At 67.9% G+C, this 54,918-nt stretch carries 57 protein-coding genes, 1 tRNA gene and 1 pseudogene (2 of these 59 running past the window's edge); 31 read left to right on the forward strand and 28 right to left on the reverse strand.

The genetic code is table 11. From position 1 onward, the window contains the following. The 7 genes from AB1I47_RS05240 to gcl form a co-directional block, all read right to left on the reverse strand. Positions 1 to 395, reverse strand: partial view of an efflux RND transporter permease subunit gene (locus AB1I47_RS05240; RefSeq protein WP_354682711.1) — the start only. 2,776 nt of this gene lie to the left of the window's left edge; 395 of the gene's 3,171 nt are visible here — the first part of the coding sequence; it begins with the start codon at positions 393 to 395; its stop codon lies off the left edge, out of view. Positions 396 to 817: 422 nt separating this feature from the next. Then, positions 818 to 1,684 carry a KPN_02809 family neutral zinc metallopeptidase gene (gene ypfJ / locus AB1I47_RS05245; RefSeq protein WP_354682712.1) on the reverse strand — a complete coding sequence of 289 codons (867 nt, stop codon included), beginning with the start codon at positions 1,682 to 1,684 and terminating at the stop codon, positions 818 to 820. 253 nt (positions 1,685 to 1,937) lie between these two features. Beyond that, entirely contained in the window at positions 1,938 to 3,401 is a 1,464-nt protein-coding gene (pyk, locus tag AB1I47_RS05250; protein WP_354682713.1) for a pyruvate kinase, read from the reverse strand. A 104-nt stretch (positions 3,402 to 3,505) separates the two neighbouring features. Next, positions 3,506 to 4,828, reverse strand: coding sequence for a glycerate kinase type-2 family protein (locus AB1I47_RS05255; RefSeq protein WP_354682714.1), 1,323 nt, complete (start codon positions 4,826 to 4,828; stop codon positions 3,506 to 3,508). Positions 4,829 to 4,894: 66 nt separating this feature from the next. Further along, a complete protein-coding gene (gene glxR / locus AB1I47_RS05260) occupies positions 4,895 to 5,809 on the reverse strand; it encodes a 2-hydroxy-3-oxopropionate reductase (RefSeq protein ID WP_354682715.1) in 915 nt (304 codons plus the stop codon). Positions 5,810 to 5,889: 80 nt separating this feature from the next. Beyond that, complete coding sequence (hyi, locus tag AB1I47_RS05265; RefSeq protein WP_354682716.1) at positions 5,890 to 6,672, reverse strand: hydroxypyruvate isomerase; 783 nt, start codon at positions 6,670 to 6,672, stop codon at positions 5,890 to 5,892. Positions 6,673 to 6,801: 129 nt separating this feature from the next. Next, a complete protein-coding gene (gene gcl / locus AB1I47_RS05270; RefSeq protein ID WP_354682717.1) occupies positions 6,802 to 8,586 on the reverse strand; it encodes a glyoxylate carboligase in 1,785 nt (594 codons plus the stop codon). Positions 8,587 to 8,881: 295 nt separating this feature from the next. Here gcl and AB1I47_RS05275 point away from each other — a divergent pair, with 295 nt between their 5' ends. Then, on the forward strand, positions 8,882 to 9,625 hold the full coding sequence (locus AB1I47_RS05275) for a hypothetical protein (protein WP_354682799.1): 744 nt from the start codon (positions 8,882 to 8,884) through the stop codon (positions 9,623 to 9,625). Here the strand turns inward: AB1I47_RS05275 and AB1I47_RS05280 are convergent, their stop codons facing one another. Both AB1I47_RS05280 and AB1I47_RS05285 read right to left on the reverse strand, forming a co-directional pair. Then, complete coding sequence (locus AB1I47_RS05280; RefSeq protein ID WP_354682718.1) at positions 9,626 to 10,840, reverse strand: M20 aminoacylase family protein; 1,215 nt, start codon at positions 10,838 to 10,840, stop codon at positions 9,626 to 9,628. Between the two features lie 45 nt (positions 10,841 to 10,885). Beyond that, entirely contained in the window at positions 10,886 to 12,193 is a 1,308-nt protein-coding gene (locus AB1I47_RS05285) for an MFS transporter (RefSeq protein ID WP_354682719.1), read from the reverse strand. A gap of 356 nt (positions 12,194 to 12,549) precedes the next feature. Here AB1I47_RS05285 and AB1I47_RS05290 point away from each other — a divergent pair, with 356 nt between their 5' ends. The 3 genes from AB1I47_RS05290 to AB1I47_RS05300 all read left to right on the forward strand — a co-directional run bounded on the left by AB1I47_RS05290 (position 12,550) and on the right by AB1I47_RS05300 (position 14,868). Then, complete coding sequence (locus tag AB1I47_RS05290) at positions 12,550 to 13,500, forward strand: LysR family transcriptional regulator (protein ID WP_354682720.1); 951 nt, start codon at positions 12,550 to 12,552, stop codon at positions 13,498 to 13,500. A 64-nt stretch (positions 13,501 to 13,564) separates the two neighbouring features. Further along, entirely contained in the window at positions 13,565 to 14,485 is a 921-nt protein-coding gene (locus AB1I47_RS05295; protein WP_354682721.1) for a LysR family transcriptional regulator, read from the forward strand. A gap of 14 nt (positions 14,486 to 14,499) precedes the next feature. After that, positions 14,500 to 14,868: a DUF2784 domain-containing protein gene (locus AB1I47_RS05300; RefSeq protein WP_354682722.1), complete on the forward strand. Its 369-nt coding sequence runs from the start codon at positions 14,500 to 14,502 to the stop codon at positions 14,866 to 14,868. A 9-nt stretch (positions 14,869 to 14,877) separates the two neighbouring features. On the opposite strand, the gene AB1I47_RS05305 is transcribed toward AB1I47_RS05300, so the two are convergent. The 5 genes from AB1I47_RS05305 to AB1I47_RS05325 all read right to left on the reverse strand — a co-directional run bounded on the left by AB1I47_RS05305 (position 14,878) and on the right by AB1I47_RS05325 (position 20,201). After that, entirely contained in the window at positions 14,878 to 15,711 is an 834-nt protein-coding gene (locus tag AB1I47_RS05305) for a crotonase/enoyl-CoA hydratase family protein (RefSeq protein WP_354682723.1), read from the reverse strand. A gap of 81 nt (positions 15,712 to 15,792) precedes the next feature. Further along, a complete protein-coding gene (locus AB1I47_RS05310) occupies positions 15,793 to 16,578 on the reverse strand; it encodes an enoyl-CoA hydratase-related protein (RefSeq protein WP_354682724.1) in 786 nt (261 codons plus the stop codon). Between the two features lie 56 nt (positions 16,579 to 16,634). Further along, on the reverse strand, positions 16,635 to 17,435 hold the full coding sequence (locus tag AB1I47_RS05315) for an SDR family oxidoreductase (protein WP_354682725.1): 801 nt from the start codon (positions 17,433 to 17,435) through the stop codon (positions 16,635 to 16,637). A gap of 618 nt (positions 17,436 to 18,053) precedes the next feature. Beyond that, a complete protein-coding gene (locus AB1I47_RS05320; protein ID WP_354682726.1) occupies positions 18,054 to 18,746 on the reverse strand; it encodes a GntR family transcriptional regulator in 693 nt (230 codons plus the stop codon). A 48-nt stretch (positions 18,747 to 18,794) separates the two neighbouring features. Then, a complete protein-coding gene (locus AB1I47_RS05325) occupies positions 18,795 to 20,201 on the reverse strand; it encodes a C4-dicarboxylate transporter DctA (RefSeq protein ID WP_354682727.1) in 1,407 nt (468 codons plus the stop codon). A 425-nt stretch (positions 20,202 to 20,626) separates the two neighbouring features. Here AB1I47_RS05325 and AB1I47_RS05330 point away from each other — a divergent pair, with 425 nt between their 5' ends. Then, positions 20,627 to 21,886: an allantoate amidohydrolase gene (locus tag AB1I47_RS05330; RefSeq protein ID WP_354682728.1), complete on the forward strand. Its 1,260-nt coding sequence runs from the start codon at positions 20,627 to 20,629 to the stop codon at positions 21,884 to 21,886. Between the two features lie 56 nt (positions 21,887 to 21,942). Continuing rightward, a complete protein-coding gene (locus AB1I47_RS05335; protein WP_354682729.1) occupies positions 21,943 to 23,211 on the forward strand; it encodes a M20/M25/M40 family metallo-hydrolase in 1,269 nt (422 codons plus the stop codon). Between the two features lie 110 nt (positions 23,212 to 23,321). Here the strand turns inward: AB1I47_RS05335 and AB1I47_RS05340 are convergent, their stop codons facing one another. Beyond that, positions 23,322 to 23,903, reverse strand: a complete 582-nt coding sequence (locus AB1I47_RS05340; RefSeq protein ID WP_354682730.1) for a GNAT family N-acetyltransferase — start codon at positions 23,901 to 23,903, stop codon at positions 23,322 to 23,324. Positions 23,904 to 24,097: 194 nt separating this feature from the next. Between AB1I47_RS05340 and arsC the strand changes: the two genes are divergently transcribed. Continuing rightward, positions 24,098 to 24,457 (forward strand): arsenate reductase (glutaredoxin), encoded by a 360-nt coding sequence (gene arsC / locus AB1I47_RS05345; RefSeq protein WP_354682731.1) that lies wholly within the window; start codon positions 24,098 to 24,100, stop codon positions 24,455 to 24,457. An 89-nt stretch (positions 24,458 to 24,546) separates the two neighbouring features. Here arsC and AB1I47_RS05350 read toward each other — a convergent pair whose 3' ends face one another. The 3 genes from AB1I47_RS05350 to AB1I47_RS05360 all read right to left on the reverse strand — a co-directional run bounded on the left by AB1I47_RS05350 (position 24,547) and on the right by AB1I47_RS05360 (position 26,295). Then, positions 24,547 to 24,774 carry a hypothetical protein gene (locus AB1I47_RS05350; RefSeq protein ID WP_354682732.1) on the reverse strand — a complete coding sequence of 76 codons (228 nt, stop codon included), beginning with the start codon at positions 24,772 to 24,774 and terminating at the stop codon, positions 24,547 to 24,549. 215 nt (positions 24,775 to 24,989) lie between these two features. Next, the gene (locus AB1I47_RS05355) at positions 24,990 to 25,640 is read right to left on the reverse strand and encodes a 3'-5' exonuclease family protein (protein ID WP_354682733.1); all 651 of its coding nucleotides are present in this window, start codon (positions 25,638 to 25,640) and stop codon (positions 24,990 to 24,992) included. Positions 25,641 to 25,644: 4 nt separating this feature from the next. Next, positions 25,645 to 26,295 (reverse strand): MBL fold metallo-hydrolase, encoded by a 651-nt coding sequence (locus tag AB1I47_RS05360; protein ID WP_354682734.1) that lies wholly within the window; start codon positions 26,293 to 26,295, stop codon positions 25,645 to 25,647. Between the two features lie 279 nt (positions 26,296 to 26,574). On the opposite strand from AB1I47_RS05360, the gene AB1I47_RS05365 reads away from it, so the two are divergent. Next, positions 26,575 to 27,366 (forward strand): septal ring lytic transglycosylase RlpA family protein, encoded by a 792-nt coding sequence (locus AB1I47_RS05365; RefSeq protein WP_354682735.1) that lies wholly within the window; start codon positions 26,575 to 26,577, stop codon positions 27,364 to 27,366. Between the two features lie 99 nt (positions 27,367 to 27,465). Here AB1I47_RS05365 and rsmI read toward each other — a convergent pair whose 3' ends face one another. Beyond that, complete coding sequence (gene rsmI, locus AB1I47_RS05370) at positions 27,466 to 28,374, reverse strand: 16S rRNA (cytidine(1402)-2'-O)-methyltransferase (RefSeq protein WP_354682736.1); 909 nt, start codon at positions 28,372 to 28,374, stop codon at positions 27,466 to 27,468. A gap of 15 nt (positions 28,375 to 28,389) precedes the next feature. Between rsmI and AB1I47_RS05375 the strand changes: the two genes are divergently transcribed. From AB1I47_RS05375 to AB1I47_RS05465, 19 genes are all read left to right on the forward strand, one after another. Continuing rightward, entirely contained in the window at positions 28,390 to 28,770 is a 381-nt protein-coding gene (locus tag AB1I47_RS05375) for a YraN family protein (RefSeq protein ID WP_354682737.1), read from the forward strand. A gap of 85 nt (positions 28,771 to 28,855) precedes the next feature. Continuing rightward, positions 28,856 to 29,443, forward strand: coding sequence for a phosphoheptose isomerase (locus AB1I47_RS05380; RefSeq protein WP_354682738.1), 588 nt, complete (start codon positions 28,856 to 28,858; stop codon positions 29,441 to 29,443). 59 nt (positions 29,444 to 29,502) lie between these two features. Beyond that, on the forward strand, positions 29,503 to 30,363 hold the full coding sequence (locus AB1I47_RS05385) for a BON domain-containing protein (protein ID WP_354682739.1): 861 nt from the start codon (positions 29,503 to 29,505) through the stop codon (positions 30,361 to 30,363). 180 nt (positions 30,364 to 30,543) lie between these two features. Continuing rightward, complete coding sequence (locus tag AB1I47_RS05390) at positions 30,544 to 30,912, forward strand: c-type cytochrome (RefSeq protein WP_354682740.1); 369 nt, start codon at positions 30,544 to 30,546, stop codon at positions 30,910 to 30,912. Positions 30,913 to 30,924: 12 nt separating this feature from the next. Further along, positions 30,925 to 32,190, forward strand: a complete 1,266-nt coding sequence (locus AB1I47_RS05395; RefSeq protein ID WP_354682741.1) for an NAD(P)/FAD-dependent oxidoreductase — start codon at positions 30,925 to 30,927, stop codon at positions 32,188 to 32,190. Between the two features lie 132 nt (positions 32,191 to 32,322). After that, entirely contained in the window at positions 32,323 to 33,216 is an 894-nt protein-coding gene (locus AB1I47_RS05400; RefSeq protein WP_354682742.1) for an EamA family transporter, read from the forward strand. Positions 33,217 to 33,253: 37 nt separating this feature from the next. Then, complete coding sequence (locus tag AB1I47_RS05405) at positions 33,254 to 33,673, forward strand: ArsR/SmtB family transcription factor (protein WP_354682743.1); 420 nt, start codon at positions 33,254 to 33,256, stop codon at positions 33,671 to 33,673. Positions 33,674 to 33,790: 117 nt separating this feature from the next. After that, positions 33,791 to 35,149 (forward strand): sulfite dehydrogenase, encoded by a 1,359-nt coding sequence (gene soxC, locus AB1I47_RS05410; RefSeq protein ID WP_354682744.1) that lies wholly within the window; start codon positions 33,791 to 33,793, stop codon positions 35,147 to 35,149. Next, a complete protein-coding gene (locus AB1I47_RS05415) occupies positions 35,133 to 36,182 on the forward strand; it encodes a c-type cytochrome (RefSeq protein WP_354682745.1) in 1,050 nt (349 codons plus the stop codon). Before soxC ends, AB1I47_RS05415 begins: the two co-directional genes overlap by 17 nt. Before the next feature lie 118 nt (positions 36,183 to 36,300). Next, the gene (locus AB1I47_RS05420) at positions 36,301 to 36,627 is read left to right on the forward strand and encodes a c-type cytochrome (RefSeq protein ID WP_354682746.1); all 327 of its coding nucleotides are present in this window, start codon (positions 36,301 to 36,303) and stop codon (positions 36,625 to 36,627) included. 191 nt (positions 36,628 to 36,818) lie between these two features. After that, a complete protein-coding gene (soxY, locus tag AB1I47_RS05425) occupies positions 36,819 to 37,274 on the forward strand; it encodes a thiosulfate oxidation carrier protein SoxY (RefSeq protein ID WP_354682747.1) in 456 nt (151 codons plus the stop codon). Positions 37,275 to 37,332: 58 nt separating this feature from the next. Further along, positions 37,333 to 37,644 carry a thiosulfate oxidation carrier complex protein SoxZ gene (soxZ, locus tag AB1I47_RS05430; protein ID WP_354682748.1) on the forward strand — a complete coding sequence of 104 codons (312 nt, stop codon included), beginning with the start codon at positions 37,333 to 37,335 and terminating at the stop codon, positions 37,642 to 37,644. An 82-nt stretch (positions 37,645 to 37,726) separates the two neighbouring features. After that, positions 37,727 to 38,182 carry a DsrE family protein gene (locus AB1I47_RS05435; protein ID WP_354682749.1) on the forward strand — a complete coding sequence of 152 codons (456 nt, stop codon included), beginning with the start codon at positions 37,727 to 37,729 and terminating at the stop codon, positions 38,180 to 38,182. Between the two features lie 71 nt (positions 38,183 to 38,253). Then, a complete protein-coding gene (soxA, locus tag AB1I47_RS05440; RefSeq protein ID WP_354682750.1) occupies positions 38,254 to 39,093 on the forward strand; it encodes a sulfur oxidation c-type cytochrome SoxA in 840 nt (279 codons plus the stop codon). A gap of 19 nt (positions 39,094 to 39,112) precedes the next feature. After that, a complete protein-coding gene (gene soxX, locus AB1I47_RS05445; RefSeq protein ID WP_354682751.1) occupies positions 39,113 to 39,778 on the forward strand; it encodes a sulfur oxidation c-type cytochrome SoxX in 666 nt (221 codons plus the stop codon). Between the two features lie 5 nt (positions 39,779 to 39,783). After that, entirely contained in the window at positions 39,784 to 40,278 is a 495-nt protein-coding gene (locus tag AB1I47_RS05450; protein WP_354682752.1) for a TlpA disulfide reductase family protein, read from the forward strand. Positions 40,279 to 40,336: 58 nt separating this feature from the next. Beyond that, positions 40,337 to 42,058 (forward strand): thiosulfohydrolase SoxB, encoded by a 1,722-nt coding sequence (gene soxB, locus AB1I47_RS05455; protein WP_354682753.1) that lies wholly within the window; start codon positions 40,337 to 40,339, stop codon positions 42,056 to 42,058. A gap of 74 nt (positions 42,059 to 42,132) precedes the next feature. Further along, positions 42,133 to 42,208 (forward strand) — tRNA-Ala (locus tag AB1I47_RS05460). Between the two features lie 81 nt (positions 42,209 to 42,289). After that, a complete protein-coding gene (locus tag AB1I47_RS05465; protein WP_354682754.1) occupies positions 42,290 to 42,487 on the forward strand; it encodes a type II toxin-antitoxin system ParD family antitoxin in 198 nt (65 codons plus the stop codon). Positions 42,488 to 42,557: 70 nt separating this feature from the next. Here the strand turns inward: AB1I47_RS05465 and AB1I47_RS05470 are convergent, their stop codons facing one another. Next, positions 42,558 to 42,770: a hypothetical protein gene (locus tag AB1I47_RS05470; protein ID WP_354682755.1), complete on the reverse strand. Its 213-nt coding sequence runs from the start codon at positions 42,768 to 42,770 to the stop codon at positions 42,558 to 42,560. A 202-nt stretch (positions 42,771 to 42,972) separates the two neighbouring features. Between AB1I47_RS05470 and AB1I47_RS05475 the strand changes: the two genes are divergently transcribed. Continuing rightward, a complete protein-coding gene (locus AB1I47_RS05475) occupies positions 42,973 to 43,908 on the forward strand; it encodes a cation diffusion facilitator family transporter (RefSeq protein ID WP_354682756.1) in 936 nt (311 codons plus the stop codon). A gap of 415 nt (positions 43,909 to 44,323) precedes the next feature. Here AB1I47_RS05475 and AB1I47_RS05480 read toward each other — a convergent pair whose 3' ends face one another. Further along, entirely contained in the window at positions 44,324 to 44,950 is a 627-nt protein-coding gene (locus tag AB1I47_RS05480) for a DNA-3-methyladenine glycosylase I (protein ID WP_354682757.1), read from the reverse strand. Positions 44,951 to 45,055: 105 nt separating this feature from the next. Between AB1I47_RS05480 and AB1I47_RS05485 the strand changes: the two genes are divergently transcribed. Next, entirely contained in the window at positions 45,056 to 45,412 is a 357-nt protein-coding gene (locus AB1I47_RS05485) for a DUF2314 domain-containing protein (protein ID WP_354682758.1), read from the forward strand. Positions 45,413 to 45,439: 27 nt separating this feature from the next. Here the strand turns inward: AB1I47_RS05485 and AB1I47_RS05490 are convergent. Both AB1I47_RS05490 and AB1I47_RS05495 read right to left on the reverse strand, forming a co-directional pair. Further along, positions 45,440 to 45,963 (reverse strand): annotated as a pseudogene (locus AB1I47_RS05490) (hypothetical protein); the annotation flags it as partial. A gap of 64 nt (positions 45,964 to 46,027) precedes the next feature. Beyond that, on the reverse strand, positions 46,028 to 46,357 hold the full coding sequence (locus AB1I47_RS05495; RefSeq protein WP_354682759.1) for a hypothetical protein: 330 nt from the start codon (positions 46,355 to 46,357) through the stop codon (positions 46,028 to 46,030). Positions 46,358 to 46,647: 290 nt separating this feature from the next. Between AB1I47_RS05495 and AB1I47_RS05500 the strand changes: the two genes are divergently transcribed. Continuing rightward, positions 46,648 to 47,538, forward strand: coding sequence for a DODA-type extradiol aromatic ring-opening family dioxygenase (locus tag AB1I47_RS05500; protein WP_354682760.1), 891 nt, complete (start codon positions 46,648 to 46,650; stop codon positions 47,536 to 47,538). A 49-nt stretch (positions 47,539 to 47,587) separates the two neighbouring features. On the opposite strand, the gene AB1I47_RS05505 is transcribed toward AB1I47_RS05500, so the two are convergent. From AB1I47_RS05505 to AB1I47_RS05520, 4 genes are all read right to left on the reverse strand, one after another. Then, positions 47,588 to 48,712 carry an MFS transporter gene (locus AB1I47_RS05505; RefSeq protein WP_407935798.1) on the reverse strand — a complete coding sequence of 375 codons (1,125 nt, stop codon included), beginning with the start codon at positions 48,710 to 48,712 and terminating at the stop codon, positions 47,588 to 47,590. Between the two features lie 182 nt (positions 48,713 to 48,894). Beyond that, on the reverse strand, positions 48,895 to 50,193 hold the full coding sequence (locus AB1I47_RS05510) for an MFS transporter (protein ID WP_354682762.1): 1,299 nt from the start codon (positions 50,191 to 50,193) through the stop codon (positions 48,895 to 48,897). 107 nt (positions 50,194 to 50,300) lie between these two features. Continuing rightward, positions 50,301 to 50,720 (reverse strand): VOC family protein, encoded by a 420-nt coding sequence (locus tag AB1I47_RS05515; RefSeq protein ID WP_354682763.1) that lies wholly within the window; start codon positions 50,718 to 50,720, stop codon positions 50,301 to 50,303. A 7-nt stretch (positions 50,721 to 50,727) separates the two neighbouring features. After that, positions 50,728 to 51,078 (reverse strand): GFA family protein, encoded by a 351-nt coding sequence (locus tag AB1I47_RS05520; RefSeq protein WP_354682764.1) that lies wholly within the window; start codon positions 51,076 to 51,078, stop codon positions 50,728 to 50,730. Positions 51,079 to 51,264: 186 nt separating this feature from the next. On the opposite strand from AB1I47_RS05520, the gene AB1I47_RS05525 reads away from it, so the two are divergent. Next, the gene (locus tag AB1I47_RS05525; RefSeq protein ID WP_354682765.1) at positions 51,265 to 51,876 is read left to right on the forward strand and encodes an HD domain-containing protein; all 612 of its coding nucleotides are present in this window, start codon (positions 51,265 to 51,267) and stop codon (positions 51,874 to 51,876) included. 134 nt (positions 51,877 to 52,010) lie between these two features. Here AB1I47_RS05525 and AB1I47_RS05530 read toward each other — a convergent pair whose 3' ends face one another. Next, positions 52,011 to 54,918 carry the 3' portion of an indolepyruvate ferredoxin oxidoreductase family protein gene (locus AB1I47_RS05530; RefSeq protein WP_354682766.1) on the reverse strand. 683 nt of this gene lie beyond the right edge of the window, so 2,908 of the gene's 3,591 nt are visible here — the last part of the coding sequence; the start codon falls outside the window, past its right edge — the gene reads right to left on this strand; the stop codon is at positions 52,011 to 52,013.

Below are 54,918 nucleotides of genomic sequence, written 5' to 3' on the forward strand. Positions count from 1 at the left end.
CTGGCCTGGTCGACATAGACGCCGCCGCGCCGCACCGCTTCCGGCAACAACGGCTCGGCCTGCGCCACGCGGTTGCGCACATTGACCTGCGCGAGCTGCGGATCGGTGCCCTGGCGAAAGCCCAGTGTCACGGTGGCGGTGCCGCCCTCGCTGCTGGAATCGAGATAGAGCAGGCCGGGGATGCCGTGCATCTGCTGCTCCAGCACCGCGGTGACGCGGTCTTCCACCGTGCGCGCGGACGCGCCCGGGTAATCGGCATAGATGATCACCGTCGGCGGCGCCACCGCCGGGTACTGGGCGATGGGGATGCGGTTCAGGGCCACCAGGCCCGCCACCACGGTCAGGATGGCCAGCACCCAGGCAAACGCCGGGCGCTTCAGGAAAAACGACGCCATGTCAGGTCAGGGCTGGCACGGGCGCACGGCAGCAGAAGATCGGCCGTGGCTCCGGTGCGGTTGGAACGGAACGGCTTGGGTGGAGACGCCGCAATGGACAGCGAGCGGCAAGCGGCTGCGACAGACGCCGCGGCAGGCTGCGCGGCGATGGCACTGGTGATGTCTGGCAGCGCCGGGGTGTCGGTTTGCCGATTCAGTCAGGGAGCACGTGGCTCGCGGACCGGGGCCGGCGCTTACCGCAGCGCGTGATGGGCGCTTGCGGTCTCGCCCGGCGCTGCGGCAGGAAGGATCGATGACGATCGGTGCCGGCGTCTGGCCGTCGTACTGCGGCCTTGGCGGCGATTATAGACAGGGAAGGGGGCCCGGACAACGCGAACGTCACATTACCGGTACCCCTCTGGCGTCGGGGGTAGGGTGGCTGTTTAGAGGTCGCGCGAGGCGAAGGTGTCGCACTTGCGGATATCGCCCGACTCGACGCCGCGGCGCAGCCAGCGCACGCGCTGCTCGCTGGAGCCGTGCGTAAAGGCTTCCGGCACGACATAGCCTTGCGACTGGCGCTGCAGCCGGTCGTCGCCGATCGCGGCGGCGGCCTTCAGGCCTTCCTCGATATCGCCCGGTTCCAGCAGTTGCTGGTTGGCGCGCTGCGCGGTGGCGGCCCACACGCCGGCGAGGCAATCCGCCTGCAGCTCCATGCGCACCGACAACTGGTTGGCCTGCGCCTCGCCCATGCGGCGGCGCGCGGCGTCGACCTTGTCCGAAACCCCCAGCAGGTTTTGCACATGGTGGCCGATCTCGTGCGCGATCACATACGCCTGCGCAAAGTCGCCGCTGGCGCCGAAGCGCCGGCGCAGCTCGTCATAGAAAGCCAGGTCGATATAGACCTTCTGGTCGCCGGGACAGTAGAAGGGGCCCATCGCCGATTGCCCGGTGCCACAGGCGGTGGGCGTGGCGCCGGAGAACAGCACCAGCGTCGGCGGCGCATAGCGGCGGTTCAGCTCGGTCTCGAAGATGTGCTGCCATGTCCGCTCTGTATTGCCCAGCACCTTGCGCGTGAAGACCGTCATCTGGTCTGTCGCCGGCGGGCGGTTGACCTGCTGTTGCTGCGGCTGGCCGGACCCTTGCAGCACCGATGCGCCCTGCATGATCAGCATCGGGTCGATGCCGAAGAAGTACGACGCGGCCAGCGCGATGATGACCGTACCGATGCCGATCGACTTGCCGCCCAGGCCGCCGAATCCGCCGCGGCGGTCTTCAACGTGCTGGCTTTCGGCTTCGTCATCTAGGCGCATTTTGGGAGGCTCCGGGTGCAAAAAGTGATGAGGGTGGCCGCGGGGGCCGGGTGGAAGTCAGTATAGCAATGGGGGATTGGGGGAATGACGTGATCGAGCCCGCCGGGCACCCAGTCGGTTCGCATAAAAAAACACCACCTGCCCGCCCTGGAGTCGGGCCATGCAAGTGGTGTGCGGCAAAACAAAAAGAAACCGGGCTCGCGCCCGGTTCCGTCAGTGCCTGAACGTCCCGGGACGGAACGCGTTAGCGGCGCTAGGCGAGGGCGGCGTCGCGCACAGTCGGCGTGGCGGCCACGGCGCTGGCGCCGACCTCGGCCACGCGCAGCAGGTTGGTCGTGCCGCCCTGGCCAAACGGCATGCCCGCGGCAATGGTGATCTGGTCACCCGGCGCGGCGTAGCCTTCCACCAGCGCCGCGCGCGTGGCGGCTTCCACCATCTCGTCGACGCTCTGCACATCGGGGCTCACGGTGGAGTGGATGCCCCAGGCAATCGCCAGCCGGCGAGCGATCTCGAGGTTCGGCGTGATGCTGACGATCGGCGCGCACGGCCGCTCGCGCGCGGCGCGCAGCGCGGTGGCGCCCGACGAGGTGTAGGTCACCGTCGCGGCCGCGCCGATGATCTGCGTGACTTCGCGCAGCGCCGCGCAGATCGCATCCTGGCGCGTGTTCAGCGGGGTTTCGTGCTGTGCGTCGAGCAGGTTGCGGTACAGCGGGTCACGCTCCACCTCGGTAACGATGCGGTTCATCATCGACACCGCCGGCACCGGGTAACGGCCGTTGGCCGACTCCGCCGACAACATCACCGCATCGGCGCCTTCATAGATGGCGCTGGCCACGTCCGACGCTTCGGCGCGTGTCGGCACCGGCGAGTCGATCATCGATTCCAGCATCTGCGTGGCGATCACCACGGGTTTGCCGAGCTGGCGGCATACGCGCAGGATGCGCTTCTGCACACCGGGCACGCGCTCGGGCGGCAGTTCCACGCCGAGGTCGCCGCGCGCCACCATCACCGAATCCGACACGCGCACGATTTCTTCGAGCTGCTGCAGCGCGGCCGGTTTCTCGATCTTCGACAGGATGCCGGCACGGGTGCCGACGATCTCGCGCGCCTCGACGATATCGGAGGGGCGCTGCACGAACGACAGGCCGATCCAGTCGGCGCCCAGCGCCAGCGCGAAGTCCAGGTCCTTGCGGTCCTTCTCGGTCAGCGCGGGGATGGGGATTACGGCGTCGGGCACGTTCACGCCCTTGCGGTCGGACAGCGTGCCGTTATTGACCACGCGCGTGGTGATGGTGCCGCCGGACACCGCTTCGATCGCCAGGCGCACCTTGCCGTCGTCGATCAGCAACGACTGGCCGGGCTGCGCAGCCTGGAACAGCTCGGGATGCGGCAGGTAGACGCGCGTGCCGTCGCCCGGCGTGGGATCGCTGTCCAGCACGAACACATCGCCCGTGCGCACTGCCACCTTGCCGGCGGCGAAGGTGCCGATGCGCAGCTTGGGGCCTTGCAGGTCGGCCAGCACGGCGATGGGCCGGCCGGTCTCGGCTTCGACCTGGCGCACCGCGTCGTAGCGCGCGCGATGGTCCTCGTGCGTGCCGTGGCTGAAGTTGAGCCGGAACACGTCCGCGCCGGCCTCGAACAGCGCGCGGATCACCGCGATGTCGGTGCTGGCGGGGCCGAGCGTGGCAACGATCTTTGCTTTGCGCTGGCGTCTCATGATGTCTCCTCTTCCATTCTCGGTGCGGCGCGTGGCGCCGCGAGTCGTTTGGTACTGCCTTGTTCGAATCTGGCTCGCCCCCGCTTGCGCGGTGACGAAGTCGGTCAGCGAATCAAAATCGCGCGGAAGTCGTTCACGTTGGTACGGGTCGGCCCGGTGACGATCAGGTCGTCCAGCCCGGCAAAGAAGCCATAGCCGTCGTTGTTATCGAGATGGGCGCGCGCAGACAGGCCGCGCGCGGCGGCGCGGGTCAGCGTGTCGGGCGACAGCAGGGCGCCGGCGTTGTCTTCCGAGCCGTCGATGCCATCGGTATCGCAGGCAATCGCATGCACGCCGGCGAGGCCGTCGAGCGCCACCGCCAGCGACAGCAGGAACTCGGCATTGCGCCCGCCGCGGCCCTTGCCGCGCACGGTCACTGTGGTCTCGCCGCCGGACAGCAGCACGCACGGCTTGCTGAACGGCTGGCCGCGCTGCGCGACCTGGCGCGCGATCGCGGCGTGGACTTCGGCCACCTCGCGCGCTTCGCCCTCGATGCAGTCGGACAGGATGTGGGCTTCATAGCCCAGCTCGCGCGCACGCGCGGCGGCGGCTTCGAGCGATTGCTGCGCGGTAGCCAGCGTCGCGCTGCGGTGGCCGGCGAAACGGGCATCGCCGGGCTTGGGGGTTTCACCGGCACCGCTCTCCAGATGCGCACGCACATTGGCCGGCACGTCGATGCCGTATTTGGCAATCACCGCCAGCGCATCGGCGCAGGTAGTCGCGTCGGCCAGCGTCGGGCCGCTGGCGATCAGCGTGGGGTCATCGCCGGGAATATCGGAAATCAGCAGCGTCTCGACGCGCGCGGGCGCGCAGTGCAGCGCCAGGCGGCCGCCCTTGAGCGCGGACAGGTGCTTGCGCACGCAGTTCATTTCGCCGATGCTCGCGCCGCTCTTGAGCAGCGCCTTGTTGACGGCCTGCTTGTCGGCCAGCGAAATGCCCTCGGCAGGCGCGGCCAGCAGCGCCGAGCCGCCGCCGGAAATCAGGCACAGCACCAGGTCGTCAGAGGTCAGGCCCTGCACCAGTTCCACCATCCGTTGCGCGGCGCGCGCGCCGGCTTCATCGGGCACAGGGTGGGCGGCTTCGACAACCTCGATGCGCGTGCAGTCGGCCCCATGGCCGTAGCGCGTCACCACCAGCCCCGACAGCTCGCCTTGCCAGTTCGCCTCCACGGCCTGCGCCATCGCGGCCGCGGCCTTGCCGGCGCCGATCACCACGGTGCGGCCCTTGGGCGGCGCGGGCAGGTGCGGCGGCAGGCAATGGCTGGCGCTGACGGCGCCAACCGCGGTATCGAACAGGTCGCGCAGCAGCGCGCGGGGATTGAGCTGTCCGGGATCGGCTGCCGTGCGCTGGGGCGACAGCAGGGCGGCTTGGGGTTCGGTGACGAGCATGAAGAGTCCTGGAACTGACGGGGAAAGCGTGTCGTCCCCGCGGGGCGGGGACGACGTTGGTGCTGCTTACTTGGCGATCTGGTGGTTAGACATGATCTCGATCGCGCGGCACAGGGCCGAGTGGTCCTGCTTGCCGAGGCCGTTGGCGGAACAGGTGTTGAACAGTTCCTGCGCCGTGGCGGTGTTGGGCAGCGCCACACCCAGCGCCTTGGCACCCTGCAGCGCCAGGTTCAGGTCCTTCTGGTGCAGCTCGATGCGGAAGCCCGGATCGAAGGTGCGCTTGACCATGCGCTCGCCGTGCACTTCCAGGATGCGCGAAGCCGCAAAGCCGCCCATCAGCGCCTGGCGCACCTTGGCCGGATCGGCGCCGGCCTTGGAGGCGAACAGCAGGGCTTCGGACACGGCCTGGATGTTCAGCGCGACGATGATCTGGTTGGCCACCTTGGTGGTCTGGCCGTCGCCGTTGCCGCCCACCAGCGTGACGTTCTTGCCCATCAGGTCAAAGAGCGGCTTGACCTGGTCGAACGCTTCCTGCGGGCCGCCGACCATGATGGTCAGCGAAGCAGCCTTGGCGCCCACTTCACCGCCCGACACCGGCGCGTCCAGGTACGAAGCGCCCAGCTTGTTGATGCGCGCGGCAAAGTCCTTGGTGGCGATCGGCGAGATCGAGCTCATGTCGACCACGATCTTGCCGTAGCTGGCTTCCTTGCCCGCGGCCTTCAGCGCGGCGGCCACGCCCTTGTCGGCAAACAGCACCGCTTCCACGTGCGGGGTGTCCGGCACCATGATGACGATGATGTCGGCACGCTTGGCGACTTCTTCCGCGCTGGTGCAGACGGTCACGCCTGCATCGACCAGCGCTTGCGGGGCCGGGTTGACGTCATGCACGAACAGCGTGTGGCCGGCGGCGCGCAGGTGGCCCGCCATCGGTGCGCCCATGATGCCCAGGCCGATGAAGCCGACGTTGCGATTGGTTGCCATTGTGGTGTCTCCTTGTATGAGATTAAGTCTGTCTTGATTGGCGTAGGTGGTAACGGGTTACCGCAGGGTTACCGCAGCGGTCACTGCACGCCGTGCGCGGCGCGCCAGCCCAGCCCGGCCTCGGTGGTGGTCTTCGGCTTGTACTCGCAGCCGATCCAGCCGGTGTAGCCGATCTCGTCCAGGAACTTGAACAGGAACTGGTAGTTCAGCTCGCCCGTGCCGGGCTCGTTGCGCCCGGGGTTGTCTGCCAGCTGCACATGCTTGATCTTCGGCAGGTTGGCCTTGATGGTGTTGGCAATCTCGCCCTCCATCCGCTGCATGTGATAGATGTCGTACTGCACGTACAGATTGGGCGCGTTGACCTGCGTGATCAGGTCCAGCGCCTGCTGCGTGCGCGACAGGAAGAAGCCGGGGATGTCGAAGGTATTGATCGGCTCGACCAGCAGGTCGATCTGCTCGGCAGCCAGTGCGCCGGCGGCGAAACGCAGGTTCTCCACCAGCGTCTCCTGCGCCTGCTCGCGCCTGACGTTCTGCGGCAGGATGCCGACCAGGCAGTTCAGCTGGCGCACGCCCAGCACCCTGGCGTATTTGATGGCCTCGCCCACGCCGTCCTGGAATTCGCCCACGCGATCCGGATGGCAGGCAATGCCGCGCTCGCCCGCTTCCCACTTGCCCGCCGGCAGGTTGTGCAGCACCAGGTCGAGCTGGAAGCGATTCAGCCGGTCAGCGATCTGGTCCGCATGGAACGCATAGGGAAACAGGAATTCCACGCCGCGGAAGCCCGCGCGCGCGGCGGCTTCGAAGCGGTCGAGAAAACCGACTTCGTTGAACAGCATGGTCAGGTTGGCCGCAAGTTTGGTCATGTGTCATCTCCTGTGACTTGGTTTTTGTTCGTCGTTCCCGCGCAAGCGGGAACCCGGTGTCTTTGAAAGACACCGGATCCCCGCTGGCGCGGGGATGACGTGCTGGTCCTGCAGGGGGCGGGAAGGGTCTTACGCCGTTTCCACTTCTTCGTTGAGGATGGCCTCGTCCGCTTCCTCGATATCCTCGATCGGCTCGAATTCGTTGATGTTGTCGATTTCGGTGCCCATCGCGATATTGGTCACGCGCTCCAGGATCACCTCGACCACCACCGGCACCGAGAACTCGGCCATCAGGTCGCGTGCTTCGGCAAAGGCGGGAGCGATGTCTTCGGGCTTGAACACGCGGATCGCCTTGCAGCCCAGGCCCTCGACCACCTTGACGTGGTCCACGCCGTAGCCGTTCAGCTCAGGCGCGTTGACGTTGTCGAACGCGAGCTGCACGCAGTAGTCCATCTCGAAGTTGCGCTGCGCCTGGCGGATCAGGCCGAGGTAGGAGTTGTTCACCACCACGTGGATGTACGGCACCTTGAACTGCGCGGCCACGGCCAGTTCTTCGATCATGAACTGGAAGTCGTAGTCGCCCGAGATCGCCACCACATCCGAATCCGGCGAAGCGGTCTTCACGCCGATCGCGGCGGGAATCGTCCAGCCCAGCGGGCCGGCCTGGCCGCAGTTGATCCAGTGGCGCGGCTGGTTGACCGACAGGAACTGCGCAGCAGCGATCTGCGACAGGCCGATGGTGCTGACATAACGCACGTCGCGCGGGAAGTACTGGTTCATCTCGCGGTACACGCGCTGCGGCTTGACCGGCACGTTGTCGAAGTCGCTCTTGCGCTGCATGGTGCGGCGGCGCTTCTGCACGTCGGCGACCCACGCCTTGCGGTTCGGCAGGCGGCCGGCCATCTTCATTTCGCGGGCGACTTCGACGAACAGCTCCAGCGCGGCCTTGGCGTCGGACACGATGCCCAGGTCCGGACCGAACACGCGGCCGATCTGGGTGGGCTCGATATCGACATGCACGAACTTGCGGCCCTTGGTGTAGACATCGACGCTGCCGGTGTGGCGGTTGGCCCAGCGGTTGCCGATACCCATCACGAAGTCCGAGGCCAGCAGCGTGGCGTTGCCATAGCGGTGCGAAGTCTGCAGGCCGACCATGCCGGCCTGCAGCGGATGGTCGTCGGCCAGCACGCCCCAGCCCATCAGCGTCGGCACCACCGGCACGTTGACCAGCTCGGCGAACTCGACCAGCAGCTCAGACGCGTTGGCGTTGATCACGCCGCCGCCGCAGACGATCAGCGGGCGCTCAGCGGCGTTGAGCATGGCGATGGCCTTCTCGATCTGGGCGCGCGAGGCGGCCGGCTTGTACGGCTGCAGCGACTGGTAGGTCTCGGGATCGAATTCGATCTCGGCGACCTGCACGTCGAACGGTAGGTCGATCAGCACCGGGCCCGGGCGGCCCGAGCGCATGATGTGGAACGCTTGCTGGAACACCTGCGGCACCAGCGCCGGCTCGCGCACGGTCACGGCCCACTTGGTCACGGGCTTGGCGATCGATTCGATATCGACGGCCTGGAAGTCTTCCTTGTACAGGCGCGCGCGCGGGGCCTGGCCGGTGATGCAGAGAATGGGGATCGAATCGGCCCAGGCCGAGTACAGGCCGGTGATCATGTCGGTGCCGGCGGGGCCCGAGGTGCCGACGCAGACGCCGATATTGCCCGGCTCGGCACGGGTGTAGCCCTCGGCCATGTGCGAGGCGCCCTCGACGTGGCGGGCCAGCACGTGGCTGATATTGCCCGACTTGCGCATCGCCGAGTAGAACGGGTTGATGGCGGCGCCGGGCACGCCGAACGCCGTGGTCACGCCTTCCTTCTCCAGCACGGCAATGGCCGCGTCGATTGCTCTCATCTTCGCCATGATCTTTGTCTCCAGTTAGCGGTGGGATTTCTGTTGGAGACGATCCTATGCCCGCAGCGGGGTGGGATAAACAGAAGGACGATCAGTTGATTCGATACCTGGCGTAAGCAATCTGGCCTTGGAAGCCGTATCGGACCGTCCGCGATGGCACGCCGGTGTATGCAATGGAATATCTGTTGTGCCGCTCGGGCCACACAGCGCAGCGGTGGGTACGCTTGGCCAGCGGCAGCATGCCGACTATCCGGCACGTCGATGTGCGGCGAAAATGTCGGCATTCCTCGCCCTCGCGCCGACCATGTATTCCAGGCTGCCGTCCACCTTCGAACTGCTTGAAGCGCTCAGCGCGTCGCCGCCAACGCCGGCAGCCGACGATCCGCCGCCGCCCAACCGCCTCGCGCGTGGGCTCTGGCTCGGCTTTGTCGTCGCGCTGGTCGCGATGCTGCTGAGTGGCGGGGCGCTGGCGGTGTGGCGGCTGTGGCTGAAGCACCCCGTGCCGCCGTGGTCGCTGGGCGTGCTCGAGGCGCAGCTGGCGCTTTCCGCCGCCTGCTATGTCGGCGCCGGACTCGCACGTGCCGGCACGGTGCTGGGCCGGTTGCGTCATCCGCTGCGCTGGCAGGCCAGCGAAATGGACCGGCACAGCGCCGCCGAGGATGCGCTGCTGCGCCAGCTCGCGCGCATTCCACCGCTGCAGCTGCAGGCGCGACAGCGGCGCGTGGTGTTGCAGTTGCGGCTGTGGGAAAGCGCCGCGCGTACCGTGGCGCTGCTGCTGGCGCTGGCGCCGGCCGCGGTGGTGGTCGCCAGCGCCTGGCGTCCGCTGCCGCGGCAGGAGGCGGTCGGGGCGCTGCTTTGGCTTTACGGCGTGATGGTCGTCATCGGCGCGGCGTTCTACCTTTACCTGCACGTGCAATGCAGCCGGCCGCTGCGGCGGCTGGCGCATGTGCTGGGCGAGGCGGCGCAGATGAATGCGGAGCTGGGCGCGCGACGGTCCCGGCGCGCCGGCGCAACGCCCCAGGCCGTCGCGCCACAGGCTGAAAGCTGATCAGGCCGCCACGAGGTAAGTCTGCACCAGCCGCACCCAGGCTGCCGCGCCCAGCGGCAGCACCGCATCGTTGAAGTCGTAGCCGGGGTTATGCACCATGCAGCCGCCGAACTCGCCTTCGCCATTGCCCAGGATCAGGTAGCAGCCGGGCACCGCATTCAGCATCCAGGCAAAGTCCTCGCTGCCGTTCAGGCCCTTGGGCGCCTGCGTGACGACGTTGTCGGCGCCGACCAGTTCGGTGCAGACGCGCTGCGCCAGCTGCGTCTCAGCCTCGGCATTGACCATCGGCGGCGTCAGCTGGCGGTAGTCGATGTCGGCGGCGACGCCATGCGCCTGCGCCGTCAGCGCCACGATCTCGCGGATGCGCTGCTCGACCAGTGCGCGCGTGTGGGGAGTGGCCGCTCGCACGTTGAGGCCGAGCGTCACGGATTCGGGAATGACATTGTGCGTGGCGCCGCCGCGGATAAAGCCGACCGACACCACCGCGGTGTCGTCGGGCGCGACATTGCGCGCCACCACGGTCTGCAGCGCGGTAACGATCGCAGCCGCGGCGGCGATCGGATCGCGTGCGCGGTGCGGCATCGCGCCGTGCCCGCCCACACCCCGGATAGTCACGTCGGCGACATCCGACGACAGGCTCACCGGCCCCGGCAACACGCGGAAGGTGCCGGCGGCCACGCCCGGCATGTTGTGCAGCGCGAAGATCGCATCGCACGGGAAGCGCTCGAACAATCCGTCCTCGATCATCGCGCGCGCGCCGCACAGGTTCTCTTCATCGGGCTGGAAGATCAGGTTGAGCGTGCCGTTGAAGTCGGCCTTGTCGGCGATCGCCTTGGCCGCGGCCAGCAGGATAGCGGTATGGCCGTCGTGGCCGCACGCGTGCATCTTGCCGTGCGCGCGGCTGGCATAGGGCAGGCCGGTGGCTTCGACGATCGGCAACGCATCCATGTCGGCGCGGATGCCCAGGCGCCGCGTGCCGCTGCCGCGCCTGAGCTGCCCCACCACGCCGCTCCTGCCGATGCCGGTGTGCACTTCGTATCCCCACTCGGACAGCAGCGTGGCCACCAGCTTGCTGGTAGCGCCCACTTCGAAGCCGAGCTCAGGCTGTGCGTGGATCTGGCGGCGGATGCCGACGAAGGTTTCGATGTCGATGTCGATGGCGGGCAGCAGATGCGGCAGGTACTGGAACGGCTTGAGTGTCGGGGCACGGGTCATGGGTCGGTCTCCGGAAAAGGTTGTGCAGGCGGTTGTGTATGCGGATCAATGCGCGCGGGTCTCGCGGATGCGCAGCACGGCCAGCAGCGTGATCACGCCGCAAACCAGCATGTAGAAGGCGGGCGACATCGGATTGCCGGTGCGCGCCAGCATCCATGTGACGATGAACTGCGACGAGCCGCCGAACACGGTCACGCCCACGCTGTAGATCACCGACAGGCCGCTGGCACGCACGCCGGCCGGCAGCATCTCCAGCATCATCAGGAACATCGGCGTGGTGCCCAGGTTGACCAGCGCGGTCAGCAGCGCCGACACGCACAGCACCAGCGGTACGCTCGGGTAGGCATTGATCAGCCAGAAGGCCGGGTAGACCGCCAGCATGCTGAGCACGAGCGAGGCGACCACCAGCGGCTTGCGCGCGCTGAGCCGGTCGGCCAGGCGGCCGGCAAGGAGCGACACCACCGTCAGCGTCAGCCCGGTGACGCAGCCCGACAGGAACGACAGCGAGGCCGGCATGTGCAGCACGCGGATCATGTAGGTTGGCATGAAGAACACGACCAGGTACATGGTGGCGGTGCCCGCGGTCGTCGCCAGGATGCCCTTGAGCACGGTGGCCCAGTGGTTGCGGAACAGTTCGCCCAGCGGGCTCGGCGCGTGGGCGTCGGCCTGGTGGGTTTCATCGAGATGCGCGCGGATGTACAGTCCCACCGGCGCGATCAGCAGGCCCGCCAGGAATGGCAGGCGCCAGCCCCAGCTTTCCAGTGAGGCAGTGGGCAACAGCGCGTACAGCGTGGCGCCGGTCAGCGCGCCCAGCAGCGCCGAGATACCCTGGCTGCCCAGCTGCCAGCTCACGCGCCAGCCGCGGCCTTTGACGCCGCCGGCCTCCATCAGCATCGCGGTGGAGGCGCCGATCTCGCCGCCGAGCGAGAAGCCCTGCAGCAGCCGGCCCGCCACGATCATCAGCGAACCGAAGATGCCGGCCGACGCATACGGCGGCGCCAACGCGATGCACAGCGTGCCCGCCACCATCAGACCGATGGTCAGCGTCATCGCCGCCTTGCGGCCGCGCCGGTCGGCGTAGCTGCCAATCACCACGCCGCCGAGCGGGCGCATCACGAAGCCGATGCCGAACGTGGCAACTGCCAGCAGCAGCGAGCCGTAGGGGCTGTCGGACGGGAAGAACAGCTTGCCGATGAGCAGCGAGAAAAAGCTGTAGACGGTGAAGTCGAACATCTCCAGCGCATTGCCCAGCGAGCATGCCGCGATCAGGCGGAACTGGCTTTGGTTGCGGGGTTTGCTGGCGGCGGTGGGAGCCGCGACGCTGGCAGGCGTCGCGAGGGTGGCGTCGTTCATGCAAGGTCTCCACGAACTGGTGGGGGGCTGCACGCACGGCGGACCGGTGTGGTCGAGGCCTGGCAAGAAGGCTCGCGCGGCAGTCAGGTTGGCAACCTGTGGCGCTGAGTATTCAGGCAAACGGGCCGGGACAAAAAATCATATATTTTCATCCTGATAACCAGATCGAATCACCGTCATAACCGGTGCCGGGTCGGTATCGGGATAACTACTGAAGGCGGGCGGCAAAGCCTTGGCACTCGCGGGTCCGGCGGGCAAGTGCGCGACGCAGCGCCCCGGCGCGCGGCGCCCGCGCATGGGGCACGTTGCGCCGCGCCGGGGCACGGCGCACGGCAACGGAACAGGAAGCGGAAACCATGAAGCTGCATCAACTGCGGGTCCTGCTGGCGGTGGCCGAGCATGGCAGCATCCACGAGGCGGCGCGCGCGCTGCATATTTCGCAGCCGGCGCTGTCCAAGGCGATCGCCGAGCTGGAGCGCGAGCTGGGCGTGACGCTGCTGTCGCGCTCAGTGCGCGGCGTCAGCCTGACCGCGTATGGGCTGGCGCTGGTCAAGCGCGCCAGCGTGGTCGAGCAGGAGCTGCGGCATGCGCTGGAGGATATCGAATCGATCCGCGGCCACGCCGAGGCCGAGCTCAATATCGGCTTCACCGCGGTGGCGTCGAGCGGTCCGCTGCCCGCAGCCATGGCGGCATTCCGGCAACGCTTCCCGAACGTGGCGTTGCGCGCCTTTGAGCTGCGGCCGCAGCAGATCCAGGAGGGCCTGCGTGAAGGGCGGCTGGACCTCGGGCTGATTTCCACCAACAGCGGCCCCGGCTCGGCCTCGCTGCAATGGGAACCGCTGTTCTCGGTCGGCATGAAGCTGGCGGTGCGCGCCGGGCACCCGCTGCGGCGCACGCGCCGGCTGCGGCCCCTGCAGGACGCCGACTGGCTGGTGCTGGACCCGGTCGACGATGCCGGCAGCCCGCTGGCCAGCCTGATGCGGCTGCACCGGATGGAGATGCCGCGCCGCGTGGTGCAAAGCGCATCGAACCTGCTCGGGCTGCAGCTGGCCACGCGCACGGACCTGATCAGCATGTGGTCGGACTTTGTCTTCCACGGCACCGGCGGTCCGCTGCAGCTGGCCAGCGACCAGCTGGTGCCGCTGCCGATCCAGGACGAGCTGCCCGATTTCCGCGTGTTCCTGGTCTACCGCTCGGTCGACCTGATGACGCACGCCTGCGCCGAATTCACCCGTGAAGTGCGGCATTGTGCCCGCCAGCGGCGCGATGCGCCGCCTGCCATGCGCCGCGCCCGATCTGCTTCATAAGCGCCGCCCGGATGCCACAGCGGCGCCGATGCCGCACAATGGCGCCCGGGAGACGAAATATCAGATGGACAAACTCAAGCAAATCGAAGCCTTTATCGCCGTGGTGGAGCACGGCAGCATGGCGGCCGCGGCGCTCACGCAGAACGTGACGCCGGTGATGATCGGCCGCCGCATCAATGCGCTGGAAGCGCGCATCGGCGTCAAGCTGCTGCACCGGTCCACGCGCCGCATCGCCGTGACCGAGCAGGGCGCGGTGTTCATGGAGCAGTGCAAGAAGGCGCTGGCCGACCTGGACCGCGCCGAGATGCTGATCGCCGAGGGCAAGCACAAGGCCACCGGACACCTGATCGTGTCGGCGCCGGCCGCGTTCGGGCGCAAGCATGTAGCGCCGCACGCGCCGGCATTCCTCGCCGCCAACCCGGAGGTGCAGATCTCCTTCAACCTGACCGACCGCGTGGTCGACCTGGTGCGCGAAGGGTATGACGTCGGCATCCGTATCGGCGGTGCGATCGATCCGAACTTTGTCGCGATCAAGCTGGCGTCGAACAAGCGCGTGGTGTGCGGCACGCCGGCGTACTTCGCCAGGTACGGCGTGCCGCAGACGCTCGACGACCTGGCGCAGCACAATTGCCTCGCGTTCAACCTGCAGGGCGGCCAGCAGCGCGGCTGGTACTTCAGCCAGAACGGCAAGACCGTGACCGTGCGCGTGAACGGCAACCTCGACTGCAACGACGGCGAGCTGCTGCATCGCTGGACCGGCGAGGGCCTGGGGCTCGGGTGGCGTTCGACGTGGGAGATCCTGCCGCAGCTCGAGAGCGGCGAGCTGATTACGGTGCTCGACGAATATGCGCTGCCGGCCTACGACATCCTCGCGGTGTACCCGCAGCAGCGGCCGGTGCCCGCCAAGATCCGCTTCTTTATCGAACACCTGAAGGCGCAGTTCGCGCGGCCTGGCTACTGGATGGCTGCCGGGAACGGGGACTGAAAGGCGATGGCGCGATGCCGATGACAGCCTGGCTGGCCGATCTCGTCGTTGTCGTGCACGGACTGTTTATCCTGTTCGTGGTGGCTGGCGGCCTGCTGGTATTGCGCTGGCCGCGCCTCGCATGGGTGCATCTGCCTGCCGCGGTGTGGGGCGTGCTGATCGAATGGTTGGGCTGGATCTGTCCGCTGACGCCGCTGGAGAACACGCTGCGCCAGGCCGCGGGGCAAGCGGGGTACAGCGGCGGCTTTGTCGAGCGCTACCTGTTGCCGCTGATCTATCCGGCCGGGCTGACGCCGGCGGTGCAGCTATGGCTGGGGCTGGTGGTGCTGGTGGTCAACGTGGCGATCTACGCGGTGTGGTGGCGCCGGCGGCGCCACCACTGAGATACCGCCTCAGCGCGCCGGATCGAAGCGCGGCGCGCGTTTTTCCATATTGGCCAGCACCGCTTCGCGCTGGTTGGGCGAGCCGATCAGCTTGTCCTGTTCATCGGACTCGGCCTGCAGGATCGCGGCATGGTCGCCACGTTCGGTCACCGCCATCAGCCGCTTGGCGGCACGGATCGCATCGGGACTCTTCTGCGCGACCTGGCGTGCGGCTGCCATCGCCGCAGCGCGCGGATCGTCGGCGACATAAGTGCCCAGGCCCAGCGCGCAGGCTTCGGTGCCGCTCAGCACGCGGGCGCTGTAGATCAGCTCGCGCAGCACGTCGGGGCGTACCAGCCCGTGCGTCAGCACCATGCCGGCCATATCGGGCACCAGTCCCCACTTCATCTCCATGACCGATATCTTGGTGTCGGGCGCGACATAGCGCACGTCAGCACCGAGCGCCACCTGCAAGCCGCCGCCAAAGGCCACGCCATGCACCGCGGCGAACACCGGCACCGGCAACTCGCGCCACACCATGCAGGCGTATTGCGGGCGGTTGGAGATGCCATGGGTGCGCTGGCCAAGGCGGCCGGCGCCGATGCTGTCGTTCTGCGCTTCGCCGCCGCCGTCTGACAGCATGCCCGCCATGCGGCCCATATCGAGTCCCGCGCAAAACGCGCGGCCTTCGCCGGACAGGACCACAGCGCGCAAGTCGGACATGCGGCGCAGTTGCTCGCCGGTTTCGATCAACGCATCGAACATGGCCTGGTCGAGGGCGTTCATCTTGTCGGGGCGGTTCAGGCGCACGTCGGCGACGCCGCCTTCGATGGTGACGAGAATACGTTCGTTGCTGGCGCTCATGGGCAGGGTCCCTGGTGTCTCAGTGTTGGTGATCATGCGTAGCGTCTGCGCTCAGTCGCGCTCAGTCGCGGTCAGACACGCTCAGCGGCCCGTGAACTTCGGCGCGCGCTTCTCGACAAAGGCCGCCACGCCTTCGCGGCAGTCTTCGCTGCGGCTGGCACGCGACTGCAGCGTGGCTTCGACTTCGAGCTGCGCGGGCAGGTCGTTGTCGAAGCTCCGGTTGAGCGCTTCCTTGATCAGCCCGTAGGCCATCGTCGGCATCGTAGCCAGGTGGCGCGCCAGCTTGCCGGCTTCCTCCTGCAGCGCTTCGTCGGCATGGACCTTCCACACCAGCCCGATGCGGTGTGCTTCTTCCGCGTCGATCTTCTCGGCCAGGATCGCGAGCGCGCGGGCGCGCATCTCGCCGGCGTAGCGCGGCAGGAAGTAGGTGCTGCCGGCATCGGGAATCAGGCCGATCTTGGAGAACGCCTGCAGGAAGCTGGCCGAGCGGCCCGCCAGCACCACGTCGCCGGCCAGCGCCAGGCTCATGCCGGCACCGGCGGCAACACCGTTGACCGCGGTGATTACCGGCTTGGGCATCTGGCGCAGCGCCAGGATGATCGGGTGGTAGCGCTCGCGCAGCATCGCGCCGGAATCGGCCAGGCCATTGCCGCCGCTCTGGCGCGCGGCCAGGTCGGCACCGGCGCAGAAGCCGCGGCCCGCGCCGGTCAGCAGTACCGCGCGGACCGCGGCGTCCGCCGCGGCGCGTTCGACGCCCTCGCGCAGCTCGCGCAACAGGTCGGCGTTCATCGCATTGAGCACGTCGGGCCGGTTCAGGGTCAGCGTGGCGACGCCTTCGCTGGCGTGGTAGAGGACGGATGCTGTCATGGGTGCTCTCCTTGTTCGTTGATTCGTGTGGCTCGCGGTAATGAGTGCCGGCGCCATTACGGCTTCTTCAGCGCGTCCGCCGAGGCATCGCCCAGCTTGCTGCCGCCGTCGCAGTCGAGGATGGTGCCGGTGATGTAGCGCGCGTTGTCGCTGCTCAGGTATAGCGCGGCATCGGCGATATCGTCCTTGGTGCCATAGTCGCGCAGCGCCAGCCGCGCCTTGTAGCGGGCCTCGGCCTCGGGCGTGGGCGCGAGCCGCGCCATGCCCTCGGTATCGGTGATCGGGCCGGGCGAAATGCCGTTCACGCGCACGCCGGCCGGGCCCCATTCCATCGCCAGGCACTTGATCAGCATGTTGATGCCGGCCTTGGCCGCGCAGGCATGGGCCTGGAACATCATCGCGTTGACCCCCTGCGGCGCGGTGATCGCGATCAGCGACGAGCCTGGCTTGTTGAGGTGGTCGAAGCTGGCGCGGAACACGTTGAAGGTGCCGAGCAGGTCGATATCGACCACCGTCTTGAAGGCGTTGGCCGACATGCCGACCGCCGGGGCGAGGAAATTGCCCGCGGCGCCGGAGATCACCACGTCGATCGGGCCCAGCTCATTTTGCGCGCGGACGAGGGCCGCTTCCACCGCGGCGTAGTCGCGCACGTCGGCGGCCATGCCGATGGCGGTGCCGCCCGCGGCGGTGATGGTGCCGGCCGCGGCTTCGATGCGCTCGGCGGTGCGGCTGATCAGCGCGAGCTTCGCGCCGGCGCGCGCGAAGCCGTGCGCAATGCCGAGGTTGATGCCGGAGGAAGCGCCGGCGACGAATACGGTCTTGCCGGCGAAGGCGTCTGCGCGGAAGGCACTGGTCATGGAATGTCCTCTCGATCGATGGTCAGGGCGATGCGGGCCGCGGTCTTGTATCGGACAAGACCATGGCGGGGCGTGCAGCGAGGGAGGTGTGCTAGCGCCGGCGGCGTAGCTGCCGGGCGGGCGTGGCGCGGTCGCGCATGGCGGGTCTCCATTTCTATGTTCTGGTATGCGTCCGCGCGGCGGGATGCCCCGGCGGCGGCGCTGGCCTCTGGTGCGGGCCACCGGCATCCTAACCCGAAGCCGGGATTCGATCACGCGCGCAGCCGGCAATGGCGGAGCGCCGCCGGCGCAATAGTGCGAGCGCGGCGGGGGCACCGTCAGCGCGGCCGCAATCGCCGCAAAGCGCTGGCTGGAAAGGGAAAGAGGGAAGCGCGGACGGGTCCGGGGACGGGACCAGGAGCCCGCGCGCAGCGATCGCGGTTCAGCCGCGCGAAACCCAGTCCTCAGAAAAAAGAAAGCCCGCACACCATTGCAGCGTGCGGGCAGCCTCCCGGCGATGAGGCGCGGAAGGCAGAGTGCTCATGAAGTGCGCCCCCGCGTCTTCATGGCGAGGACAAGTGTGCGCGCAGGCGTCGGCCGGTGCTTTGACTCACATCAAGCGCTGGCCAGGCGCACCGCTCAGGCCAGCAGCGCCGCCACCAGGTCCTTGCCGCGCGACACAGGTGCGGTCTCTTCGAAATGCAGCGCGCCTTCGACATGGCCGAGATGGTCCACCATCAGCGCGACCGCGCGCTCGACATCGCCGGCACGCGCGGCCTCGATGAACTCGCGGTGCTCATCCGACGAGCACGCCGCATCGCGCCTCGACTGGTACAGCATGGTGATGACCGCGCTGCGCGTCGACAGCTCGCGCATCATCTCGGTCAGCACGCTGTTGCCGACCACCTCGGCCAGCACGATATGGAAGTCGCCCAGCAGCCGGGTGCGCACCTGCGCGTCGTTGCCGGCCAGCGCCTTGCGCTCGGCCGCCAGGTGCTTGTCGATGCGCTTGTAGTCCGCCGGGGTCGCCCTGGCGACGAATTCGCGCGCCAGCGCCGCCTCCAGGATGCGCCGCACCGCGAAGACCTCGCGCGCTTCTTCCGCGCTGGGCTTGGCAACGAACGCGCCCTTGTCCGGCACCATCTGGATGACCTTGTCCTTGGACAGCATCAGCAGCGCCGCGCGCACCTTGGTGCGGCTCACGCGGTAGACGCTGGCCAGGGCCTCCTCGCGCAGCTTGGTGCCGGGCGGCAGGCGGTGCGAGACGATCGCCGCGACAATGTCTTCGGCGATCGCTTCGGCGGTCATGTCAGGATCGATATGCTCGGGCATGGCAGCGCACTTGCGCAGAGGCTGCGCGGTTGGGGAGATGCCGTGATTCTAGCGCCCCGCGGCGGTCCCGGGCACGGCGGCCGGCGAACCGCCGGCGGCGCCGTCTTCAGCCATCGCTGCCAGGCCTGCGTCGAGGTCGGTGGCGGTGATGGTGCCGTTGAGCACGCCATGGGCCCGTTCACGGTCGATATCCTTCTCCCAGGCGGCCACCACCACGGTTGCCACGCAATTGCCGATCAGGTTGCCGAGCGCGCGCGCGATGCCGATAAACCAGTCCACCGACAGCACCAGCACCAGCCCGATCGCGGGAATGGCGGGGTGCGCCGACAGCGTCGCCGCCAGGATCACGATGGCCGAGCCGGGAATGCCGTGCGCGCCCTTGGACGTGACCAGCGCCACCGCCAGGATGCCGAGCAGGTCGGCCATGGCCAGCGGCGTGTTGGTGGCCTGCGCAATGAATACCGCGGCCAGCGTCAGGTAAATCGAGAACGCATCGAGGTTGAACGAGTAGCCGGTCGGGATCACCAGGCCGACCACCGACTTCTTGATGCCCATGAACTCCAGCTTCTTCATCACCTGCGGCAGCACGCTGTCCGACGAGGCCGTGCCCAGCACCACCAGCAGTTCGGCGCGCAGGTAGCGGATCAGCTTGATCACGGAGAAGCCGCATACGCGCATGATGGTGCCCAGCACCACCAGCACGAACACAATCACCGCGCCGTAGAACAGGAACACCAGGAAGCCAAGCTGCTTGAGCGAGCCGATGCCGTACTTGCCCACGGTGAAGGCCACCGCGCCCAGCACGCCCAGCGGCGCGAGCTTGATGATGAAGGCCATCATCTTGAACAGCGTGTGCGAGAAGGTGTCGATCAGGCGCACCAGCGGTTTGCCCGGCTCACCGACCAGCGACAGCGCGCAGCCGAACAGGATCGACACCAGCAGCACCTGCAGCACGTCGCCGTTGGCGAACGCACCCATTACCGTGTTGGGGATCAGCTTGAGCAGGAAGTCGACCGTGCCCTGGTCCTTCACCTTGGTGGCGTTGTCGATAAAGCCGGCGATGGCCGAGGCGTCGAGCGAACGCGGATCGACATTCATGCCGACGCCGGGCTGGAACACATAGGCCAGCACGATGCCCAGCGCCAGCGCGATAGTGGTGACGATCTCGAAATACACCACCGCTTTGATGCCGACGCGGCCGACCTTCTTCAGCTCGCCGGCGCCGCAGATGCCGGCCACCACCACGCAGAACACGATCGGGCCGATCAGCATCTTGATCAGCTTGATAAAGGCGTCGCCGAGCGGCTTGAGCTTGGCGGCGAATTCAGGGAAAAGCAGGCCGAGTGCGGTGCCGAGCACCAGTGCGATCAGCACCTGGCCGAACAGCGAGCGGGTAAAGCGGGTGTGCAGGCGTGGGGTGCCCGGGCGGGGCTGCGAGGGAACTGCGTGCTGCATGGTTGTCTCCGTGCCGGGCCCGTCCCGCGCCTGTCCATTGGCTGGCGCTGGCTGGCCCATCTGATCCAGGAATCACCGGCTGCCCCCGTACTGCTCTGCTGGCGGGTGGGCTGCCGGCCTTACGTTCCGTGCGCGGCTCCCAGGTCGGAAGCTCGCCACCTCGCGGACAGCCCCCCTGTTGGGGCGGTATCCACGCAATCCGCTGTCCGGAACGGATTGTCCGAAGCAGATTGTCTGAACGTGAAACCGAATATAGTGCATATCATTTTTGTATGCAATTTTTGAATTCACTGTGCTAACATGAATCGCACAGAATAGAGCTTCGGCACGGGCGCCATGCCCGCGCCGGCTGGCCCCGGCAGACGCCGGCAGGCACGCCGGATCACCCGCCGTGGCAACCACGCACTTCCAGCAGGAGACAACGCATGGCAGCAATTCCGTCGCCGTCCACAGCCGCAGAGGTGGGCACGCGCATCATGGGCTGGGCCGACGCCCTCGCCGTCCATACCGAGCAGCCCGGCATGCTCACCCGCACCTACCTGACCGACGCGCACCACGGCGCCGCCGCGCAGCTGACCGAATGGATGCAGCAGGCCGGCATGACGGTGCGCCGTGACGCTGCCGGCAACGTGATCGGCCGCTACGAGGGCACCTCGCCCGACGCGCCGGCGCTGCTGACCGGCTCTCACTTCGACACCGTGCGCGATGCCGGCCGCTACGACGGCAACCTCGGCGTGATCCTGCCGGTCGCCTGCGTGGCCGAGTGGAACCGCCAGGGCAAGCGCTTTCCGTTTGCGATCGAGGTGGTGGGCTTTGCCGAGGAAGAGGGCGTGCGCTTCAAGGCCACGCTGCTGGGCAGCCGCGCCATCGCCGGCACCTTCGACAACAATGTGCTGGATAATGTCGACGACGCCGGCAAGACCATGCGTGAGGTGATGCGCGAGGCGGGTTTCGATGCCGCCGCGCTGCCGGCCGCGAAGCATGACCCCGGCAAGGTGCTGGCCTTCGTCGAAGTGCATATCGAGCAGGGGCCCGTGCTGCTCAATGAAAACCTGCCGGTAGGCGTGGTGACCGCGATCTCCGGTGCCACGCGCTTCATCGTCGAACTCGAAGGCCTGGCCGGCCATGCCGGCACGGTGCCGATGGACATGCGCCGCGACGCGGCGATGGCCGGCGCGGAGATCGGCCTTTTTATCGAGAAGCGCTGCGGCGGCAAACCGGGCCTGGTCGGCACCGTCGGCCAGTTCAACGTGCCCAACGGCGCCACCAACGTGGTGCCCGGCCATGCGGTGTTCTCCATTGACATCCGCTCCGGCATCGACGCCGAGCGCGAGGCCGCCGTCAGCGACGTGCTGGCCGAGATCGAGCGCGTGTGCGCGCGCCGCAACGTGCTTGCGCAGATCCGCAAGACCCACGAGGCCAGGAGCGTGCCGTGCGCCCCGTGGCTGCAAGAGCAATGGGCCGCCGCGATCGCCCGCCAGGGCGTGCCGGTGCGCCACCTGCCGTCGGGCGCTGGCCACGACGCCATGGCCATTGCCGCCATCGCCGATGTCGCCATGCTGTTCGTGCGCTGCGGCAACGGTGGCATCAGCCACCATCCCACCGAAACCATGACCGCCGAGGATGCAGCCCTGTCCGCGCGCGTGTTCAGCGATTTCGTCGAAAACTTCCGGCTGCCCCAGTAAGCGCGCACGCCCCGGAACCCTACCCGAACCCTCCTGAGTAGTTACGAGAACAAGTCATGACCGCACGAGACAATATGAACCCCATCGAAACCACGCTGACGCAGTTCATCGACCAGCACCGCCCGGAACAGGAAGCCTTCCTGGCCGAACTGGTCAAGGTGCCCTCGGACAACCCCGCCGGTGACTGCGACGCGCACGGCAAGCGCGCCAAGGAACTGCTGGAGGGCCTGGGTTTCACGGTGGAGGCGCACAAGGTGCCCGACGCGCAGGTGAAGGCGGCCGGCATGATCAGCGCCACCAACCTGGTGGTGCGCAAGCAGTTCGGCACGGGCGGCCCGACCATCGCCATGAACGCCCACGGCGACGTGGTGCCCCCGGGCCTGGGCTGGACCAAGGATCCGTACGGCGGCGAGATTGCCGACAGCGAACACGGCCCGGTCATGTATGGCCGCGGCGTGGCGGTGTCCAAGTCGGATTTCGCCACCTACACCTACGCCGTGCTGGCGCTGATGGAAGCCGAGAAGCAGGGGGCGAAGATCAACGGCGCGGTCGAGCTGCAATTCACCTATGACGAGGAAACCGGTGGCGACATCGGTCCGAAGTTCCTGCTCGACAACAACCTGAGCAAGGCCGACTACGCGATTTCGGCCGGCTTCTCGTATGGCATCACGTCGTCGCACAACGGCTGCCTGCACGTCGAGGTGACGGTCAAGGGCAAGCAGGGCCACGCCGCCATGCCGCACACCGGCGTCGACGCAATCGAGGCCGCCACCCACATCCTGCAAGCCATCTACGGCCTGCGTGCCGAGCTGGCCACGCGCAAGTCCAAGGTGCCCGGCATCGATACCGCCACGCTGAACGTCGGCCTGATCAAGGGCGGCATCAACACCAACGTGGTGCCGGACCTGGTGACCTTCCGCGTCGACCGCCGCATGATCCCCGAAGAAGTCGGCTTCGACGCCGAGGGCGAGATCCGCGCCGTGGTGGAGAAGGCCGCCAGGGACCGTCCGGGCATCGAGGTCAAGGTCGAGCGCATTATCCTGGCCGAGCCGCTCGCGGAACTGCCGGGCGTGGAAAAGCTGATCGGTGCGCTGAAGAGCCGTGCCGAGTCGGTGTTCGGCGTGGAGATCCCTGTGCAGGGCGTGCCGCTGTACACCGATGCCCGCCACTACACCAAGCGCGGCATCCCGACCGTGCTGTACGGTGCCGGTCCGCGCACGCTGATGGAGGCGCGTGGCCACAACTCTGACGAGAACCTGCGGCTGAACGACCTGAACCGGGCGACCAAGGTGGTGGCGCTGGCGTTGTCGGATCTGATGAAGTAAAGCGTCTGGCTGTCAACGGCAGCCTGGCCTTGAAACAACAAAAAAACGCCACGGAGATTGTGGCGTTTTCTTACGGTAAACATGTCTGAAGTCGCAGAGGCCGATTCCGCTTACTCCGGCAGCGTCTTCGCCCCCCCAGCCCCCAGCACCCGCTGCATCAGCACCGTATCGATCCACTGTCCGTGCTTGAACCCCACCGCCTCGAGCCGGCCGACAGTGCGAAAGCCCAGCCGTTCATGCACGGCCAGCGAGCCTGCACCCCCGCCACCGGCGGTGCAGGCGATCACGGCGACCATCTGGCGCCACGGCCCGGTCTCGCAGCGCGCGATCAGTTCGGCCAGCAGCGCCTGGCCCAGGCCTTCGCCGACGCGCCGGTGGTCGATATAGATCGAATCCTCGATGGCAAAGCGGTACGCGCTGCGAGCACGGTATGCCGAGGCGTAGGCGTAGCCGAGCACCTCGCCGTCACGCTCCGCCACCAGGTAGGGCAGGTCCTTGCGCCGGACTTCGGCAAAGCGCAGATGCATGTCGTCGACCGTGGGCGGCACCTCTTCGAACGACGCGCGGCCGTGCAGCACGTGATGCGCGTAGATGGCGTGGATGGCGGCAACGTCGGCGGGGGTGGCGTCGCGCAGCGAGAAGGGTTTGCGGGCGGCGACAGGATGCGCGGGAAGGGTGGTGGCGGAGGTCATCGGAAGAAGCAGGCTTGGCTGCCGGATGCAGAGGCTTGTAGCAACGCAGGATGCGTGCCGGACACATCTTCGTATATCGGCGTGCGGGCTCGCCACTGCGCCATTGTGTTGTATATAGTGCGGATGGATTTGCACCGCATCAGTGCTTATGCCCCGGGCCGGGGCACACAGAAAACGACAAGAAAGGACCTGCCATGATCACCATCTACCACAACCCACGCTGCTCCAAGTCGCGCGAGACGCTGGCCCTGGTCGAGGCCGCCGCCACAAAGCTGGGCGAGCCGGTGGAGATCGTCGAATACCTGAAGAACCCGCCGTCGCTGTCGACGCTGCGCCAGTTGCACACCATGCTGGGCGTGCCGGTACGCGAGATGCTGCGCGACAACGAAGCCCCGTATGCCGAGCTGGGCCTGGCCGACCCCGGCCTGACCGATGCCGAGCTGCTGGCCGCGGTGGCCGACAATCCGATCCTGCTGCAGCGCCCGGTGGTGGTGCGCAACCGCCGCGCCGCGATCGGCCGGCCGCCGGAGAACGTGGCCCGGTTGCTGGCCTGAGCTGCAAAAGCCCGGCCCGAATAGAACCGGCCCCCACTGAGGGTGGGGGCCGGCCGGTCTGCGAGACAAACTGCTTCAGGCGGGTCGTCTTAATGAACACCCAGCCAGTGCATGGCCTCCTGACCGAAAGCGATGGCCGCGAGCACGACCAGCAGCACCACCAGCGTCACCGTACTGACGTATAGCGTGGCCTTGGCGACTTCGGCGTCCTCATCCGAGGTGTGGTGATGGGTGATGGACGGGGGGGTCCGCGTGGCATGCGGCCAATGGATCCGGCCGGCCAGGTCTCTCAAGTGCAGGTCGGTAGGGAAACGCATGATCGACACCTCCTCGGCAGGCGCCGCGCTGGCCGGGCAACAGGGCTCAAACGGTATATGACGTGTTTGCGCAAAGGCGCCGGATAATCTGTTGGCTCGTTTCGCCCGGTGCGCCATATCCACTTCTAATATAGGCGGGCTGACGTCAGGTGTGTGAGCGGGAGTCTGCAAGGGATGTGCCGCTGCGGTTGCTGCGGTGCGGTAACCGGCTCCCTTTACGGCGAGGGAGGTGAGGGCTCGCTTGCGCGTTCTTCGTTGTCTGGAGCGCCGCCAGCCATGGCCGCCTCGCGTTCTCGCAGCGCGGCCAGCATGTTGCAGAACAGTGCGCCCTGTTCCAGCGCATCGTCCAGCGCCACATGGGTATGCGGCAGCGGATCATGCCATTCGGCCGGGAAGGCGGCCTTCACACTCTTGCGATAGGGGCGCCCGGTCAGCGCGAAGCCCAGCGTCTTGATGTCGAGCGCCGCCCAGCCGAACGGCGAACGCCCGGCAAAACGCATCATGTACCAGAACATCCAGGTGAAATCGAAACCGGCCGGGAAGGCGACAAAGACCGGCTTGCCGGGCAGGCTCTCGACCCACTCCACGTAGCGCACCATGGCGTCCTCGGGGCGCTGCAGGTCGCGCCGGCAGGCGCTCCAGGCCTCGGGCTGGGTTTGCCACCACTGCATCTGCACCGGGTGGCCGGCGGCGCCGGGCAGCGTTTCGAGGTTGGCCGAGAAGGTGCTGACCACGGTCTTGTCCGCCAGCATCGCCGCCGACGCGAATGACAGCATCGAATGCGGGCCCGGAATCGGGCCGTCGGCCTCGACGTCGGTGCTGACGTAGATTTCGGGACGGGTATCTGGCGCCTGTCGCTTGGCCATCGCGTCAGCCCACGTCGATCAGGTGGTCGGCCACGAACGGGTTGTTGCGGCGTTCCTCGCCGAAGGTCGAGACCGGGCCGTGGCCGGGGATGAAAGTCACGTCCTCGCCCAGCGGCCACAGCCGCGTGCGGATCGAGCGGATCAGGTCGGCGTGGTTGCCGCGCGGGAAGTCGGTGCGGCCGATCGAGCCGGCGAACAGCACGTCGCCCACCACCGCAAGCCGGTTGGCGCGCGAGAAGAACACCACATGGCCAGGGGTGTGGCCGGGGCAGTGGTAGACCTCCAGGGTCTCATTGCCGAACTGCACGGTGTCGCCGTTCTCCAGCCAGCGGTCGGGCTCGAAGGTCTCGGCGTGGCCGAAGCCGAAGCGGCGGGTCTGCTCGGGAAGTTGCTCGATCCAGAATCGCTCGTCCTGCTGGGGGCCCTCGATGGGGATGCCGAGCTCGCGCGACAGGGCCGCGGCGCCGGCGCAGTGGTCGACATGGCCGTGCGTCAGGAAGATCTTTTCCAGCGTGACGCCTTGCTCCTTTACCGCCGCGCGGATGCGTTCGAGGTCGCCGCCGGGATCGCAGACGGCGGCGCGGCCGGTGCTTTCATCGATCAGCAGCGAGCAGTTTTGCTGGAACGGCGTGACGGGAATAAGCAGGACTTTCATGGCGTTCAGTTGTGATCCGGACGCCTGTTGGGCAGCGGTGCCGGTGGAGACCGCACGGACGGCGGATCGTGCCCAGCATTGTAACGCCCCCTGCATGGCGCCCGCGGTGAGGCACAGAATGAGATTTATATGCCACTCGTTTGCATGGACCGCCTTCGGCCGCAATCCCTTGCCACACTTAGGATTGCGGGCAGATAGGCCCCGTTGGTGCGAAATCGCACAGATTTCGTAACAAATTGAAAGCCATAGTCAGCAGTAGTCAATGTTAGACTCGCGCCCATGCTAAGTATCTCCGCCCTCACCAAGCGCTGGCAACAGCTGGCCAAGCTCGGGACATGCACCGCATGTGCCCTGGTGCTGGCCGCCTGTGCCACGCCGCCTGAAGGCGACAGCGCAGGGGTTGCCGACACCTCCGGCGCCGTGCCGACGCGCGCGGCGAAGAACGCCGGCAAGACCGCGCGGAACGATCGCACCGAGCGCAGCGAGCGCGCCGATGCCGACAAATCCGCGCGCAATGGCGACAGCGGCAGCTGGAACCTGTTTGGCTACGATCCGGACGAAGGCCGCACCGGCAGCTCGCTTGACGGCCTGCGCGCCGACATCGGCACCTTCGAGCAGCGCGGCGTCGCCTCCTGGTACGGCAAGGGCTTCCATGGCCGCAAGACCGCCAACGGCGAGCGTTTCGACATGCGCGCGATGACCGCGGCGCATCCGTCGCTGCCGCTTGATAGCTGGGTGCTGGTGCGCAACCTGCGCAACAACAAGGTGGCCGTGCTGCGCATCAACGACCGCGGGCCTTACCACGGCAAGCGCGTGCTGGACGTGTCCTACGCCGGCGCGCGCCGCCTGGGTTTTGTCGAGCGCGGCGCCACGCAGGTGGAAATCCGCCGCCTGACCCGGACCGAAGTCGCAGCACTGGGTCCGCAGATGGATGCCGGCCGCACTGAAGCCGGCGATGGCAGCGGCGACGACGACGTGTCGGTGCCGGAACTGGCCGACTCGCTGGCGCCCGCCAAGGCGCGCAAGTCGACCAAGGCCAGCGGCAAGACGGTCAAGCGCAAGCGCCGCTGACGACTGCAGCGCCGAGGCATGCCACCGCGCGCTGACACCTCTGCGTTACTTTCTTCTCCCCCAGCCCGGGAGCAGGCCCGGGCCGCCTTATTCCTCGCTTTATTCCTGCGTGTCCCCCGAACGCTGCGCCAGCGCCAACTGGTAAAGCGCATCGGTGCCGGCGCCCGTGATCGCGGCCGCCAGCTTGGCGGCGCGCTTGGCCGGCAGCTCGGCCAGCAGCAGCGCCAGCACGCGCTGCGCTTCGGCATCCGGCTGGCCGTCGGCCGCAGCGGCGGGGCTGGCGCCTTCCACCACCAGCACGAATTCCCCCTTGGCCCGGTTCGGGTCGGCTGCCAGCCAGGCCGGCGCCTGCGCTACCGGCAGCACCGCGATGTCCTCGAACAGCTTGGTCAGTTCGCGCCCGACCAGCAGCCGGCGCTCGCCCGGCAGGCCGGCGGCCAGCGCCGCCAGCGTGTCGGCGATACGGTGCGGCGCCTCATAGCAGACCCAGGCGTGGTCCAGCGTCGCCAGCCGGGTAATCGCCTCGGCGCGTGCCTTCGGCTTGTTCGGCAGAAAGCCGACAAAGGTGAAGCGGCCCTCGCCGGCATCGAGCATCTCGCCCGCCACCGACAGCGCGGCGACGGCGGCGCTGGGGCCAGGCAGCGGCACCACCGGCTGGCCGGCCGCGCGCACCGCCTCGACCAGGCGCGCACCGGGATCGGAAATGCCGGGCGTGCCCGCATCCGAGACATAGGCGATGCGCTCGCCTGCGGCCAGGCGCGCGACGATGCGGCCGGCGGCCTCGCGCTCGTTGTGCTCGTGCACGGCCACCAGCGGCCGCTGCAGGCCCACGCGCGACAGCAGCTGGCCGGTATTGCGGGTGTCTTCGCAGGCCACGGCGTCGGCCAGGCCGAGCACATGCAGCGCGCGCAGCGACAGGTCGGCGACATTGCCGATCGGCGTGGCCACCACGTACAGCGTGCCGGCGGGGTAGGACTGGCTGGCCGCCAGCGTGATCCAGTCACTCATTGAGAACTTCCGGTGATGCCATCATTCAAATCCACCACGCAGGCGCGCGGTGCGCAGGCCGAGGACCGGGCGCTGGCGCACCTGCGGCGCCAGGGCCTGGAGCCCGTGGTTCGCAATTATCGCTGCAAAGGCGGCGAGATCGACCTGGTGATGCGCGCGCCGGACGGCACGCTGGTGTTCGTGGAGGTGCGCCAGCGCAGCGGCCGGGGCTTTGGCGGCGCGGCAGCGAGTGTCACGCCGGCCAAGCAGCGCCGCGTGCTGCTGGCCGCGGCGCACTACCTGGCCACACTGGCGCAGGCGCCGCCGTGCCGCTTCGACGTGGTGGCGCTGGAAGCGGGGCGCCTGGAGTGGCTGCAGCACGCCTTTGACGTGGATGCCGCCGGGGCTGGTTCATAATGCGCGCTGACGTGCGATCCGTCTCAATATCGGGATCGCGGGCGCGCCTCCGGGCCGCATTGGCAACAGAAAGGCCCACCGAGCCATGAGTATCGACAGTATCCAGCAACAATTTCTAGACAGCGCCGAGACCAAGCGACAGGCCGCGGCAGTGATGGCCCCCTATATCGACGCCGCCGTGGAACGCATGGTCGGCGCGCTGACCAGCGGCAACAAGATCCTGGCCTGCGGCAACGGCGGCTCGGCGGCCGACGCGCAGCACTTCGCCGCCGAACTGGTCGGGCGCTTCGAGCGCGAGCGCCCGGGCCTGGCGGCGATCGCGCTGACCACCGACAGCTCGATCCTGACCGCGATCGGCAACGACTATGACTTCAGCAAGGTGTTCTCCAAGCAGGTCGAGGCGCTCGGCCAGCCCGGCGACATCCTGCTGGCGATTTCCACGTCGGGCAATTCGGCCAACGTGATCGCCGCCATCGAGGCCGCGCGCCAGCGCGAGATGGCCGTGATCGCGCTGACCGGCAAGGGTGGCGGCGCCATCGGCGGCCTGCTAGACGAATTCGATATCCACTTGTGCGTGCCCAGCGAGCGCACCGCGCGCATCCAGGAAGTGCACCTGCTGACCCTGCATTGTTTGTGCGACGGCATCGACGAGGCACTGCTCGGCGAAGCCTGATGCCACCGCCTGTTTGCAGATCCGCCTATTTCCCAACATCCAGCCACAGCAAGGACCGCATGACGAACCTGACCACTACGCATGAATCCCGGACCGGCGCCGGCTCGCACCAGCCCTCCCGCACTGCCGGCTTTGCACGTGCCACGCTGGCTGCCGCGGCCGTGCTGGTCTGCGCCACCCAGCTCGCCGGCTGCTTCCCGGTGATCGCCGGCGCCATGGGCACCGGCGTGGCCATGGCCACCGACCGCCGCCCCGCCGCGACCCAGACGGTGGACCGCGGCCTGCAGCTCGAGGCCGAGAACACCATCAACACGCGCTACAGCGGGCGGGCGCGCGTCAACGTGACCGTGTTCAACCGCAAGGTGCTGCTGACCGGCGAAGCCGCCAGCGACAGCGTCAAGCAGGAGATCGACAAGTATGTGCGCGGCCTGCCCAACGCGCGCGTGGTGATCAACGAGCTCGAGATCGTCAGCTCGCCGGGCTTCATGACCCAGAGCCAGGACGCCTTCCTGACCAGCAAGGTCAAGACGCTGCTGATGACGGCCGACGGCGTGCCGTCGAACTCGATCAAGGTCACCACCGAGAAGAGCGTGGTCTACCTGCTGGGCGTGGTCACCACCGCCGAGGGCGACCGCGCCACCGACGTGGCGCGCAATGCCTCGGGCGTGACCAAGGTGGTCAAGGCCTTCGACTACGTCAACGACACCGAGCGCGCGCGCCTGGACGCGGCCTCGACCGCCCAGAACCCGTCGCTTGACAGCAGTGGCGGCAATATCGGCACGCCGGCGCCGGTGCAGTCGGTGCCGGGTGTGGGCGGTCCGATCGATGCGCCGGCCGGCGCGGGTGCGGCCACCACCAGCCCGGTCACGGCGCCGGTGACATCGCCGGTGACGCTGCCGCCGGGACGCAACCTGCCCTGAGCAGGGGCCCTTGCGGTCCTGTTGCCCGACGCCTGTTGTTCGCGGCGCCCGTTCATGCGGGCGCCGTTTTTCATTCTGCGGTTTTCGCTGCACACCGTCCGTGGCCGATGTGATACGGTTGCCACGCTGGCCGCGCCCCCCTCGCGGATGCCTGCGCCGGTCCTACACGGAGCGAGACCCATGACAACCATCCCCCGGCCTGCCGTGCTGCTGCGGCTGGCGCTGCTGGCGTGCGTGCTGTGCGGCGCCCAGCCCGCGTTGGCCGATGCCGTCGCCCCCACGCCTGCCTCAATTACTTCAACCACCGATACCGCGCTGCGCGCGCGCAGCCAGGCTGCCGCCTGCACCAGTTGCCACGGCCCCGCCGGCCGCGCACCAGCAGGCAGTCCGATTCCGTCGCTGGCCGGACGGCCGCAGGCGGAACTGGTCACGCAGATGCAGGCCTTCAAGGCCGGTACGCGCCCCGCGACGGTGATGCACCAGATCGCCAGGGGCTATAGCGACGAGCAGGTCGCGGCGATCGCGGCGTGGTTTGCCGCGGTGCGCTGACAGGGGAACGCGATGCAAAGACGAAGCTTCCTGGGCGCCGCCGGCGCCGCAGTGCTGGGTTCGGTCGGCGTGCGCGCGGCACGCGCCGCGGCACCGGCAAAAGTGGTGGTGGTCGGCGGCGGCTATGGCGGTGCCACCGCGGCGCGCTACCTGCGCGAATGGAGCGGCCAGGCGATCGAAGTGACGCTGGTCGAGCCCAACCCGGCCTTTATCTCCTGCCCGCTGTCCAACCTGGTGATCGGCGGCAGCCGGCAGATGGCGGAGATCACGCTGCCGTACGACGCGCTGGTGCGCCGCCACGGCGTCAGGCTGGTGCGGGATACCGCCGTCGCCATCGATCCGGGCCAGCGCACCGTGCGCCTCGCGAGCGGCGGCACGCTGCCGTACGACCGTCTGCTGCTGTCGCCCGGCGTCGACATGATGAGCGACGCGCTGCCCGGCCTCAAGCAGCCCGGCGGCGACCAGGTATTGCACGCCTGGAAGGCCGGCGCGCAGACCGTGGCGCTGCGCCGCCAGCTCGAGGCCATGCCGGACGGCGGCACCTACGCCATCACCATCCCGCTGGCGCCGTACCGCTGCCCGCCCGGCCCATACGAGCGTGCCTGCCAGGTCGCGCATTACTTCAGGCGGCACAAGCCCCGCAGCAAGGTGCTGATCCTTGACGCGAACCCGGACATCACCTCCAAGGCGGCGCTGTTCCGGCAGGTCTGGGCCACGCAGTACCAGGGCATGGTCGAGTACCGGCCGCAGTACAACACGGTCGATGTCGATCCCGCCACGCGCACGCTTAAATTCGACGTGCAGGACGACGAGCGCGCCGACGTGCTCAACGTGCTGCCGCCGCAGCGCGCCGGCGCGATCGCGGTATCGGCCGGGCTGGCAACCGCCAACGGCAAGTGGTGCGAGGTGGATTTCCTGAGCTTCGAGTCGGTCGCCGCACCCAATATCCACGTGATCGGCGACGCCATCCAGATCGCGCCGCTGATGCCCAAGTCCGGCCATATGGCCAACCAGCACGGCAAGGTCGCGGCCGCCGCCATCGTGGCGCTGCTGTCCGGCCGCGCGCCTGACCCGCAGCCGCTGTACAACAACACCTGCTACAGCTTTACTTCCGACCGCGAGGCGGTGCACGTGGCCAGCGTCCATCGCTACGATGGCGCGCAGAAGACCATGGTCACGGTGCCGGGCTCGGGGGGATTGTCGGCGGCGCCGAACACGCTCGAAGGCGATTACGCACTGGCGTGGGCGAAGACGATCTGGGCGGAGATGCTGGGGTAGCGGGCGACGACGGTGCGGGCGGCCAGCCACGCGCCGCCGCCCGTACAAAACCGCAAGAACGTGCAATGCCGGGCGTGCCGGCGCTGCTACCCTCGGGGTTCCAGTCGACACCCCAAAGCAAGCCGCGCCCCCATGCAAGCCAGAGACCGCCTCCTCGCCCTCGCCATCATCTGCGTCTGGGGCGTCAACTTCGTCGTCATCAAGGTCGGGCTGGCGGGCGTGCCGCCGATGCTGCTGGGCGCGCTGCGCTTCCTGCTGGTAGCGTTCCCCGCCATCTTCTTCGTGCCGCGTCCGCGCGTGCCGTGGCGCCTGCTGCTGGCCTATGGCGCCGCCATCAGCCTGGGGCAGTTTGCCTTCCTGTTCTACGCGATGGCGGTGGGCATGCCGGCGGGGCTTGCGTCGCTGGTGCTGCAGTCGCAGGCCTTCTTCACGCTGGCGATCGCCGCGCTGTGGCTGGGCGAGCCGGTGCGCTGGCACAACCTCGCCGGCATGGCGGTCGCGGCCGGCGGGCTGGCGCTGATCGGCTCGGGCGCTGCCGGAGGCGCCGGCGGCATGAGCGTGGCCGGTTTCGTGCTGACACTGTGCGCGGCGTTCTGCTGGGCCAGCGGCAATATCGTCAGCAAGAAGATCGGGCCGGTGGACCTGCTTGGGCTGGTGATCTGGGGCGCGCTGGTCCCGATCGTGCCGTTCGCGCTGCTGTCGCTGTGGATAGAGGGGCCGGACCGGATCGTGCAGAGCGTGACGCACGTGTCTGGCATGGGTGTGTTCGCGGTGGTGTACCTGGCCTTCGCCGCGACCGTGTTCGGCTACACCATGTGGGGCCGGCTGCTGACGCGCTACCCCGCCAGCCAGGTGGCGCCGCTGACACTGCTGGTGCCGGTGGTGGGGCTGGTGGCGGCGCACCTGCTGCTCGGCGAAGACCTGTCCGGCGCGCAGTGGGCGGGCGCGGCGGTGGTGATGGCCGGGCTGCTGCTCAATGTGTTCGGCCAGCGGCTGTGGACGGGCAGGGCGTTGGCGCGGCGCTGAACGGCCGGGCTTCGCCACTGGAGGGGGTAAACACTATATGCGCATTCACGCATATACGAATATATTGGACGGCATGGAAGAGCTGGATCGCGTATTCGAGAAGGTATCGGGCTACTTCAGCCTGTTGGCGGAGCCGACGCGGCTGAAGATCCTGCACGCCTTGTGCGATGGCGAGAAGCCGGTCAGCACGGTGGTCGAGACGGTGGGTTCGTCGCAAACCAATGTGTCGCGGCATCTCAACGCGATGTACCGCTCGGGCGTGCTGTCGCGCCGCAAGGAGGCGAACCTGGTGTTCTACGCCATTGCGGACGAAAGCGTGATCGAGCTGTGCCGCACGGTGTGCATCCAGGTGGCGAGCCGGCTGGAGGACAACGCCTTGCCCTCCAGGGCGGTCGACCGCTTCATGGCACAGCCTGAACCCGAGCCGACGCCGCGCCGGCGCCGCAGCGCGGGCTGAACGCGCGCATTCCGGCTCTTCCGGCCCAAAAAACGACAGCAGCTTCGTTACGGCGAAGCTGACCGAAAAACAGGCGGCCGCCAGTGGATCAGGGCAAGCCAGCCGGAGGAGACGGCATTGCAGCAACGGAACCGGCCCGGGCGCATCGTGCCCGCGCCCGAGCACTTCGTCAGCGCATCGCTGCAACAGGATATCGGCCGGCACGGCCTGGACGCGCCGCGGCGCGACTTCCTGCGCAAGAGCTTCCTCGGTGCGGCCGCGGGCATCGCCGCAGCCGCGGCCGGCCGCCAGGCGCTGGCCGCCGACGGCGATCCCGCCATCCTGCAGCCGCAGCCATGGGCCACGTCGCTGGGCCAGCCGGTAGCGGCACGGCCCTATGGCCAGCCGTCCGTGCATGAGCAGAACCTGGTGCGGCGCGAGTCCCCGGGCCTGACGCGCGTCTCCGCCGCTTCGGTCGCCTTCGCGCCGCTGCAGGGCTTCTTCGGCATCATCACTCCCAACGGCCTGCATTTCGAGCGCCACCACCAGGGCTGGCACGATATCGACCCCGCCCGCCACCGCCTGATGATCAACGGCCTGGTGCGCGCGCCGCGCGTCTACACCATGGACGACCTGATGCGCCTGCCGGCGGTGTCACGCATGCATTTCATCGAATGCGGCGCCAATACCGGCATGGAGTGGGGCAACGTGGCGGTGCCCACGGTGCAGTACACCCACGGCATGCTGTCGTGCTGCGAGTTCACCGGCGTGCCGCTGCGGGTGTTGCTGGACGACGCCGGCGCCGACCTGCGCCGCGGCCGCTACCTGCTGGCCGAAGGCGGCGACGGCTCGTCGATGACGCGCACCATCCCGATGGAGCTGGCCGACGAGATCATCGTCGCCTGGGGCATGAACGGCGAGATGCTGCGTCCCGAGAACGGCTACCCGCTGCGGCTGGTGGTGCCGGGCGTGCAGGGCGTGTCGTGGGTCAAGTGGCTGCGCCGGCTGGAGCTGGGCGACCAGCCGTGGAACGCCAAGGACGAGACCCTGCACTACGTCGACATGATGCCGGACGGCAAGCTGCGCCAGTACACGTCGATCCAGGAGTGCAAGTCGGTCATCACCACGCCCTCCGGCGGGCAGCAGCTGGTGGGGAAGGGCTTCTACAACATCAGCGGGCTGGCATGGTCCGGGCGCGGGCGTATCAAGCGGGTCGATGTCTCGACCGACGGCGGGCGCAACTGGCGCAGCGCGCGGCTGGAGTCGCCGGTACTGTCCAAATGCCTGACGCGCTTCAACCTCGACTGGGTCTGGGATGGTGGGGACAGCGGCCCCGCCATCCTGCAAAGCCGCGCCATCGACGAGACTGGCTATGTGCAGCCGAAGCTGGCGCAGTTGCGCGCGGTGCGCGGCACGCGCTCGATCTATCACAACAACGCCATCCAGAGCTGGCAGGTGGCGGCAGGCGGCGAGGTGTCCAATGTCCACGTGGGCTGAGCCGCGGATCGCCGCCGCGCTGGTGCTGGCTGCCGGCTGCGTCGCGCCGGCGTGGGCCGGATCGGGCCAGGACATGGCCGCCGCCCGGGCGGCTCTTGGCCGCACCGCCACGCCGGCAGAAGTGGCGGCCTGGGATATCGACGTGCGCCCGGACTTCAAGGGCCTGCCCAGCGGCAGCGGCACGGTGGCGCAGGGCCAGAAGGTCTGGGACGGCAAATGCGCGTCCTGCCACGGAGACTTCGGCGAATCCAACGAGGTGTTCACGCCGCTGGTCGGCGGCACCACGGCGCAGGACATGCAGCGCGGCCGCGTCGCCGCGATGACCGGCAACCAGCCCTATCGCACCACGCTGATGAAGGCCAGCACGGTCAGCACGTTGTGGGACTACATCCATCGCGCCATGCCGTGGAACACCCCCAAGAGCCTGAGCGTGAACGAGGTCTATGCGGTCACCGCCTACCTGCTCCACCTGGGCGAGATCGTGCCGGCGGACTTCACGCTGTCGGACGTCAATATCGCCGAGGTCCAGCGCCGCATGCCCAACCGTGACGGCATGACCACCGACCACGGCCTGTGGCCCGGGCGCGGGCGGCCCGATACGCGCAACACGGCCTGCATGAAGGATTGCGAGGGCAAGGTAGTGATTGCCTCGTCCATGCCGGACTACGCCCGCGACGCCCATGGCGACCTCGCGCAGCAGCAGCGCGGGTTCGGACCGGTGCGCGGCGTGGCGGCGCAGGGCGGAAGGCCGGCAAGTGGCGCGGTCGCCGCATCGGCGTTGACGCAGCCAGGCGCCCGGCTCGCCACCCAGTACCAGTGCGTGGCCTGCCATGCGATGGACCGCAAGCTGGTCGGGCCCTCGTTTGCGGACATCGCCGGCAAGTACAAGGGCCAGGACGCCCACGCGTCGCTGGCGCGCAAGGTCAAGGCGGGCGGGCAGGGTGCGTGGGGCAGCCTGCCGATGCCGCCCCAGCCCCAGATCCCGGATTCGGATGTGCAGGCCATGGTGGGCTGGATTCTTGAGGCAAAATAGCGGACTGGCCGCCGCAGTGCCCCCAGGCGGCGGCCAGTGTGTGGCGTCAGGCAGTCGCAGTGTTTGCCTGGCGGCCTTTGCCGTCCCCACGGCTTTACAGAGCTTGGAGAGCTTAACAATGAAGCAGTTTGTCATCGCAGCGCTGATGCTCGGCGTCGCCGCATCGGCCCACGCGGTCGATGCCGCCAAGGCACAGGAGATCGCCAACAAGAACGCCTGCATGGGTTGCCACCAGGTCGACAAGAAGCTGGTCGGTCCTTCCTACAAGGAAGTGGCCACCAAGTACAAGGGCGACAAGAATGCCCTGGCGACCCTGTCCAAGAAGGTCAAGAACGGTGGCTCGGGCGTCTGGGGTCCGGTGCCGATGCCGGCTAACGCCGCCATCAGCGACGGCGACCTCAAGACGGTGGTCGAGTGGGTGCTGGCAGGCGCCCCCGCCAAGTAAGCGTTACCGCCATGGCGGGCAGTCCGCCGATGCAGCAGGCGGGACGGTGAAAGCCGCACCGGCCTGAACAGATCCAGCGGCCGGCTATGTACCGGCCGCATGAAATACCACAAAGCAATACCTCAGGCATTAGTACCACGAATACCGAAGCGGTCAGGAGCCGACTGGAACGCAGTAGCCGGGAGCAAGCAATGAATACAAAACGACGAGAAGTGCTGCGGGTCACCGCTGTCCTGTCGCTGATGGCCGCCACCGGCCTGATCAGCGAAGCGCAGGCGGCCGAATGGAACAAGAACGCCTTTGACGGCAAGAGCGTTGCCGACGTGATCAAGGCGCTCGGCGGCAGCGGCACCGAGAAAAGCACCGCCATCACGTTCACCGCCCCCGATATCGCCGAGAACGGCGCCGTGGTGCCGCTTGCCGTGACCAGCACCATCCCCGACACCGAGCAGATCGCGATCCTGGTCGAGAAGAATCCCAACACGCTGGCCGCCGACTTCGTCATCCCCGCCGGCACCGAGCCGTTCGTCTCCACGCGCGTGAAGATGGGCCAGACCTCGGTGGTGTACGCCGCGGTCAAGGCCGGCGGCAAGTGGTACGTGGCATCGAAGGAAATCAAGGTCACGCTGGGCGGCTGCGGCGGCTGAGGCCACGCCCGCCATCGCCCGATCGAGATTTCCCGCCAAACTGCAACAGGAGAAACACATGGCAGACCCGATGCGCGTACGCGCCACCGAAAACGGCGGCGTGGTAGACGTCAAGATCCTGATGAAACACGACATGGAAACCGGCCAGCGCAAGGACGCGTCCGGCAAGGTCGTGCCGGCCTGGCATATCCAGACCGTGACCGCCCAGTGCAAGGGCAAGGAAGTGTTCCGCGCCCAGTTCGGGCCGGCGGTGTCCAAGGACCCGTTCCTGAACTTCAAGTTCAAGGGCGGCGCCAAGGGCGACAAGGTCGCGGTGACCTGGATCGACAATCGCGGCGACAAGCGCACCGACGAAGCGACCATCGCCTGAGCGCCGCCCGCCGGGCAGCGCGCGCCGTCCTCTGCTAAGGTTCGGGACGGATGCCGGGGCGGGCCCGGCCGGAAGGAACACTATGCGGCGAGCATTTATTCGAGCATCGGCGGCACTGGCCGCCATCGGCCTGTCGGCACAAGCCGCGGCCCAGTCGGCACCGGCGAGTGCCGGCAAGGGCGGGCGCGTGAAAGTGGTGTACCAGCTCTCGGAAGGCGTCGACCAGGCGGTGCGCGCGATGGGCAACCTGCGCAACCACCTGAACGGTGCGCCGGGAACGAAGATCGTAGTGGTCGCGTTCGGCTACGGCGTCGATTTCCTGGTGGAAGGCGCCAAGGATGCGCGCGGCAATACCTTTGACGGACCGGTGGGCGCGCTGGCCTCGGCCGGCGTGGAGTTCCGCGTGTGCCGCAATACGCTGACCGCACGCAAGATCGCAGAATCGAGCCTGTTGATGGAAGCCAGGGTGGTACAGGCCGGCGTGGTGGAAATCGCCCGCCTGCAGGCCGAGGAAGGCTACGCGTATATCAAGCCCTGAGCCGGGCGGCGCAGCTTCCGGACACAAATAAGAACGGCCCGCCACGGTGCGAGGCCGCGAGGAGAAGCCCCATGAACACCATCCGAAGCCTGGGCCGGCGCGTCGCGCTGGCCGCGGCTGCCACGGCCGCGCTGGCCGGCGCAGTGGTTGGTTCGTCCGCCGTGCATGCGCAGGGCAGCACTGCCGACGAAATCGCCAAGTACCGGCAGATGCTGGCCGAAGGCAATCCCGCCGAGCTGTGGGAAGCCGCCGGCGAAGAGCTGTGGAAAAAGCCCGTCGGCCCGAAGAACGTCTCGCTCGAGCAATGCGACCTGGGCAAGGGCCCGGGCGTGACCAAGGGCGCCTACGCCGAGCTGCCGCGCTACTTCAAGGACGCCAACAAGGTGATGGACCTGGAGCAGCGGCTGGCCTTCTGCCGCATGACGCTGCAGGGCCTGAGCAAGGAAGAGGCGATGAAGAACCCGTTCTCGGCCTCGGGCAAGCCGTCCGAGATCGAACGGCTGGTGGCCTACCTGACCGGCGAGTCGCGCGGCGTGAAGATGAACGTGCAGCTCAACCATCCGGAAGAGAAGCGCACCTACGCGCTTGGCCAGAAGATGTTCTTCTACCGCGGCGGTGCCTATGACTTTGCCTGCGCCACCTGCCACGCGGTGGATGGCCAGCGCATCCGCCTGCAGGACCTGCCCAACCTGCTGACCGACAAGGGCGCGCAGGCGGCCTACACCACGTGGCCCGCCTACCGCGTGTCGCAGGGCGAGGTCCGCTCGATGCAGCATCGCCTCTACGACTGCCTGCGCCAGCAGCGCTTTCCCGAACCCGCCTATGGCTCGGACGTGATCACCGCGCTGACCATGTTCCTGGCGAAGAACGCCAACGGCGGGACCTACGACGGCCCGGCGATGAAGCGCTGACCGGTACGGGAGAGACAATATGCAACGACAGAACCAGGCACTGGCCATCGCGGCCCTGGCCACCGTGCTGGCAACGGGCGCCTACGCGCAGGACACAAGCACCAAGGGGCGACCGGCCAAGGGCAAGCCCGCCGCCGTCAGCAACGCCGACATGAAGCACCTGATCGAGGACTCGTTCTCGTCCCGGGGACCGGTCACGGTCGAAGGCGTGCTCAACCAGGACGGCATGCAGCAGGCGTGCAGCCAGTACCCGGACCGCACCAAGGTACCGGAGAAGCTAGCCAGGAAGATCGAGGCGGCCGAGCTCAAGCAGGTGAAATACCCGGCCGACAGCAACTGGCTGGGCGACTGGAAAGAAGGCGAGAAGATCGCGCAGAACGGCCGCGGCATGCAGTTCACCGACCAGGTGGGCGGCACCAACGGCGGCAACTGCTATGCCTGCCACCAGATGACCAAGGCCGAGATCTCGTTCGGCAATATCGGCCCGTCGCTGTACCAGTACGGCAAGCTGCGCGGCAACTCGCAGGAAGTCATCAAGTACACCTGGGGCAAGATCTGGGACTCCAGCGCCTACGCGGCCTGCTCCAACATGCCGCGCTTCGGCCACAAGGGCATTCTGACCGAGGCCCAGATCCGCGACGTGATGGCGCTGCTGCTCGATCCGGCCTCGCCGGTCAACCAGTAAGCCCAATGCGCGCGCCCGCCATGGTGCTGCGCTGGCTGATGGCCTTCACCCTGGCCACTGCCGCGGGCGGCGCGGCCGCGCTGGAAGTGGGCGACACCGTGCGCCTGCCCGATATGCAGACGCTGGACGGCCGCACGCTGAGCGCCGCGGCGCTGGCCGGCAAGCCGGTGGTGGTCGAATACTGGGCCACCTGGTGCCCGTTCTGCGCCATGCAGAACCCGCGCCTGCAGAAGCTTTACGAGCGCACGCGCGGCACGCCGCTGCAGGTGCTGGCGATCAGCATCGACAAGGATGCGCGCGAAGCCGCCGGCTACATGAAGAAGCGCGGCTACACCTTCCCGGCGACGATGGACTCCGCCGCGCTGCAGGCTGTGTTCGGCAAGCGCAAGGGCCTGCCGGAGCTGTACGTGATCGACGCCCGCGGCCGCGTGGTGCAGAAGGAGGTGGGCGAGATGCTCGAAGACGAAGTGGCGGCGCTGGAGCGGTACGCCAGGCCGTAGCAACGCGATGCCGGACGCCCGCCACGGCTGACCGGCACGCCATATCACAGGAAGAGACATGAACCGACGCGAGTTCCTGCAGGTGCTGGCCATCGCCGGCGCCGGCGGCATGACGTTCCCTCATGAAGATGCGCAAGCCGCGCAGGCGGCCGAATCGATGTACGACCTGCCGCGCTTCGGCAACGTCCACCTGCTGCACTTCACCGACTGCCATGCGCAACTGCGGCCGGTGCATTTCCGCGAGCCCAACGTCAACCTGGGCATCGGCGACTATGCCGGCAAGCCGCCGCACCTGGTGGGCGATGCGCTGCTGCGCCACTATGGCATCCGCCCGGGCACGCCGCAGGCGCATGCGTTCACCTATCTCGATTTCAACGAGGCCGCGCGGCGCTATGGCAAGGTCGGCGGGTTTGCGCACCTGGCCACGCTGGTCAGGCGCCTGAAGGCCGGCCGCCCCGGCGCGCTGCTGCTCGACGGGGGCGACACCTGGCAGGGCTCAGCCACCGCGCTGTGGACCAAGGGGCAGGACATGGTCGATGCGGCGCTGGCCCTGGGCGTGGACGTGATGACGCCGCATTGGGAAATGACCCTCGGTGCGGACCGCGTCAGGGAGATTGTCGACATGGATTTCAAGGGCAAGGTCGCGTTCCTCGCGCAGAACGTCAAGACCAACGATTTCGGCGACCCGGTGTTCGACCCCTACGTGACCCGCGCGATCAACGGCGTACCGGTCGCCATCATCGGCCAGGCCTTTCCGTACACGCCGATCGCCAACCCGCGCTACTTCGTGCCGGACTGGACCTTCGGCATCCAGGAAGAGAACCTGCAGAAGGTCATCGACGAGGCCCGCGGCAAGGGCGCGCAGGCGGTGGTGCTGTTGTCGCACAACGGCATGGACGTCGACCTGAAGCTGGCCTCGCGCGTGCGCGGGCTCGACGCCATCCTGGGCGGCCACACCCATGACGGCGTGCCGGCGCCGGTGCCGGTGAAGAACGCCGGCGGCACCACGCTGGTGACCAATGCCGGCTCCAACGGCAAGTTCCTGGGCGTGCTGGACTTCGATGTAAAGGGCGGCAAGGTCGCGGACTTTCGCTACCGGCTGCTGCCGGTGTTCGCCAACTACCTGCCCGCCGACCCCGCCATGGAGGCGCTGATCCACAAGGTGCGCGCGCCCTACGAACAGAAGCTGGGCGAGGTGCTGGCCGTCAACCGCGGCCTGCTCTACCGCCGCGGCAACTTCAACGGCACCTTCGACCAACTGATCCTGGACGGCCTGATGCAGGTGCAAGGCGCACAGATCGCGTTTTCGCCTGGCTTCCGCTGGGGCACCACACTGCTGCCGGGCCAGGCCATCACGATGGAACACCTGATGGACCAGACCGCGATCACCTACCCGCACACCACGGTGACGCAGATGCGCGGCGAGACCATCAAGACCATCCTGGAAGACGTGGCAGACAACCTGTTCAATCCCGACCCGTACTACCAGCAGGGCGGCGACATGGTGCGCGTGGGCGGACTGCAGTACACCATCGATCCCAACGCCGGCATGGGCAAGCGCATCACCGACATGCGCCTGGCCGGCAGGCCGCTGGAAGCCGGCAAGACCTACAAGGTGGCCGGCTGGGCGCCGGTAGCCGAGGAAGCCCGCGAGGCCGGCGGTGCGCCGATCTGGGATGTGATGGCGCAATGGCTGCGCAGCACGAAAGAGGTCAGCGCCCGGCCACTGAACCTGCCGCGCGTGCGCGGCATGGACGGCAATCCCGGCATTGCCGCCTGATGTTGCGCAGCGTCCTCATGCGCGGGCGCGAAGGATTGAAGGCAGACGGCGAAGTCGTTACAATCGTCCGCTACGGGCCGATAGCTCAGCTGGGAGAGCGCTGCGTTCGCAATGCAGAGGTCGGGAGTTCGATCCTCCTTCGGTCCACCAGATATAAGGGCTCGGGTAACTCCGAGCCCTTTTTCCTTTCTGACAGCGGCTATATTGCCCGGCGAGTGTCAAGGAACTTTCGTGGACGAACAGGACCGCCGGCGCGATCAAGCTTCCGACCGTACCCAAATGACCACCCGCGCTCTGGACCGACTGCAACTGCGCGAGTTGCTACTGGCCGGGGCAAGGTCTGCACCGACGTCCCCTCTCCATCCTTCCAGCTTTGAAGAATTGCTCGCCCTGGTTCGCGAGGCAATCGCCGCTCGCTCGAAGGACTGAGCCTGCGGGCTTATCAGGTCGTCCAGAGAAAGCCGTGAACGTTCTCGAGACTCTGTGGCAGTGCGCCTGCTCAGGCCACCCGCGTCGGCCGTCTGGCCTTCATCGCCGAAGGCCGTACCTGTTGCAGCGCCCGCAGCGACTGCAGTGCGTCTTCCACCGCCTCAATCCCGTCGCGCAGGCGCGCGGTGGCATAGCCAAGCCGGCTTTGCGCATCGGCGTCGGGCGTGGAAAGGTGTTCGAGTGCGTCGACTTCCGCCTGCATCTGTCCGACCAGGCGGCGCAATTGGGATGTGCTGTGCGAGGCTAGTGAACGAATCGCCATCGTGGGGGCCCTCCTTGCAGTGACCGGGTGTGCCCGTCCTGTCTACGGTAAAGGCGTCGCGCGATCTTCGCCAGCGCTGTTACGAAATCTCCACGATGTGACGCGCAAGGCCACATCCCGCCGCTTGGGCTATAGTCGCGCGATGGAATCGGAATCCACGCAGATGCGGCCCGAACTACCCGATAACGACGCCGGGAGCCCGGCTGACGCCCAGGCGCGCCACCGCGCCGGCCGGCGCAGCACGCTGGTCAGCGTGGCCGTCAATATCGGCCTGACCGTGGCCCAGGGTGTGGCCGGCGTCATTTCCGGCTCGCAGGCGCTGCTTGCCGATGCGGCGCATTCCCTGTCGGATCTGCTGTCCGACTTCGTGGTGCTGCTGGCCGCCTGGCAGAGCCGCAAGGATCCGGATGCCGGTCACCAGTACGGCCACCTGCGCTTCGAGACCGCGGCATCGCTGGCGCTTGGCGCGCTGCTGCTGGCGGTGGGGGCGGGCATGTTGTGGGCGGCGGTTGGCAAGCTGCAGCATTCCGCCGTCGCGCAGCCGGTGCAACCGATAGCGCTGTGGGTGGCGCTGGCCGCGCTGGTGTCCAAGGAACTGCTGTTCCGCTACCTGCTGGCGGTGGCGCGGCGCGTGCGTTCAGGGATGCTGGTGGCCAATGCCTGGCATGCGCGCTCGGACGCGGCGTCGTCGCTGGTGGTGGCGCTGGGCATCGGCGGCAACCTGCTGGGCTACCACCTGCTCGATCCGGTGGCGGCCATCGTGGTGGGGCTGATGGTGGCGCGCATGGGGCTGCGCTTTGGCTGGGACGCGCTCAACGACCTGATGGACCGCGCCGCCGACGAAGAAACAGTCGAAGCGATCCGCCGCACCCTGCTCGCCACGCCCGGCGTGCAGGGCCTGCACGACCTGCGCACGCGCAAGATGGGCGACCAGGTGCTGGTCGATGTCCACCTTGAAATCGACGCCACGCTGACCGTGGCGCAAGGCCATGCGATCGCCGTCGAAGCCCGGCGCCGCACACTGGAGCACCATCACGTGCTCAATGTGATGACCCACGTCGACCCGGTATACGTCACCGACTCAACCGCCACCGCCTGAGGTCGGGCTGTGGACATCTCCGCCCGCCGCTGGGGATAACTGTCCGGACAAGCTGTGCCCTGCCTGGGGGCGCGCTGTGGGACGTATACGTACAACTTCACCGTCGGCACGCGTCACGTATACGTCACCCTGGACCTGTCCCATCGAATCAGGGTTATCCCGGGGTGGTTATCTTTGCCGCAAGCTCTTGAGCCGAAAGGGAAAAGGTGACTTATCCACGGCCCGTGGTCCGGTTTATCTACTACTACTATGTTTACATACGTAAACAATATAAAAGAGATAACCAGGACCGTTGCGCTGAGTGCGGCGGTGCAAGGCCTGTGCGAGTGCCTCCATCCTCCTCACAACGTATACGCGGACGCCCGAAGCGACCGTGCGGCAGCGCACGTATACGCCGCCGCCGGGTTAACAATCCTTAGCGCGGCACCTTGAACACTTGCCTGGCCCGCAGCACTTCGGCACCCGTGGTGCAACCCTCCTGGTGGTCATTGACCAGCCCCATCGCCTGCATCAGCGCATACATGGTGGTAGGGCCGACAAAGCGCCAGCCACGCTTCTTCAGATCCTTCGACAGCGCCACCGACTCGGGGGAGGTCGCCATGGTGCGCAACACCTCGGGCGTCAGCACTTTGGGCCGGCTGGCCGGATCGGGCTCGAAGCGCCAGAAATAGGCGGCCAGCGACGATTCCGTTTCCAGCAGCTCGCGCGCCCGCCGGGCGTTGTTGATGGCGGCCTCGATCTTGCCGCGATGGCGCACGATGCCGGCGTCGGCCAGCAGCCGCTGGATTTCGCGCTCGCCAAAGCGGGCCACCTTGTCGATCTCGAAATTGGCGAAGGCCTTGCGGAATGCCTCGCGCTTGCGCAGGATGGTCAGCCAGCTCAGTCCGGCCTGGAAACCCTCCAGGCACAGCTTCTCGAACAGCCGGCGGTCGTCCGCGACCGGGAAGCCCCACTCGTTGTCGTGGTAGTGGCAATAGTCTTCCAGTGTGCCGCACCAGCCACAGCGCACCGGCGCGGCCGGCGCTTCCTTCTTGCTCGTCATGCGTGCTATTTCCCTGTTGTAAGTTCCAGGCGCCGGCCAGCATCTCGCCGGCCGGCGCGTTTGCTGCGATCATGCCCGCACCTGAGATATTGCGGAAGGCTGAAAATGGACATGCGATTGACAACCCTGGACGAAGACGGATGGGAACTCGACGACGCCGAGCCCATCGCCGCCGCCCACCCCGACACCTTCTGGATGCCGTCCCGCGAGGAGCGTGATGCGCTGGTTCCGGGCCAGCAGGTCAAGCTGATCTTCCGCATCCTGGTCGCGGACGAATCCGGCAACGAGGAAGTCCACGTCGAGCGGATGTGGGTGAACGTCACCGGGCGCGAGGGCAGCCTCTATACGGGCGAGCTCGACAACCAGCCCTACTGCACCGACGAGATGAACCCCGGCATGCCGCTGTGCTTCGAGGCGCGGCATGTGATCAACATCTTCCGGGAAGGCGAGGACGAGTCGTAGCCGGTCCGATTCGCCAGCCCGCGCCGCTCAGAAACTGGCCGCCAGCCCCAGCGACACCCCGACACGTTGTTGCCGAACACATAGCGCAGCACCGCCCGCACCCGGGTAACAAAGACTTCATGCGCGCTGGTATCCAGCTCCAGCCCGGTGCCGACAGTCGTCAGGGAATTGAAGCCAAGGATGCCGGCCTCGCTGCCCAGATAGCGCGAGGGCGACAGTTCCAGCACATAGCGCACCGGCCGGTCCAGCGCATGCAGGCCGGTCGGCGCCCGCCAGCGCGCCCCCAGGTTGGCGGTCTGGGCCGAGGCCGTGCCGGTCACCGCGCTGGTGGTGCCGCCGAAGCTCTGCAAGTGGATATTGGTGTAGCGCAGTTCGATGTCGATCTCGTACTTCTCGCGGTAGTGCTCCCAGTCGAGCATCACCGAGCCGCCCAGCCCGTAGGCATTGAGGCTGCCGCCGTCGAGGAAGTCGAGCTGGCGGTCGGTCACCTGCCCGAGCACGAACTTGCCGACCGACAGGTCGCTCGAGACATTGCCCAGCGACGCGTTGAAGCCCTCAGGTGAAAGTTTTCAGATCGGCGTGCTTTGGATTTATATCGGATCGATCCGATGCGGCTCAGGCGGCCGGAGGTTGCCCGGATGCCTGGCACCGGGCCGCTTCGGGCGGCAGGGCGGGGTTCGAGGTCTGCACGGGTGGCGGGCGCCGGCGAGTTATCCACAGCAGCAGGGCACTCGCACCCCAGCCGGTCACGAACACGGTATCGCCGGCATGGTTGAGCCAGCCCGCGGCCTGCGCGCTGCCGCTCAGCGCCACCAGCAAGGCGCCCGGCAGGCGCGCCACGATCCACAGCGCGACGGCAGGCACGCTGCCGTAGACACCCGGCTGCCACCAGTGGGAAAGGTAGGGAACGTGCCGCCCGGGGCGGCGCAGGATGCGCGGTACCACCGAAGTCTCCGGACCACGCGGCGCGCGGGGGCACGCCGTGGGCGCAATGCGTTGCGGGCTGGCGCGGCCCGCAAGCCGGCTCCCGTCTGCATCATAGGCCGACTGGCCCTGGCGTGTCCTTGGGGTCGCACCGGGGTGTGTGCGGCATCCCACGGTGGGCGGCGCCGCGGCCACGCCGGGGTTGCGCCTTCAACTTTTTTGCATGAGGTATCCGCAAATGGCCGCCGTCCCGCACGGCGATCTTTGCCAAACTCGATGGCATGCCTAAACCGTCTGAAGTGGTGACTGCCATGCTTCCCGCACTCTATATCTCCCACGGCTCGCCGATGCTTGCGATCGATCCCGGCCCCACCGGTGCCGCCTTCGAAGCGCTTGGCGAGCGGCTGCGCGCGCAGCGCCCGCGCGCGGTGCTGGTGGTCTCGGCGCACTGGATCTACAGCACGCTGGCGGTGACCAGCCGCGAGCGGCAGGAGGCCTGGCACGATTTCGGCGGCTTCCCGCGCGAGCTGTACGCGCTGCGCTACGACGCGCCGGGCTCGCCAGCGCTGGCCGCGCGGGTCAAGGCGCTGGTGGAGGCAGCCGCCATCCCCGGCGCCGGGTTTGTCGGCCAGGACGAAGAGCGCCCGCTGGACCACGGCGCCTGGATGCCGATGCGGCATTTCTTCCCGGACGCCGACGTGCCGGTGGTGCAGCTCGCGCTGAACCCGTACCTGTCGTCCGCCACGCAGATCGCGATCGGCCGCGCGCTGGCGCCGCTGCGCGACGAGGGCGTGCTGGTGCTGGCCTCCGGCAGCTTCACGCACAACCTGCAGGAAGTGTTCGGCGGCGGCACCCGGCGCGAGCAGCATGGACCGCAGGCCGAGCCGTATGTCGAGGCCTTCCGCGGCTGGATGACCGCGGCGCTGGACGAAGCGCTCGCCACCGGCGACACCCGCCGCATTGCCGACTACCGTGAGCAGGCGCCGTATGCGCGCCGCGCGCACCCGACCGACGAGCACCTGCTGCCGTTCTATGTGGCGCTCGGCGCGGCGCTGGGGCCGCGGACCGCAGCGACGGGTACGTCGGCTGCGGCGAGCGTGGCCCGGGTGGCCGATGAAGTGACCTACGGCGTGCTGGCCATGGACAGCTTCGTGTTCGAAGGAATGGGGGCGGGCGCCGCGCCGATGAAGGCGGCCGCCTGAGCGACTACCGCCCGGCTGAATCGGGCGGATTGGGCGCCGCGTGCGCCCCCTACCCGCCATCGCGCGGCGGCAGATAGCGCCGCGCCGAGCGGGCGCCCGCCAGCGCGATCCAGCCCATGGTTACCGCCACCACCGCCAGCCCGACGCGCAGGTTGACCAGGTGCGCCACGCCGCCAATCAGCACCGGGCCCAGCAGCAGCCCGATGTAGGCAAAGCGCGCCACGCGCGAGATGGCCTCGGCCGGCGCCACGCCCGGCAGCCGCGACGCGGCGACGAAGAAGATCGGCACCATATTGGCGGCGCCCAGCCCCATCAGCGTAAAGCCCGCCAGCGCCGCCACCGGCAGCGGCACCAGCAGCGCCAGCGCGATGCCGGCAAAGCCGAGCCAGGCGCTGCCGGTCAGCGTGGTGCCATCACCCAGCCGCGCGCGCAGGCGGTCGCCGCCGAAGCGCCCGCACGCCATGCCGCCCGAGAACGCGGCGTAGCCCAGGCTGATCCAGCCGTCGGGTGCCTGCGTCACGTCGCGCATATAGACGCTGGTCCAGTCATACATCGCGCCTTCGCCGATCAGGCCGAGGAAGGCCAGCAGCCCCAGCAGCCACAGCGCGCGCACCGCATGGTCGCGATGGTGGCTTGCCGACGGCAGCACCGGGTGGTCGGGCAGCAGCCCCGGGAAAGTGCCCACCGCCACCAGCGCGGTCACGCCCGCCATCATCGCCGCATGCGCCAGCGGCGCCACGCCCAGCGACAGCATCAGCCCGCCGAACGCCGCGCCGGCCATGCCGCCGAGGCTGAACATGCCATGCAGCGCCGACATCACCGGCCGCGTGCGGCTGGCCTCGACCGTGGCGGCTTGCGCGTTCATGCCGACATCGAAGGCCGCATTAACCATGCCGAACGCCACCAACGCGGGCAGCAGCAGCCAGAACGACGGCATCGCCAGGATCGCGACCGTGGCCAGCGCGAACAGCAGCCCGCCTGCCATCGACGCGCGCCCGCTGCCGGCGCGCGCGACCCAGCGCCCGACCATCCCCATCGCCAGGATGGCGCCGCCGGCCACCGCCAGCATGGCCAGCGACAGCAGCGCGTCGGACAGGCCGAAGCGGGCCTTGATGGTGGGGATATGCACGCCCCAGGTGGCGAAGGTGGCGCCGTTGACGAAGAACAGCGCCATGGTGCCGCGCGTGGCGCGCGCGACGGCGCCCGGCGGGGACAGGGCGGCGCCGGCCGAAGGGGTAGGGGAGTCGGGCATTGGCGGGGTGCGGCGGCAGCCCGGACACTGCCGCGTCCAGAGCTGCAAAAGCCGTCATTGTCCCGCATCGACGCAAATTCGACATGACAGCGCCGCGAGCGCGGCTAGCGGTGCGCCCCCTCCATCCGCAGCAGCCCGCGCCGATGCAGCGCGTAGCCGAACGCCAGCAGCGCGGCCAGCGCCAGCGCCACCATCGCCCAGAGCATCAGCCAGTAGCCGCCCGCGGCGCTCCACAGCAGCGCGCCCAGCCACGGCGCCACGGCCTGCATCAGCAGCACCGGCGTCATCATCAGCCCGTTGAGCGTGGCGTAGTGGTGGCGCGAGATCAGCTCGGGCATGGCCATCGCCCGCAGCATGGTGTTGACGCCGTTGGCGCAGCCATACAGCACCGCGGCCACCATCAGCCAGGCGCCGTGCCCGAGCGCAAAGCACAACAGCCCCGCGCTCATCAGCAGATAGACCGGCAGCGACAGCCGCACCGGATGCCGTACCGCCGCGCGCATCATCAGCAGGCGGCCCACCACCTGCGCCGGGCCGATCAGCGCCGCCACCACCAGTTGCTGCGCGATCGGCAGGCCTTTCTCGGTCAGCATCGGGATCAGGTGCGCGCCCAGCAGCGAGGCCACCACCGCGGTCGCGGTGAAGGCCAGCACCACGGCCCAGAACACCGGCTGGCGCAGCGTGGTGCGGGCGATGCCGTGGCCGCCGGCGGCGGCGTCGGACGGGGTCATGCCGGCGTAGGTGGGATGCAGCGCGTAGCGCATGCGCGCATGCAGCGGCGCGCAGACCAGCAGGTTCAGCATGGCAAAGCCGATCAGCGTCGGGCGCCAGCCGGCATGGATCACCAGCCATTGCGCCAGCGGCACGAAGATCGTGCTGGCAAAGCCGGCCATCAGCGTGACCGCCATGATCGGCTTCTGGTACTGGTCGCCATACGCCTGGCGCAGCACCACGAAGGCGGGTTCGTACAGCGTGGTCGCCATGGCCAGCCCCAGCGGCACCCACATCAGCACGAACATGGCGGGCGAGGGCGTCCACGCCCACAGCAGCAGGCCGAGCGCGGCCAGCACCGAACCGGCGCCCATTACCTTGCGCGCCGGGGCGCGGTCCAGCAGCCGCCCGACCGCGAACGAGCACATCGCCCACACCAGCAGCCCCAGCGAATAGCCGCCCGCCAGAAAGGGCTTGGACCAGCCCAGGCTGCGGATCATCGGGTCGATAAAGACAGTGAAGGCGAAGTACAGCGTGCCCCAGGAGATGGTCTCGGTCAGGCCGAGGATCCAGACCAGCCGGCGCGGCGGCGTGGCGGGGTGCGCGGGCCCGGCGCGGGCCGGGCTGGCGTCTGGGTCGGCATGGACCGCCTGAGCGGCGTCCGCGTCGGAGCTGGCTTCCAGTGTTGTCATGGCGGGCCCGGCGGGGGATGTCGCCATGGTTGGCGGCGCGTGGGGCCAGTCGGAAATTGTAGCGATGCCGCGCGTCCGCTGCGCGCGGCAGAAGTGGGGTGCGCGCTTTACTGTGCGGTCACCGGCGTGGGCGGCCCCTTCAGCTCGACCACGTTGCCGTCCGGGTCGCGGATGTACAGCGACGGTCCCTTGCCCTCGGCGCCGAAGCGCTGCTCCACCTCGCCCGCCTGCACGCCATGCTGCGCCAGCCACGCGCGCAGCGCGCCGGCGTCGAACGGCTCGATGCGCAGGCAGAAGTGGTCAAGGTTGCGCCCCTCGGCACCCGGCCCGGCGCCGCCGGCGCGTCCCAGCGGCCCGTCCAGCGAGACCAGGTCGATCAGCGCATTGCCCGCGCGCAACTGCGTCAGCCCCAGATCGGTCTGCTCGCGCTCCACGCTGCAGCCCAGCACGTCGACATAAAAACGCCGCAGCGCGTCCACGTCGGCGCTGCGCAGTACCAGGTGGTCGATGCCGAGGAGGCGGAACATGGCGGTCTCAGTGGTGCAGTCCGTCATAGTCGATGATCTTCAGGCTGTCGAGATCCACGTTATCCAGGCAGCGCACATTGACCGCGGCCATCGGCTTGCCGTCCTTGTCCTGGCCATCCGCATACGGCCCGCAGCCGCACACCGGGCAGAAGCGGTGCGCGATCTTCATGGTGTTGAAGCGATAGGTGGAGGCATTGGTTTCCGGCGTATCCAGCCTGAAGCTCGCGCGCGGCACGAACCACAGCAGGTGGCCGCGGCGACGGCAGATCGAGCAGTTGCAGCGGATCACGCTGGGGATGCTGTCGGCCTCGACTTCAAACGCGATCGCGCCGCAGTGGCAGCTTCCGTGGAAGGTCATGTCGTCTCCTTGGTTTTGTCGACCGGCACGCCTGTGCCGTGAAATTCCGTGGGAAATACTGGTGCGCCGCAATATGGCGGCGCATTGTTGGTTTTTTGACAGTGTAGCCCCGCCACGGATGCCACAATGCCCTCAACGATTTCAGGACGATGGCGGCCACTACACGCCCACAAAAAGGAGACCAGCATGAGCGACACCCACGCGCCCGCGCGCGCCAGCTTCAGCCATATGGAAGACAGTACCCGCGAAGACTGGGCCGCCATCTCGGCCGAGTTCATGCCGTTCGCGCAGGCGCTGCCGGATCGCGTGCTGGCGCATCTGCGGCTGCTCGATGGCGATTGCGGCGGCTTTCCGGTGGACCGGCTGACGCATTCGCTGCAGACCGCGACGCTGGCGCACCGCGACGGGCGGGACGAGGAGTATGTGGTCTGCGCGCTGCTGCACGATATCGGCGATACGCTCGGCAGCTTCAACCATCCCGATATCGCCGCCGCCATCCTGAAGCCCTTCGTCAGCGCCGAGAACCTGTGGATGGTGGAAAAGCATGGCGTGTTCCAGGGTTACTACTTCTTCCATCACCTCGGGCTGGACCGCAACCTGCGTGAGCAATATCGCAGCCAGCCGGAGCTGTTCGAGCGCACCGCGGAGTTCTGCCGCAAGTACGATGCCGCGGCCTTCATGACGGATTACGACACGCTGCCGCTGTCGTTCTTTGAGCCGATGGTGCGGCGGGTGCTGTCGCAGCCGCGGAATTCGATGTATGTGAAGCCGGGGGAGACGACGCTGGCGCAGGTGTAAAGCGGCGCCCCTGTGAGGGCGGGAGTATCCACGAACTGAAGCGCGTCGGTATGCCAGCGCCTGCCCTCTCCCCGGCCACTCTCCCGCTGGCGGGAGAGGGGAGGAACAGAGGAGAGCTGGATAGGCTTTCGCGGTTATGCCGCCCGCTGCGCCGTCTCCGGATGCCGGAACTGCTCCAGCAATTTGGCCCAGCGCGCGCGCACTGCCTTCAGGTTGTTTTCCTTCACATGCCCGAAGCCGCGGATATCGTCCGGCAGGTTGGCCAGCTCCACCGCGGTGTTGTAGTTGGCGGCATTCAGGCCCGCCACCAGTTCATCCAGCAGCGCCCGGTACTCGCCGATCAGCGCGCGCTCGGTACGGCGTTCCTCGGTCTTGCCGAAGACATCGAACATGCCGCCGCGCAGCCCCTTCAGCTTCGCCAGCACGCGGAACACGTGCATCGTCGACGGACCGAACTTGCGCTTGACCAGCTCGCCCTTGTCATTGCGCTTCGAGGTCAGCGGCGGAGCCAGCCAGAAGTTGAGCTCGTAGTCCTTGCCCGGCTCGCCTTCGAACTGCGCACGCAGCTTGTCGAGGAAGACAGGGTCGGTGTAGAGCCGCGCCACCTCGTACTCGTCCTTGTACGCCATCAGCTTGGCCAGGTTGCGCGCCGCGGCCTCGGTCAGCGGCAGTGCCTTGCCGCTGGCCAGCGCGCTTTCGGCCGCGCGCACGCGGTCGATGGCTTCGCGGTAAGTGCGGGCGTAGGCGGCATCCTGGTACGCCGTCAGGTGCTCCATGCGGCGGGCGATCAGCTTGTCCAGCATCGCGCCGGTCGAGGTCGGCAGCTTCACCACTTCCGCGCCTTCGGCGGTGGTCTTCAGCTTGCCGGTCAGCGACAGCACATGCTCGGGGTCGTGGGCCATATGGCGGCCCCAGTCGAATGCGGCCTTGTTCTTTTCCACAGCGACGCCGTTGAGCTCGATCGCGCGCTCAAGCGCCTGCAGCGTCAGCGGGATCCAGCCCTTCTGCCAGGCAAAGCCCAGCACCAGCGGGTTGGTGTAGATGGCATCGCCCAGCAGCGCCACGGCAAGGCCGCTGGCGTTGATGAACTCGCACTTCTCGCCCACCGCGGTGCGCACGTCCTGCTCGGCCGACAGGCCCGGGAACTGCCACTTCGGGTTCTTGATGAAATCCGCCGTCGGCGTCTGCGCCGTGTTGACCACGGCGCGGGTGCGGCCGGCCTGGGTCTTGGAGATGACCTCGTCGGTGGCCGACACGATCGCATCGCAGCCGATCACCAGGTCGGCCTCGCCCATGGCGATACGGGTGGCATGCAGGTCGTCCGGGCGCGCGGCAAGCTGCACGTGCGACAGCACCGCGCCACCCTTCTGCGCCAGCCCCGCCATGTCGAGCACGGTCACGCCCTTGTTCTCCAGGTGCGCGGCCATGCCCAGCAGGCCGCCAATGGTCACCACGCCGGTGCCGCCCACGCCGGTCACCAGGATGCCATAGGCGCGGCGGATCGGCGGCAGTTCGGGGTCAGGCAGCGCGGGCAGGGTACCCATCGACACGCCATGCTGCTCGGGCTTGCGCACCTGCGCGCCTTCGGCCGTGACAAAGCTCGGGCAGAAGCCGTTCAGGCACGAGAAATCCTTGTTGCATGACGACTGGTTGATCTGGCGCTTGGTGCCCAGCTCGGTTTCCAGCGGCTCCACCGACAGGCAGTTGGACTTGACCGAGCAGTCGCCGCAGCCTTCGCACACCGTGTCGTTGATGAAAACGCGGCGGGCGGGGTCTTCCATCGTGCCGCGCTTGCGGCGGCGGCGCTTCTCGGTGGCGCAGGTCTGGTCGTAGATCAGGATGGTGCAGCCCGGCTCCTCGCGCAGCTCGCGCTGCACGCTGTCGAGCTGGTCGCGGTGATGGATGGTGATGCCTTCGGGCAGCTTGATCGCGCCGTTGTACTTCTCCGGCTGGTCGCTGACGATGACGATCTTCTTTGCGCCTTCGCTGTGCACCTGCCAGGCGATGTCCCGCACCGACAGCTGGCCGTCCACCGGCTGGCCGCCGGTCATCGCCACCGCATCGTTGTACAGGATCTTGTAGGTGATGTTGACGCCCGCCGCGATCGACGCGCGGATCGCCAGCAGCCCGGAGTGGAAGTAGGTGCCGTCGCCCAGGTTGGCGAACACATGCTTGTCGCCCGCGAACGGCGCCTGGCCGATCCACGCCACGCCTTCGCCGCCCATCTGGCTGAAGGTGCTGGTATTGCGGTCCATCCACACCGTCATGTAGTGGCAGCCGATGCCGGCCAGCGCGCGCGAACCCTCGGGCACGTTGGTCGAGGTGTTGTGCGGGCAGCCCGAGCAGAACCATGGCTTGCGCTCGGCAGTCACGCGCGGCGTGGCCAGCGCCTTTTCCTTGGCCTCGATGATGGCCAGGCGCGCGGTGATGCGCGCGCGCACGTCGATCGGCAGCTCGAATTTGTCCAGCCGCGTGGCGATGGCCTTGGCAATGATTGCCGGCGACAGCTCATAGTGCGCCGGCAGCAGCCAGTTGCTTTGCGGGATCGACCATTCGCCGCCCGCGTTGTCCTTCTCGTCGAACTTGCCGTAGACCTTGGGGCGCACGTCGTCGCGCCAGTTGTACAGCTCTTCCTTGAGCGCGTACTCCATGATCTGGCGCTTCTCTTCGACCACCAGAATTTCCTGCAGTCCCTCGGCAAACGCGCGCGCGCCGTGCGCTTCCAGAGGCCAGACGCAGCCCACCTTGTACAGGCGGATGCCGATCTGCGCGCAGGTCGCGTCGTCCAGGCCCAGGTCGGCCAGCGCCTGGCGCGTGTCGAGGTAGGCCTTGCCGCCGGTCATGATGCCGAAGCGCGCATGCGGAGAATCGATCTCGATGCGGTCCAGCTTGTTGGCACGCACATAAGCCAGTCCCGCGTACCACTTATAGTCGAGCAGCCGCGCTTCCTGCTCCAGCGGCGGGTCCGGCCAGCGGATATTGAGGCCGCCCGGCGGCATCATGAAATCACTCGGCAGCGCGATCTGCACGCGGTGCGGATCC

The sequence above is a fragment of the Cupriavidus necator genome, from assembly GCF_040578825.1.
GTDB classification, from domain to species: Bacteria; Pseudomonadota; Gammaproteobacteria; order Burkholderiales; family Burkholderiaceae; genus Cupriavidus; species Cupriavidus necator_E.

Bases quoted from the DNA above. Each gene is read 5' to 3' on its own strand.
- ypfJ (WP_354682712.1), bottom strand. From the start codon at position 1,684: ATGCGCCTAGATGACGAAGCCGAAAGCCAGCACGTTGAAGACCGCCGC.
- pyk (WP_354682713.1), bottom strand. From the start codon at position 3,401: ATGAGACGCCAGCGCAAAGCAAAGATCGTTGCCACGCTCGGCCCCGCC.
- AB1I47_RS05255 (WP_354682714.1), bottom strand. From the start codon at position 4,828: ATGCTCGTCACCGAACCCCAAGCCGCCCTGCTGTCGCCCCAGCGCACG.
- glxR (WP_354682715.1), bottom strand. From the start codon at position 5,809: ATGGCAACCAATCGCAACGTCGGCTTCATCGGCCTGGGCATCATGGGC.
- hyi (WP_354682716.1), bottom strand. From the start codon at position 6,672: ATGACCAAACTTGCGGCCAACCTGACCATGCTGTTCAACGAAGTCGGT.
- gcl (WP_354682717.1), bottom strand. From the start codon at position 8,586: ATGGCGAAGATGAGAGCAATCGACGCGGCCATTGCCGTGCTGGAGAAG.
- AB1I47_RS05275 (WP_354682799.1), top strand. From the start codon at position 8,882: ATGTATTCCAGGCTGCCGTCCACCTTCGAACTGCTTGAAGCGCTCAGC.
- AB1I47_RS05280 (WP_354682718.1), bottom strand. From the start codon at position 10,840: ATGACCCGTGCCCCGACACTCAAGCCGTTCCAGTACCTGCCGCATCTG.
- AB1I47_RS05285 (WP_354682719.1), bottom strand. From the start codon at position 12,193: ATGAACGACGCCACCCTCGCGACGCCTGCCAGCGTCGCGGCTCCCACC.
- AB1I47_RS05290 (WP_354682720.1), top strand. From the start codon at position 12,550: ATGAAGCTGCATCAACTGCGGGTCCTGCTGGCGGTGGCCGAGCATGGC.
- AB1I47_RS05295 (WP_354682721.1), top strand. From the start codon at position 13,565: ATGGACAAACTCAAGCAAATCGAAGCCTTTATCGCCGTGGTGGAGCAC.
- AB1I47_RS05300 (WP_354682722.1), top strand. From the start codon at position 14,500: ATGCCGATGACAGCCTGGCTGGCCGATCTCGTCGTTGTCGTGCACGGA.
- AB1I47_RS05305 (WP_354682723.1), bottom strand. From the start codon at position 15,711: ATGAGCGCCAGCAACGAACGTATTCTCGTCACCATCGAAGGCGGCGTC.
- AB1I47_RS05310 (WP_354682724.1), bottom strand. From the start codon at position 16,578: ATGACAGCATCCGTCCTCTACCACGCCAGCGAAGGCGTCGCCACGCTG.
- AB1I47_RS05315 (WP_354682725.1), bottom strand. From the start codon at position 17,435: ATGACCAGTGCCTTCCGCGCAGACGCCTTCGCCGGCAAGACCGTATTC.
- AB1I47_RS05320 (WP_354682726.1), bottom strand. From the start codon at position 18,746: ATGCCCGAGCATATCGATCCTGACATGACCGCCGAAGCGATCGCCGAA.
- AB1I47_RS05325 (WP_354682727.1), bottom strand. From the start codon at position 20,201: ATGCAGCACGCAGTTCCCTCGCAGCCCCGCCCGGGCACCCCACGCCTG.
- AB1I47_RS05330 (WP_354682728.1), top strand. From the start codon at position 20,627: ATGGCAGCAATTCCGTCGCCGTCCACAGCCGCAGAGGTGGGCACGCGC.
- AB1I47_RS05335 (WP_354682729.1), top strand. From the start codon at position 21,943: ATGACCGCACGAGACAATATGAACCCCATCGAAACCACGCTGACGCAG.
- AB1I47_RS05340 (WP_354682730.1), bottom strand. From the start codon at position 23,903: ATGACCTCCGCCACCACCCTTCCCGCGCATCCTGTCGCCGCCCGCAAA.
- arsC (WP_354682731.1), top strand. From the start codon at position 24,098: ATGATCACCATCTACCACAACCCACGCTGCTCCAAGTCGCGCGAGACG.
- AB1I47_RS05350 (WP_354682732.1), bottom strand. From the start codon at position 24,774: ATGCGTTTCCCTACCGACCTGCACTTGAGAGACCTGGCCGGCCGGATC.
- AB1I47_RS05355 (WP_354682733.1), bottom strand. From the start codon at position 25,640: ATGGCCAAGCGACAGGCGCCAGATACCCGTCCCGAAATCTACGTCAGC.
- AB1I47_RS05360 (WP_354682734.1), bottom strand. From the start codon at position 26,295: ATGAAAGTCCTGCTTATTCCCGTCACGCCGTTCCAGCAAAACTGCTCG.
- AB1I47_RS05365 (WP_354682735.1), top strand. From the start codon at position 26,575: ATGCTAAGTATCTCCGCCCTCACCAAGCGCTGGCAACAGCTGGCCAAG.
- rsmI (WP_354682736.1), bottom strand. From the start codon at position 28,374: ATGAGTGACTGGATCACGCTGGCGGCCAGCCAGTCCTACCCCGCCGGC.
- AB1I47_RS05375 (WP_354682737.1), top strand. From the start codon at position 28,390: ATGCCATCATTCAAATCCACCACGCAGGCGCGCGGTGCGCAGGCCGAG.
- AB1I47_RS05380 (WP_354682738.1), top strand. From the start codon at position 28,856: ATGAGTATCGACAGTATCCAGCAACAATTTCTAGACAGCGCCGAGACC.
- AB1I47_RS05385 (WP_354682739.1), top strand. From the start codon at position 29,503: ATGACGAACCTGACCACTACGCATGAATCCCGGACCGGCGCCGGCTCG.
- AB1I47_RS05390 (WP_354682740.1), top strand. From the start codon at position 30,544: ATGACAACCATCCCCCGGCCTGCCGTGCTGCTGCGGCTGGCGCTGCTG.
- AB1I47_RS05395 (WP_354682741.1), top strand. From the start codon at position 30,925: ATGCAAAGACGAAGCTTCCTGGGCGCCGCCGGCGCCGCAGTGCTGGGT.
- AB1I47_RS05400 (WP_354682742.1), top strand. From the start codon at position 32,323: ATGCAAGCCAGAGACCGCCTCCTCGCCCTCGCCATCATCTGCGTCTGG.
- AB1I47_RS05405 (WP_354682743.1), top strand. From the start codon at position 33,254: ATGCGCATTCACGCATATACGAATATATTGGACGGCATGGAAGAGCTG.
- AB1I47_RS05415 (WP_354682745.1), top strand. From the start codon at position 35,133: ATGTCCACGTGGGCTGAGCCGCGGATCGCCGCCGCGCTGGTGCTGGCT.
- AB1I47_RS05420 (WP_354682746.1), top strand. From the start codon at position 36,301: ATGAAGCAGTTTGTCATCGCAGCGCTGATGCTCGGCGTCGCCGCATCG.
- soxY (WP_354682747.1), top strand. From the start codon at position 36,819: ATGAATACAAAACGACGAGAAGTGCTGCGGGTCACCGCTGTCCTGTCG.
- soxZ (WP_354682748.1), top strand. From the start codon at position 37,333: ATGGCAGACCCGATGCGCGTACGCGCCACCGAAAACGGCGGCGTGGTA.
- AB1I47_RS05435 (WP_354682749.1), top strand. From the start codon at position 37,727: ATGCGGCGAGCATTTATTCGAGCATCGGCGGCACTGGCCGCCATCGGC.
- soxA (WP_354682750.1), top strand. From the start codon at position 38,254: ATGAACACCATCCGAAGCCTGGGCCGGCGCGTCGCGCTGGCCGCGGCT.
- soxX (WP_354682751.1), top strand. From the start codon at position 39,113: ATGCAACGACAGAACCAGGCACTGGCCATCGCGGCCCTGGCCACCGTG.
- AB1I47_RS05450 (WP_354682752.1), top strand. From the start codon at position 39,784: ATGCGCGCGCCCGCCATGGTGCTGCGCTGGCTGATGGCCTTCACCCTG.
- soxB (WP_354682753.1), top strand. From the start codon at position 40,337: ATGAACCGACGCGAGTTCCTGCAGGTGCTGGCCATCGCCGGCGCCGGC.
- AB1I47_RS05475 (WP_354682756.1), top strand. From the start codon at position 42,973: ATGCGGCCCGAACTACCCGATAACGACGCCGGGAGCCCGGCTGACGCC.
- AB1I47_RS05480 (WP_354682757.1), bottom strand. From the start codon at position 44,950: ATGACGAGCAAGAAGGAAGCGCCGGCCGCGCCGGTGCGCTGTGGCTGG.
- AB1I47_RS05485 (WP_354682758.1), top strand. From the start codon at position 45,056: ATGGACATGCGATTGACAACCCTGGACGAAGACGGATGGGAACTCGAC.
- AB1I47_RS05500 (WP_354682760.1), top strand. From the start codon at position 46,648: ATGCTTCCCGCACTCTATATCTCCCACGGCTCGCCGATGCTTGCGATC.
- AB1I47_RS05505 (WP_407935798.1), bottom strand. From the start codon at position 48,712: ATGGCGCTGTTCTTCGTCAACGGCGCCACCTTCGCCACCTGGGGCGTG.
- AB1I47_RS05510 (WP_354682762.1), bottom strand. From the start codon at position 50,193: ATGACAACACTGGAAGCCAGCTCCGACGCGGACGCCGCTCAGGCGGTC.
- AB1I47_RS05515 (WP_354682763.1), bottom strand. From the start codon at position 50,720: ATGTTCCGCCTCCTCGGCATCGACCACCTGGTACTGCGCAGCGCCGAC.
- AB1I47_RS05520 (WP_354682764.1), bottom strand. From the start codon at position 51,078: ATGACCTTCCACGGAAGCTGCCACTGCGGCGCGATCGCGTTTGAAGTC.
- AB1I47_RS05525 (WP_354682765.1), top strand. From the start codon at position 51,265: ATGAGCGACACCCACGCGCCCGCGCGCGCCAGCTTCAGCCATATGGAA.